We start from the raw sequence: 57671 nt of genomic DNA on the forward strand, positions 1-57671 counted from the left end.
CTAATGAATTATTTATGGGACAGCGAGTTGATTTACTCGCTGCGTTATGAAATTGCAGTTATTACTTGAAACCGCGTAAATTGTATTTTTTAAAAATAATATTTATATAGTTTTGTGGTTTTGGTTGATCAGTTAATTATGCTTTTTGTGTTAATTTTTATAGCGAGGTTTGTGTGTTTGGGTTGTGTCTTTAAAAGTTTGGCATTAATTTCTTCATGTTATCACGAAAGGTGTAAAAAAATTATGATTCAATTGTAGTGGATTAGTAATAGGTTCCCGAGGTAATGTGAGTGCTCATTTAAATTGGTATCTCTGCCATGTATTGATGGATGGTGAATTTCTAAAAATATCGGTACATTTTTAGAAAAAACAAAACCGGATATGATAAAGTTTTTTCTGTGTATTGGATATTTGCTCCTGATAACATCCGAATTCGATTTTAAAAGTTGGGATTTTGAAATGACAACAAAACAAACGTAGATTACGGTGACAAAAAGTCGACCTCTTGAAGGGTGCGATATTGATATCGACGGTTGCGACTTTTATTTTGCTGACGCTTATATTTCTTTATCGGAAGAAGAATGCGGTTCAAAAGCGGTAGTAACTATTCTCGATAAAGTTGAAAAGGCACTGCAATCTGCTCACTTAGAGCTAGTAGAAGTGAAAATGTGCGCCCGTTTTTTCCCAGAAGAATGGGTAGATCAAACCGACTCTATCGATACGATGCATTCTCTTGCAAATAGAGCATTAGAAACGGAAGATGTAGTGTTTAGTAGTTTTCGAACTGAAGAAATCCAAGAACTTTACCAATACCACCACCCGTTAATGAAATTGAAGCTAAATAGCTCTGGCAAATGATTTTGAAGAGAACATAAAAATAAAAGATCGTGTTGGAGCTATGTCGTTAGGAGAAAGTCAGTATAGATTTAAAACTGATGTCGGGCTGATATTTCGCAACCAAAGAAAAGAGCGTAAATATGTTTTACACGATCCACTCTTTATCGATCGGAATGTTTGACGAGGTCCATATTTGATAATATGTTAGATCAGTTATATGCAATGTAAAGGCCAAAAATTCATTAAGTTGATTGATATAAATTCAAAAAAATTCTCTCGCCGAAGTGGCATCTAATACTTTAGTTTTTCATATATCTTTCCATAAATTTGGAGTGGTAGATTTTGGGTGTGATTTAAGTCTATTTTTATAATGCTCATCGCTATAAAGACAATTAGAATTAAAATTTGGTATTCACCTTATATAAAACCAACGCTATTCTACCGCCAGTAAAAATGTAAGAGGAATATTTATGAGTAGTGGCGTACTTTTCACTATTGATGAAAAATATAAAATTAAATTTGAAAAAATAGATGATTTTGACCAAGCTTTATTGGCCGAAAATCAGTACTTCATGAGTGAACAAGAAATCAGTGATAACCCAGAAGGGTACCTTACTGATGGTGAGCATATTGTTATCGCGAAAATGAGACGAAAGCGGGTTCTAGCAGACCTTGCAAAAATAGGTTTTACACCAGGTTGCGCTAAACCCCAACATGCTTTTTCTATCGTTAATGGTCAGCCAAACGTGAGAAATACACCGGAAACTTACTATTATGAAATCGAGCATACCTTCGAAGATATGGGATGGGAATACACCGGTAATCCCCACGCTGATGAGGATTAGTGTGAGTCATTAAATGGCTAAGAAAATAGTCAAGCCTTTGGAAAATTTCGATAGAAGGACCAATCCAGAAATTGTACGCCAAGCTGAAGAAAATGCTCGACGTAAAATTGAGATTGAAACAGCAAAAAAAGCAGAATTTGAACAAAAAAGCCGTAAATAATTGTTTTTAATGATTTGTTATTCAGGCTGAGCCGAGTAACTGTGTGATGTTTTCTGGTTAAGTCGTTTAACAGATAAGTAAAGATATAACAATTAGAATAATTTTCGTCCAACTTCTCCTCTGTCTGTTAACTCTTTATCCTTTTCTGATCCGTTCCTTATATCTCTGTCTTGAAAAGATCATTCAATTTGGAGTTCAATTACTCCTATCGATTTTTTTGAAAATCTTACTGGGAGATAATTTCTTGATAAGGATAAATCTAGATCTATTAGATTGTAGTGATGGCATATTTTTTTATAAAAAATCTCTTTATGACGGTATAGCCTTTAAACTACTACAATTTAGCAAATGTTATCACCGAAATAGCCCATGAACGAAAAGTATGCCCTTGCGTTACCATTCCAGAGCTATACCGGCGCGAGGATGTTATTCATGATATTTCTGTGGTGGATAAAGTCAGCCCTAAAGATGGGATTAGCCTGAAGATGATAGGTCAATGGGTTTTCAAATATCATATTATAATCGTTTAAAAGCTCAAGCAGTCTGTTGAGAAAAAGCCGCCAATGTACAATTTTTACTATGAGCAAATATGAATGACTTATGTAATTTATAATAAATGTAATGCCGCCGCTTATACTATGTGGGAAAATGAAGTTGATTACAGTTTTTGGATGGGATATGGAGAACCAGAAAAAGCAATCGAGGAGCAGCCCGAATACATTTATATTCCTGCGATGGGTGAATGGCCAAAACGTTGGGCCAAAGTTCTACCAAAATTAAATCGCGTAAAATTGTTATGGGCGAAGGGTAGGGCCAATCAAAATTTATTTGATGCTATTTGTACGTTAACTACGTTAGAACGATTAGCTATCGATGTTGTTTCGGCGCACAATGTTGAAAATTTAAAGTGCTTGACTAACTTAACTCATTTGAGTTTAGGGCATGGTTCAAAAATAGAAAGCCTTGAGTCGATCAGTTATTTAAAAAAGTTGAGAGGGTTAACTATTTGCAATTTTCCTAAAATTAATAATGTCGAATTTATTGAAGCTCTAAGTGGAAACCTTAAATACTTGTCATTGATTGGTGGTGATTACAAAAAGCAGGTATTTGATGAATTAAAACCATTGTTAACGTTGCACTCGTTGGAGGAGTTGCATTTTGGTAATGTCAAAAGTTTGGAAAAATTAGACATTACGTCTAGAGATTTACCAAATCTCAAGCTCGTTAATATCGGTAGGGCTCAAGTGTTTACCGAGTCTACTAAGCAATATTTAGGTTCAAGTGATGTTCAGTTCGTTAAAAGTTAAGTTAAAGCAGCTAGGTGTTCGTAAAATTAATTTATCTAGAAATATCTGCTGTGTAATTAATTTTGATTAATTGATTGATATGGATTTTTTGGTTTTTTTCTTTGTCGTAATCATCATTAAGTTCTTACTTAATCCCATCAATTAAAACGCAGTCCTTCAACGATTAGTCAAGAACTGAAGCGCAACAATGGCCGGAGAAGTTATCGACCAGATTAGACGCAACGGCTCAGTTATACTCGAAGAACAGAAGCTTATAAAGCGATTAAGTTAATGGATATATTAAAATTTTAGACTACGGTTCTAACACACCAAGAGCTAAGTCCTCAACAGGTTGTGGATTGCCTATTCAGTCCTAAAAGATCGTGTGTTTGCACCATGAAACGATTTACCAGTTAATCTATAGCGACAAGGCTAATGGAAATCTCTATCAACACTTGAGGATTGCTTCCAAGTCGTATTGCAAGCGCCTCGACTTCCTTGGCCTGCGTTTATCCCTAGGTCTATGAGCTCAAGTTCCAGTCAGAAACCCTAGAGCGCAGGCCCAAGCAGCTGCGGAGCAGCTAAGCGGGGCCGAAGCGGAGGGATTTTGGAGCCCTGCTATTTGGAAAATAGCAGAGCCGAATTTTTCAATCTAACTTATAAACCATTAAAAACTATCTAAGAACCTCAGGTTAACTCGTCCATGATTTAATCAGAGTTTCCTCTAGTTTAATTCCATTGAGCTTTCTTGAATATCGTTTAGCCCGATTTAAAAAAAGGGGCTGAAGTAGCTAAGAGCTAGTGTTTTGTCGTTTTATACCAGTATTTTAGCTGTTTTAGTAGCGTTTGGTGGTCTCTTCCATTGAAGCGCCATTCGCACTCTTTAAGAAACCAATAAAAATTATCTTGTTTAATTCCATTAAATTTTCGTAAATGGCGTTTAGCCTGATTCCAAAAGTTCTCGATTCCGTTAATATGATTTGTATTATCAGCAAATAATTTCGAATGATTAATCCTCTGATGATGAAAATCACTTACATCCAAAGCATTGTAAGATTTAAATGTATGGGTGTAGACAATGCTGTCAGGTGTAACTTTCTCATTGATAATGGGTAGCAGAGTTTCAGTTTTAGCGCTGGGAATAATTACGGTAAAAACCTTCCCACCCCTTTTTAATAGGCCAAAAACTGCTATTTTACCTCCAGCGCCTCGACCTCTCTTGCCTTTACGTACTCCACCAAAATAGCTTTCATCGATTTCGACTTCACCGGATAAATCGTATCTCGGCAATTTACTGGCTATCAGCTGCCTTAGTCGCATAAAAAAGCGAATGGCTGTATTGGATTGTACTCCAAGCATTTCAGCCGTCGCCCGAGCAGTTGCTCCAACGACAAAATATTCTATAAGCCTACTTTGTTGCCTAGGTGTTAACCGGCTTTTTCTTGTATACATGAGCTTTAGAGTAGCCTCTAGGCTGCTCTTAGCTACTTCAGCCCCTAAAAAAATCTCAACGCAATGTGATTTGTATTCTCAGCAAATAACTTCCATTGATTTCGACTTTACCGGATAAATCAGATCTCGCAATTTACCGCTATCAGTCGCCTCAATCCCATAAAAAAACGAATTCCTGTGACGATTTTATTCAGCAAACCAATCTGGATGAGTTGAATGATAAAGTGAGTGTAATCGAAGCATTTTTTACTTTCTCGCAAGCAGAACAAATACATGAAGCGCAAGAGTTAATTAAACCGGAAGCGTTATATTTTAGGTTCTCTAAAACGTGAATACGCCAGTGACGCGGGAACAGAATTAAATTCTATTTTGCCCAAAATGAGACCGTTAAACCCTAATTACCTCACCAAAAAGCAGAGTGTATTTGAGCGAATTGCTGCGTTTGTGGAAAAATTTAAAGGCGTTGGTGGAAGTGTTTTTTGGTGTTAAGTGTCAGCGATAAATTTTGGAAAATAATGGCTAATTAATTGATTTCTGCGTTGATCAAAGTGATCTCTAACTTAGCCAAAGTTTCTTTAAGAGAATTTACTGCGAAACATAAAGTAAACGGCGCCTATTAAACAAAGTCCTGCCCATAGGTAATCGAGTTTTAGAGGTTCTTTAAGGTACATGACCGAGAAGGGTACAAATACCGAGAGTGTAATGACTTCTTGGATGATTTTGAGTTGTCCAACGGTTAATACACTGTATCCAATTCGGTTGGCTGGGACTTGAAAGAGATATTCAAGTAGGGCGATGGCCCAGCTAAAAAGAGCTGCGAGTAACCAAGGTTTGTTGTTGAGTTCTTTAAGGTGTGCGTACCACGCAAAGGTCATGAAGACGTTACTGCAAAGCAGTAGCCCTATGGATATTAATATGGGATGCATGATTGCTTTTGGTTTACCTGCAACGGGTTGTGCTTTAAGAGAGAGTCTCTGATTAATTCGGGTTTGATTTAATCAGAGATCGGTTGGCAAGTTGGGAATTGGGTTATTAACGTCTCGGGCAGTTGATGTTTGCAGCGGTTCGGTTTATTCCGGGTTTTCTTCGCTATTTGCTTGGTCAAACATGTGGCCAAGTTTGCCTTTTTTGGTCTCTAAATATTTTTGGTTGTGTGGGTTGCGGCCAGTCTCGTGGGGTAGTCGTTCGGTTACGTTGATACCAATTTCTTTTAATGCATGAATTTTGCGCGGATTGTTGGTCATTAAGCGTAATTCTTTAATGCCAAAGTGCTCAAGCATGGGTTTTAAAATGTCGTAGCGGCGCATGTCTGCACCAAAGCCTAGGGCTTCGTTGGCTTCTACGGTGTCGGCGCCAGCGTCTTGCAAATGGTAGGCTCTAATCTTGTTTAACAAGCCAATACCGCGACCTTCTTGTCGTAAATAAAATACCGCACCACGGCCTTTTTGTGCGATCTTGTGCAACGCAGCTTGCAGTTGTGCGCCACAGTCGCAACGTAGGCTGAATAGGCCGTCTCCGGTTAAGCATTCGGAATGTATTCTTGCCAATACGGGTTCGCCATTTTTGATGTCACCCATGGTTAAGACCACGTGTTCTTTTTGTGTTTCTTTTTCTAAAAAGCCGTGCATATCGAATATGCCCCAGGGGGTTGGTAATTTACACGACTCTATATATTCAATGGTCACTGCTTTTCCTCAATGAAGCCTCTTAACGGCTGGTACTTAATAGAAGCACTCCGTTTTCTGTACTCATATCAACTTGTTTTAAGAAGCTATTTCCTAACAAGGCGATGGACGGCGAGCCGTCGAGATGTACCGAGGCAGAGACATTGTGCACTGTAACTCCACCCACGGAAACGCTTTCTAAATTGACAATAAAAATTGGCACAACTCCGTTGGCGGTACTGGCCGATGAGGCTTTACCTGCCCGGAAATTAATGCCCAGATCGATGGCGGTTTGCTTATTAAAGGCGAGATGTGTTGCGCCTGTATCGATCAAAAAATCCACCCGACGACCGTTAACTTGGCCCGAGGTGAAGTAGTGGCCGCCACGACCAACAGGGATTCTGGTCTGCTGAATTTCAGCTTTTTGAAATCCAGAAGAGATTTGTTGTGAAATCCCTAATGTATGGCGTTCACCATTAAACTCCAATACAGCTTGTTTACTGGTTGCCGATATGAGTTTTACACCTTCGGCGCTGGTCATTCCTTGTTTGAGTAGGCGCTGTTTGCCATCAATAGTAACTACCGCCGAACCTGAAAACAGTCCGTTCACCTGCACGCTGGTGGCGTAAACGGAGTTAGTTAAAAACAGCGCTAGCAACGCAAGTGTGACTGGTAATTGGTAGCGTTGTAGGACTTTTCGTGTCAGTACTCTCATAAGATTTACCGATAGATTCCGTTTCGAAAGCTAAATCATGTTTTGCAGGTTACTTAACAGCAGACCCATTCTACTACGTTCAGTGTTGGACTTACGCGCGCTATCGCAACAAGTCGATAACTTTTTCAGGTTAAAACGTTGAATAATCCAGTTGCGCCAACAGTTGCAGAGTGATCCAAGAGAATATTCCCGCGAGAATATCGTCGGTCATTATGCCTAAACCACCTTTGGTATTTTTGTCTGCCCAAGAGATTGGCCAAGGTTTGAGGATATCGAAGATTCTAAAGATCACAAATCCTGCCACAATCCACGCCCAACCACTGGGTGCGGCAATCATGGTAATCCAATAGCCAACAAACTCGTCCCACACAATGCTTGGGTGGTCGTGTACATCAAGATAATCGCTACCGGCCTGGCATATCCAAACGCCAATTACCGAAGTAAATACAATAATGCTCAGATAAATGGCTAAAGGAAGGTCGGCAAACAGCCAATAAAATGGAATGGCGGCAAGGGTACCAAAGGTTCCGGGAGCTTTTGGGGCAAGCCCCGAGCCTAGACCGAACGCTAAAAATAACGAAGGTGATCGGCAAATGTCTTTAAAATTAGGTTTTACCACAGGAATTCTTATAGGTTTGAGGTTGGCGATGTAGGCTTGTGATTACACCGCCACAATCTTAGATATGTTTGTATTCGCTTAGAAATGTTTGTATCCGGTTTTTTCCGGAACTACGACTCTGCCACCACTTAAGCATACACACTCGTCACCGCGCACTATTTCGCCAATGGCGGTGAATTCGATTTGATGTTGTTCTTGAATTTCTTCTAAGCGAGCGATTTTTGCCGGTGGTACGGTAAAACACAGTTGGTAGTCGTCGCCACCGGCAAGTGCCCAGTTAAGAGCAGTATCTGGGTCGCAGAGTTTGCGTAGCGGGTCGGATAACGGCAGACGTTCGGCTTCAATTACGGCTCCGACGCCACTGGCTTTGCAAATATGGCCAAGGTCGGCGAGCAAGCCGTCGGAAACATCAATGGCGCAGCGGCTGACCGTTGCCAATGCTTGTGCTTGGCGCACGAGAATCTTTGGTGTGTAGTAGCGACCCATAAAATAACTGAAGGCCGACTTACCCACTTCTAGTTCTTTTTTAATGACGGCAAGCGCAGCCGCACCGTCGCCAACGGTACCGGTAACAAATACCAAATCACCCACACGGGCGTTGGAGCGCAGCATGGATTTATCGGGTGATACGCTGCCGTGAACCTGCAAGGTTATCGCCAGCGGCCCGCGAGTTGTGTCGCCGCCGACCAATGATACGTTGAACTCTTCAGCGGCTCTGAACAAGCCGCGACTGAATCCTGACAACCAGCTGGATTCTGCCGACGGTATTGTTAAGGCAAGGGTGATCCACATGGGATCGGCACCCATGGCGGCGAGATCAGAAATTGAAACTCGTAACGCACGTTCGGCAATGAGTTCTGGGTCTGCGTTTCTTGGAAAATGGGAGCCGCCAATTAGCGTGTCGATAGAAACCGCAAGCTGTTTCTCTGGTGGCACAGTCAACAGTGCGCAATCATCGCCAATGCCTAGGTTGACTCCGTAGGATGCAAACTGACCACCGAAGAACTGTTCGATTAATTCGAATTCGCCAATAGTTGTCATAGTGAGTTACCGATTCGACAGTGGGAAAGATTTGGCTGCGGTTCTCATCGGTTAATGTTTGAGAGGTGTACGTGCAGCCAGACCAGAGTGTGTTGAGTATCGATTATTGCGTGTCGGCCTTTACTTCTACGCTACGCAATTCTAGCGCCGTTTTATCGAGAACACCGTTGATGAACTTATGCGCATCGGCGGCACCAAATTTTTTCGCGAGCGAGACCGCTTCATTGATAACAACTTTATAAGGAACATCGATGCGATTTTTAAGCTCGTAGGTGGACATGCGTAGCAGGGCCAATGTCACTGGGTCGAGCTCTTTGAGTGCACGACTTTGCAGATGTTTGCTAAAAATAGCTTCGAGTTCATCGAGCTGGGCCGGAGTTTCGTGCAGTAACTCGTGAAAGTACTGCACATCAACCGGTTTCATATCGTAGTCAACGCGAAATTCAGCTTCGATAACATTTAAAGCCGAACCCGCCATTTGCCATTGATAAAGTGCCTGCATGGCATAATGGCGCGCTTTGCGTCGCGCTGCTGGTGAAACGTTCATTGTCATACCTATAAAAACAACCGCTAAACTTAAACTTTAGCCAAAACAGAAACCATCTCAAGGGCGGTTAACGCAGCTTCTTCGCCTTTGTTGCCCGCCTTGGTGCCAGATCGCTCAATGGCCTGCTCAATAGAGTCTACGGTTAGTACACCGAACGACACTGGAATTGAGCTGGAAAGCGATACTTGCGCCAAACCTTTGGTACATTCGCCGGCTACATAGTCGAAATGGGGTGTGCCGCCACGAATCACTGCACCTAGTGCAATGATGGCATCAAATTTTTTGCTGTCAGCAATTTTTTGCGCCATTAGTGGAAATTCGAACGCACCGGGTACGTAAAAAATGGTGATGTTTTCTTTATCAACACCGTGGCGGTTTAATGCATCTAGTGCGCCTGCTTTAAGACTTTCAACAACAAAACTGTTCCAGCGGCTAACGATTAGTGCGTATTTGCCATTGACGGAGCGAAAATCGCCCTCGATAACGTGAATATCACTCATGAAAAATTCTCTTAAACACTTATTATTGATTGTTAGGCGACCGGGCCTCACTCTGTTACGTTCACGCATCTGACTCGATACGTTAATGCGACTGCTTTAATACGTTAACGAGAAAGCCTCGGTCAATTAAAGATACTTTGAATTTTTAAAGATACTTAGAATTTTTAAAGATACTTAGAATTTTTAAAAATACTTAGGGTTTTGGCGTTGGTGCATCCACTCGGTCAACTACTTCTAGGTCAAACCCAGAAAGCGCTGTGAAACGCAGCGGCGCCGATAAAATATTCATTTTACGCACCCCCAAATCGCGCAGCATTTGCGCGCCTGCACCTACTTGGCGATAGGCCGCGTTGCCCGGCGGTTGGCTTTGTTTACCGCTGAGTAACCAATCGATACTTTCTTCAATGTCTTGGGTAGACATTGAGTGGCAAATCAACACCACAACGCCTGAACCTTCACTTTGAACGTAGGAAAGGGCGTCTTGAAGCGTCCAAGAGCTGTATTTTTTATCGGTCTCGCGAAGAATGCCCAAAATATCGCGGGCAGTATTTAACACGTGAACGCGCACCGGTACTGGAATTTCAGGATCAATTTCACCTTTGGCCAGTACAAAGTGGTATTCGTTAGTAACCAAATCGCGATAGGTGTAAAGGTTAAACTCACCGTGAACGGTATCGACTTTACGCTCGTTGGTGCGCTCAACGGTTTGCTCTTTTACCGAACGGTAATGAATCAAATCGGCAATGGTGCCAATTTTAAGGTTGTGAGTTTTAGCGAATTTTTCGAGATCGGAACGGCGCGCCATGGTGCCGTCTTCGTTCATCACTTCAACAATCACCGAGGCGGGTTCACGACCGGCAAGACGTGCTAAATCACAACCTGCTTCGGTATGGCCTGCGCGACTTAATACGCCGCCCGGTTGCGCCATCAACGGAAAAATATGGCCCGGTTGCACTATGTCACGAGCAGCCGCGGTGGGTGAAACCGCAGCGCGCACGGTACGCGCGCGATCGGCCGCGGAAATACCGGTGGTAACACCTTCGGCGGCTTCAATCGATACCGTAAAGTTGGTTGAGTGCGCTGCTTGGTTGTTGGTTACCATTAAGGGTAACTCAAGAGTGCGGCAGCGTTGCTCGGTAAGGGTTAAGCAGATAAGTCCACGGGCGTGAGTCGCCATAAAATTGATGTCTTGTGGACGTACCATGTCGGCGGCCATGATAAGGTCGCCTTCGTTCTCTCTGTCTTCGTCATCCATGAGAATGATCATTTTACCCTGGCGGATATCTTCGATCAGTTCTTCTACGGTATTTAGTTGCATAGCTTGCTCGTTAAACGAATTTATAAGTTATGGTTTTTGCCGGCATTGTAACCGAGCTGGCGCGTAAAAGCCTGCTTCGTGTCGCCTAGTTTTTGGCGAAGCCGTGCTCGGCGAGAAAGTTTATATCGATTTTTGAGTGATTGTTATGGTTTTCAGTACCACCGGTGAGTAGCCGCTCCAGGTATCTGGCAATAACATCCACTTCTAGGTTGACCTTGGTGCCGGTTTTATAGGTGCCGATAATGGTTTCGGCGATGGTGTGCGGCACAATGGTAAGTTGAAACTCGTTGCCCGACACGGCGTTAACCGTCAGGCTGGTACCGTCAATAGTGATAGAGCCTTTGTGAGCGATGTATTTGGCTAATTCTTGTGGTGCGCGAATGCGAAATTGTTCGGCACGAGCTTCGGTTTCACGGCTGATAACTTCACCTAAACCATCAACGTGGCCGCTGACGATGTGACCGCCTAAACGGCTTTGCGGCATCAACGCTTTTTCAAGGTTAACCTTTGAGCCAATTTTCCATTGCTTGACCGTTGTTAAGGCGATGGTTTCTACCGACACGTCGGCCCAGTAGCCATCTCCCGGTAGATCAACCACGGTTAGACACACGCCGTTGGTGGCAATGGAGTCGCCCAGTTGAACGTCGGAGAGATCGAGTTTTCCGGTTTTAATTCTAACGCGTAAATCGCCCGATTTGGGCTCCAATGCGGCGACTTCTCCCACCGCTTCGATGATACCTGTGAACATAAAATAGGTCCGATTAAGGCTTTGATTTCGCCGTGATCTGCCAATCTTGGCCGACGGCTCTTATATCTGTGATGTCCATTTCGAGCTTGTCTGACATCGATTGAATGTCCAATTGCAGCAGCGGCCGGGCGCTTGAACCCAATATGACCGGTGCAACAAAGATAACCAACTCATCGACAAGTTTTTGCTCGATAAAGCTCCCCGCAAGGGTTGCGCCGCACTCCACCAACACCTCGTTACATTGACGTGAAGCGAGATCGTCGAGCAGATCGTTGAGATCGACTTTGCCGCTTTTCGATGGCAGTGTCTTCCATTCGATGGTCGGCAATATATGCGCGGGTTTGGCGCCTGCGGTCACCCAAAGGCATTCGCTTTGTTCGTGAAAGAAATCTTCGTGGCCGCTGAGCGATGCGTTGGAATCCAGCACCACTCGCAACGGGCGTCTCATGCCTCGACTTTGGGGGTGATTTTTTAAGGGCGCGTAGGTTTGTTCGGGTAATTCTGAGACGCGCACCGTGAGGCGTGCGTTATCCGCCGTGATGGTGCTGTGACCGGTCACCACGGCGCAGCTGCGTGCGCGCAGTTTTTGTACTTGGGCGCGCGCCTTGGGGCCGGTGATCCACTGGCTTTCACCGCTGGCCATGGCCGTTCTGCCATCTAAACTCATGGCGAGTTTTAGGCGTACAAACGGTTTATTGGTTTGCATGCGTTTGATAAAGCCCGGATTCAGCGCCATTGCTTGTGATTCGCAAACTGGGCCATCGACCTGAATACCTTGTTGCTCAAGATAGCGAATACCACGACCTGCAACCAATGGGTTTGGATCGGTCATGGCGTACACCACTCGCGTAATGCCTGCCGTTGCTAAGGCTTCACAGCAAGGCCCGGTTCTGCCGTGGTGACTGCACGGCTCTAAGGTTACGTAAGCGGTGGCACCAACACTGGTATCACTTGCATCGATAGATTGCAGCGCGTTGACTTCGGCATGGCCGGTTCCGGCCTCAATGTGGAAGCCTTCGCCAATAATGCGCTCACCGTGGGTAATTACGCAGCCAACTCTGGGATTGGGCGATGTTGTCAATAAGCCTCGCTCTGCTAATTGCAGAGCTCTGGCCATAAATTCGTAATCGATGTTGGTAATTGCCATGATGCAATGTTGCGTTATCAAATTTTAAGAATGAAGTGAGCGAGTATTGGGCGCAGTGCCGAACGAATCTGTAAATGCTTAAGACGGTTCTTTCTTTTCGAGGCGGTCGATCTCTTGGCGGAATTCATTCAAATCTTTGAAACGTCGATACACCGAGGCAAATCGTACGTAAGCAACTTCATCTAAACTACGCAGTGCCTGCATGACACGTTCACCAATAATGAGTGATTTAATTTCTCGCTCACCAGTGGCTTGCAAATAATGTTTGATTTGAGCAATGGCCGATTCGATTTGCTCGGTACTTACCGGGCGTTTTTCTAACGCTCTGAGCAAACCGGCTCTGAGTTTGGCTTCGTCAAAGGGTTCGCGAATACCGTTATTTTTAATAACCCTTGGCATTAACAGCTCCGCCAATTCGTAGGTTGTGAATCGTTCCCTACACGACATGCATTCACGGCGTCTACGAACCTGATCGCCCTCGGCGACCAAGCGGGAATCGATGACTTTGGTGTCTTCGGCGCTACAAAAAGGACAGTGCATAATAATTTGGGTTTTTTAGGATAATAGGCGACAAAACAGTTACCATACTACCACATTCTCGGGGAATTCAGACTATATCAGTCTTTACAACCCTAGTGACTTAGTGGCGATTGATCGTATGTAAATCATAAGCCTAAATTGCCGTTTTTAAGTTTGTGTTCGTGTTTAAGGGGGAAATTAATGCTTTGGGTTAAAGCGATTCATATATTTTTTGTGATTGCCTGGTTTGCGGTACTTTTTTATTTACCAAGGTTATTTGTGTATCACGCGATGTGTGAAGATGAGGCCGGTAAAGAAAGATTCAAGGTGATGGAACGCAACTTATACAAAGGCATGGGTACGCCTTGTATGTTAGGTACACTTATTTTTGGTATTTGGATGCTCACATTTAATCCGAGTTATTATTTTTCGTCGGGTTGGATGCACGCTAAACTAACCTTGGTGGTTTTATTGATTGGTTACCATCATATGTGTGGCGCTCATTTAAAAAGATTTGCACGCGATGAAAATACCAAAAGCCATGTGTATTTTCGTTGGTTCAATGAAGTGCCAGTGCTCTTTTTGTTAGCCATTGTAATTTTAGTGGTGGTAAGACCGTTCTAGAGAAAACGTAAAAATTCAATAATCGCGATTTTAACGGTTATCAATTTATTTAAATGATTATTTTTTTAAAAGCCTGAAGGTCAATTCAGGCTTTTTTTTGATTTTTTCTAAGTGGTTTTTTAGGCGTTGTAATGGATGCACTGAGCAGTAAATATGAACGATTATTTAGAATGGAATTCAGTTGTTTCTAAATTTGAAAGCCAGTATTTCGAATTTATCAGCAATACAGCTACAGTTTGTAGGTCAATTTTCTAAAATTAATCGCGGTCGTTGGGAGGATAATTTTGGGGATTTTGTGTAAAACCGAGCTGTGTTGTTAAATTTTGTCGGAAACTATAGAAAGCTTTGATTAACTCTTCCATGATTTAATCAGGGTGTAGAAATTGACAATCCTATTTCTCGTTACTATACAACTTTCTGTTTCTATACCACTTTCCGTTTCTATACCACTTCCTGTTTCTAAACCGCTTCCTGTTTCTATACAATTTCAATCCCGTATTGTTTTTGAAATTAGCGACACTTACTTGTGTCTCTAGTGTGCTTGTGTCTCTGGTGTGTTCTTAAATAAAGTCTGAGTTTATCAAAGTTTCTTTTTATAAACCTGATAGTTACCTGATTGGTATGTTGGGGATTTTTTCTCGTTCGTTCAATATTTGTCTAAATTCGGCATTAAGTAATATTAGATGTATAAACCCGTGTTGAATGTTGTATAAATTTTTTGCATTTTTCACAAAAGTTTGGCGTGGCTGCTCAAATAAATATTTTGAGGTTAATTTTTTGCTAAGCGGACAAAGGTTTTACTCTTTGCGATTGCGTAAAATAGTGCGGGATGAACAATTTTAAGCATTTTTTTGTAGCAGCTTAAACTAGAGATTGATTCCCTTCTCTTGAAAAATGAATAACGAGTACGTACTTTAATCGCTATCATAGGCTGGGCTGGATTTCTAGATAAAGTCGCTAAAATACTTATTTGTAAGTACTTATACGAATTTAAACGCTAGTGAATTCTCGGGTACGTTGTTGAGTATTTTTTCTTCGCTAAATTAGCGATGAATTCATTAGTAATTGAGGTTTTAAGGTGTAAACCAATTGTTCACGATCGGCTAGACTTTGAGTACTACCAAAATTATTCAGAAAGTCCACTGGCAAGAGGCCTGTGTTTTTTTTCTAAAATGGAAGTACAAAATTCAAATTTTTAAAGTCGGCTCAATAATCTTATTGCTATAAATCGATTATTTTGCAGTTATCTAAAAAATGAATATTGTTCTTTTTATTTTCAATGTCGAAGTTAAACCAAAGTAAACGATAATTTATTAAAGTCTGTCTTACGGGTGGTTCTTATCATCTGTCCGTTTTTCGAGTTTGCCGGTTTTATTCTGTACCCAAATGTCTGAGCTTTGAGGCTATAAAATGTTAAAGTCGCTAGAACGCGCTAATATTCCAGTTATATTGTGTTTGAACGGACACGATCCTAGCAGTGCTGGAGGATTACAGGCGGATATCGAAACTTGCATGTCGTTGCATTGCCAGTCGTTAACGGTGCAGACCTCAACTTTTGTTTGTGATACTCGCGAAGTTAAAAAAATTGTTCCAACCTCGTCGGAGCTGGTGTTGGAACAGATGCGAACCCTGCTGGAGGATATTCCGGTAAAAGTCATTAAAGCTGGTTTTTTAGGTTCGCTAGAAAATGTCGAGGCACTTCATTCGGTTTTGGTTGATTACCCCGATATCCCCTTGATTGTAGAACCCAAATCATTTGCGACCGTAAACGATCACCAGCGCTCCACCATTGAGGTTCTAGAAGCCATTAAGTCTTTGCTGCTGCCTCGTGCTTACATTTCGGTGGCAACACTCAATCAAGCCTTTTTGTTATCAGATTTTGCCGATTCGGCAGACGCCTGCGCGGCCGAGATTTTAGAAACCGGCTGCCAGCATGTTTTGATCACCGGTACCGAGAACTACAGTGAAGTCCGTTCTGGAAAACTGTATGGACAGCGAGGATTGATTCAGAGTTACGTCAATCAAGATAAGTCACCATTGTCTGAAATGCGCTGCACCTCTACGCTTGGTGCCGCCGTTGCTTGTGAGTTTGCTCATGGTCTGCCGCTGCACGTGGGTGTTGGTAACGCGCAAAAGTACGTGTGGTCGTGCTTAGCTCGTGGTCGTTTAATTGGTATGGGTAATCCTATTCCCGATCGTACTCTGGTTCCGGCTGAAAACCCTATTTCTTAGATTTGAATGCTTTAGGTTCTGAAATTTTGTGATTTCGGTGGCACAATAGCGGTCTTTAAGTTTGTGCCCAAGCAAGGACCCTGAGATGAATCGTTCAGAACAATTATTTGAAAGTGCCAAAAACTTCATTCCCGGTGGTGTAAATTCACCGGTTCGGGCGTTCAAAGCCGTGGGTGGTACGCCGGTATTTTTTGAAAAAGCTAAAGGCGCCTACTTGTATGATGTAGACGGAAAACGTTACGTAGATTACGTTCAGTCTTGGGGGCCAATGATTGTTGGCCATGCTCATCCCGACGTTATTCAAGCGGTTATCGATAAAATTCAATACGGTTTGAGTTTTGGCGCGCCGACTGAAATCGAAACAACTCTTGCCGAGCAGTTGTGCCAAATTATTCCTGGTATGGATTTGGTGCGATTCGTTAGCTCCGGTACCGAAGCGACCATGAGTGCGATTCGTCTTGCTCGTGGTTTTACCGGCCGCGATAAAATCATTAAGTTTGAAGGTTGTTACCACGGCCACAGTGATTCACTGCTGATCAAAGCCGGGTCTGGCGCCTTGACCTTGGGGGTTCCCAGTTCTCCCGGTGTTCCGGCTTCTCTGGCTGAACACACCATCACCTTGACCTACAACGATATCGAAGGTGTAAAACAAGCCTTTGCTGAACTCGGCGAACAGGTTGCTTGCGTTATTGTTGAGCCGGTCGCTGGCAATATGAATTGCGTTCCGCCGATTCCGGGATTCTTAGAATGCCTGCGTCAGCAATGTAATGAATCCGGTGCACTGTTGATTGCCGATGAGGTAATGACGGGTTTTCGAGTTAGCCTAAAAGGCGCGCAGGGTTATTATGGTGTAACTGCCGATATAACTACGCTGGGCAAGGTTATCGGCGGTGGTATGCCGGTTGGAGCATTTGGTGGCAGACGCGACGTAATGGAGCAGATCGCACCTTTGGGTCCAATTTATCAAGCGGGTACTCTATCTGGAAACCCTGTAGCCATGGCGGCCGGTCTTGCTAATCTCAACTTAATTCAGCAAGACGGATTTTATGACAAGCTCGTCGCCTCTACCGATAAATTAGTCGCCGGTATGCGCGAAGTTGCCGATAAGCTTGAGATGCCTTTTACCACGAACTCTGCCGGTAGTATGTTTGGTTTCTTTTTTACCGAAGAAGACAAAATCACCAATTACCAGCAGGTAATGGCGTGTGATACCGGAAAATTTAATCGCTTTTTCCATGGCATGTTAAAAGAAGGTGTTTATCTTGCACCTGCTTCTTATGAAGCTGGATTTATGTCAGCAGCTCACTCGGATGACGATATTCAGTTTACGTTAGATGCGTGCGAGAAAGTCATGAAAAGCTTGTGATGTATTTTTCATTGAACTGCGAATAATAAAAAAGCTGCCCACTGGCAGCTTTTTTTGTTTAAGGCGTTCAGTTGAATCGGTGTCTTTTAATAACTTTGTACTTTTATGATTTGCTCTAAAACGTCTTGGTATTTTGGTGAAATACGTGTGATCTGAAATCCGTGCCAAAAAGATTCCGGCTCAGAACTCATCGCTATACTCTGCCAAAGACAGATGGCCGACAGCTCAACGGTTGACTGTTTTAGCGTATTGACGGGCAAATAGAAGATCAGATCGTAAACTTCTCCCACTTCCAATTCGGTGGCGCCATAGGTCATGAAGCCTTCTTCATGAACATCGGCAATTCTGCCGAGCGGTTGGTGATCCGTAGAGACTACTTCAACGTTGTCTCTTAATATATGGCGTTTCTTTTTTCGACGTTCCTTATCTCGCGGTGCATTATCGGGTTCGCGAGTCATGGCAAATTAGGCTCCGGCACTGGCCTTTTTGGTATTCATGGTTTCGAAAATATTTTCCAGTGCTCTTTCAAAAAAGGGTTTGGTACTGCCAACGATCACGCGGGCTTTCCTGGCGATCATGTCTCTGGCTAATTCTAACCCGGTTTTCATGCCCACTTTTTTGCCGGTTTGATCGACAAGCATGTAGTGCGATGTTTTCGAGTTATACCAAGCGACTTTCAATCGGCGGCCTTTATCAAATTCAAACCAGGTTCCAAACTCAATCATTTTTAAGCTCTCAACTAATCGAGCTTCGTCTTCAGAGAGTTTTTCTTTGGCTTGAACAGGTGTACCCGCTTTTTTCTCTGCCATCGCTTCAAGTTTAGATCGCATTGGCGCTGGTGCAACTTCTACGGTCTTTTGTGCGAGCGCAGCTTTTTGAAGAGCGGTTACTGCATCGATGAGTTTGCGACCCTTAACCTGATCGTAACCAATGGTTTCTAAACCGGCTTCTAAATAATCCAAAAGCTCAGCTTGCATCTCCATCTGTCGAGCTCGCTCATTGGCACTTTGCTTGGGGGCGACCGCCCAGATCACGTCGTCAACGGCACTTACCGCTCGACGCCATTGTTCAGACTCGGTGCCAAAGCGCAGCAGTATGAATGACAAATAATCTGACCAAGGTTGCAATAACAGCAACAATACCGCCGACGGCATTTCTTTACCGTCGGTACGTTTTCTTACTTCTGCGTTAACGCGAATTTTAACTTCACGCAGTTTTTCTTCACCATGGACTTTTTCCATGGCACGTTTTTCCATGAGTTCTTGTTTGCGCAAAATCTTTTTCGTGTACGAGCTAAACTCCACTAACAACTCGGCAAAGAGTTTAACGTCGTCTTTGAACTCTTCGAGAATACTAGAAACAATGGCTTTGATTTTGTCGTAAATCTCGTACTGATTGGAGCCATCATTAGAAACCCAGCGTACCCCAGCTTCGGCGAGATTATTAAGTAACAAGCGCGCGGGATGCTCGGCCTGCTCGAAAAACTCTGGGTCCATAAAGGCTACTTTTAAATAGGGCGTGTGTAGGTAGCTCAACAACGCCTTGATGTTATCGGGAAGGCAATCATCGGAAAGCATGTAATCGAACAGCATTCCAACCAGCTCGATAACGTGCATGTCTTTGCCTTCAACGGCGCCATCTTTATTTTCTTTCGCGAGCTCTTCACTCAATTGTGCGGTAACCGCAGCGACATCTACAGGTTGTAAGGCTTCTACGCCAGCTTGGCGGATATTTAAAATTTGTTCCTGCATGGCTTGCAGAGCACCAACCAACTGCTGGTTGGTGATGACTTGCATGTGGCGACCACCGGCGGCACCGCCCATAACTGGAGGTGAACCTCCAGACAAGTTTGTTTGGTTGAGTGCCGCAAAGTTGCCGTTAAAACCCATGAGTGATTGCAAGGGCACCGGGTTGGCAAAATGAGTTGGCTGCGGAGCCTGCGAAGTGGGTTCTGGGGCGCCGAAGTTTTGAATCTCACGAATAGCGCGCATTAAATTAGTCTGATTTTTTAAGCTTGCTTCCGGATTATTTTGTTGAGCTTGCAAATAAGCCGACTCGAAGTCGCCATTGGCTTCGATATTGGTGTCGAATTCCGAGGCAGCAACGGCTTTGGCCACTTGGGCGCTGCCTTGTTGATGAAAATTGAGTTCTGGAAGAATGCCTTCACCGACTAAGTAACGATTAATTTGCTCAAGCAGAGATTCTAATTCGTTAGTAAAAGTGCGTTCAAATTCTTCGTAAGCAAGCAGTTTAACTTTTGATTCAAGCTTTAAAACACCTAATGCTCGCCGTAAAGCGTCGCAAAACTGAATAGGTGCGACGGGATTGTTGCTGTCATTGACGGGCTGTTGGTTAATCAGTTCGGAGAAGCGTTTTTGTATTGACCACAGTATTTCTACGTATTTTGTGTCTGCGCGTCGGGCCGCAGAGCTGATGGCAATTTCTTCTTCTAGCGCTTCATTTTCAACCAACGACAAATTGGTTTTTTCATTGATATTGGCGTGAGTATCGAGATTACCGGATTTAAATTTAACAAAGGACTCGCCAATATAACCGATAAGGTGACGTTTAAGTTCTTCGATGTTGTGTCTTAGATGACGCTGAACATCGTAAAAGTAGCGTTGCTCTGCGTTGGTGCTTGCGTTGCGTATTGCTTGAGCAATACGTTCGTCTAGAGCGTTATAAAAGGGTCTAAATTGATCTTCGGTAAAGTCACAGGTGATTTTTTGGCAGGACTTTAAGCGCGCGACGAGTTGTTTTTCAGCATTGCTTAGCTGAGCAGCGGTCTGATTGGTTTGGGATAACGGATTACTACTATTCATATCGTCGTTGGGCACTTTGTTCGCCTTTATCAAACTATATTAGACCAGTATTGATGGACGGTTCGTACAAGAAATCTGTTTGTGGATATCTTCGAGCATTACACGACGGATTTTAACGTTAGCAGACCTGACTTTGACTTTTACGAAGCCTAACTCTGTCTGTGCTCACTTTGTCGTGTAATTTCACGGCAATCTTAGAATGCTTTATCGAGCATCTATGCTTAAGTATTGTCGGTGAATTACGAAAAGTTATCAGTAAAATTTTATTTTACGGTGCCCACAATTTCTATTACGCGCGACTACATCAAGTACGGTTTTGTGACGTCTACCCAATTAAAGCATGAGTAGTACCAAAAGTGGTTAGGTGTATCGGTTAAGTCACTTCTGATTTGTTTAGATATTACGCTAAATATAAGCAAATACTAAGATTATGTCTCTTCCGCTGCGTTTAAATCTGGGTAAATTTGTGCAATTTTTGTTTGATGTCTGTTTGTGAGGGCCTTACATATCGTAGTCCTTGTCGAGCGAAATTTCTGGCCAGATCGTAATTGCCCATGACCCAGTGCGCTTCACTAAGAATTAGGTAGAAGCGAGCATCTGAGCGATCTAATCTTAGACTTTGCTCTGCTATCTCAATGGCTTTTTCAGGCTTGCCTTGGTCAAGAGCCTGATTAGCTTGGTATAATTTACTGTTTAATAAGGCGAGTTGTTGAGAGGGTGCCTGTGTTGGTGCTGGCGCTTTGTTAGTGGGCGCCGAGCTCGAATTCTCTTGGGTTTGGCCGGGAATAACCGGCGCTGTGGCGGTCGGCTGAGTGGCTACACAACCCGTTAATACGCAACTGAGTGTGACCGCAATAAGCTCGCGTTTACCAACTTTACGGTAAGCCAATGATTTTAATAATTCGTACGGCATGTTTCTTAGTCTATTTAAAATAAAGTTTCTGAGTAAATCACCGTTGAATTAATCAGAAATGTTTAACGGTGTAACCCGCGCTGGCAAGCGATAAGTCCATGATGATGTAGTTTGTACCTTGAATTTGTGCGAAACGGATAGTCAAACCGCCAATTTGTTACACAGTTTTTACCTTCGCCTAAATGTATTCGCTAACACATCGTTAAGATAAGTATTTGCTGAACGGCTCAATAACTACTGGCCTCCCAGAATTCTCCGCCACCAGGGTTTTACGGGCGTTTGAATGTATTCACACCTCGCCTTTTGAGAAGGCTCTGTCCCATCAATAAATGGTAATGATAAAGCTTGCTTGCAGTTTGGGCCGCTTATTAACCCGGTTTGTGCATCGACCCATTGAAAGTCAATTCGGGCCGGTTTGAGCTTTTCAATTCCTCTGGTGGGCACCTGGCGAAAAACATCTTTCCAAATATTCAAGGCACCGGTTGAACCTGTTAAAGGCAAGGGTTGGTTATCGTCAGCGCCCACCCAAACAACACCTAAAAGATCGCCGCTGTAACCGGCGAACCAGCTGTCGCGTTGATCGTTGGTGGTACCGGTTTTGCCGGCAACCGCAAGAGATTCTGGCAGCGTGTTGTAAATGGATTTTCCGGTACCCTGATGGGCATTAATTTGCAGGGCGAAATCCAGCAGGTATGCATTTTCGCTGGCAACCACTTCTTTGCTTTCTAAACCAAATCGTTGCAAACGTTTACCATCGGGCGTGTAAATGCTGCGAATAGCTCGTAGCGGCGTATAGATGCCGTCGTTAGCAATGGTGTGATAAAAGTTGCTCATTTGATAAGTGGTCAGATCCAGTGAGCCAAGAATTAATGCAGGAACCTGAGGGATTTCTGCATCGATTCCCAAACGCTTAACGGTTGAGCTGATTCGATCAACGCCTAAATCCATTCCCAGCCGCGCTGCCGATTGGTTGTACGAATTTGCCAGTGCAGAAAAGAGCGGCACCTGTCCATGACTTTGATGATCGAAGTTTTGCGGCTGCCACGTTTTGTTTTGCTCGACGACAATGTTGACCGGGGAATCGTCCAGCGGTGTAGCCAATGTGTATCGACGGCTTTCTAACGCCGTTAAATACACCGCTGGTTTTATTAAAGAGCCTATGGGTCGCTTGGCATTTAAAGCTCGATTAAAACCGTCGAAGGTGGTGTTTCTGTCACCAACAACCGCTAAGATTTCGCCACTGCCAACGGCGGTAAACACCGCTGAGCTTTGCAAGGTATTGCGTGTTATGGAATAACCGCGCTCCAAATCTGAAAGCTTTTGCTGAATGGTTTTTTCGACACTTCTTTGCAAGCTGGGAGCGAGAGTTGTGTAGATCTGCAAGCCTTCTGATTGCAAATCTTCGAGTTGATAATCTCGTAATAATTGCTCTTTGACGACATCGATAAAGCTTGGGAAGGCGTGTTGATTTTGTTCGGCAGGCGCCAATGCAATTTTCTTTGCCGCTAATTGTTCAGCCTGACTTTTCTCGATTAAGCCGTTGTCAGCCATGACGGTCAAAACCGTATCGCGGCGATTTTTGGCTCTTTCGGGGTGTCGCTTCGGATTGTAATAAGAGGCACCTTTGACCATGCCCACTAACAAGGCAATCTCTTCGGTATTTAACTGATCAACGGATTTATTGAAGTAAAACTTAGAGGCCAGTGCAAAACCGTGAATGGCTCGTCGTCCTGCTTGGCCTAAATACACTTCATTGATATAGGTTTCTAATATCTCGGCTTTTGAATAGTGTAATTCGAGAGAAATGGTCATGGCTGCTTCGAGCAATTTGCGTGTTAAAGAGCGCTCATTGCTTAAATACAGGTTTTTAACCAGCTGCTGAGTAATGGTGCTACCACCTTGTACCAGCTGACCCGCTTGTAGGTTCGCCAGTATGGCTCGGGCAATGGATTTTAGAGATATACCGTGGTGGCTTACGAAGTTTTTATCTTCGACCGCAATTAATGCTTCGCCCAACAGCGGTGGTATTTCTTGAAGGCGCACCAAAATACGATCTTCTCCGGTGGCCGGGTAAATTGCACCAATCTCCATAGGACTAAATAGCACGACGTCAGTAAGAGGTTTGCCGTTACTGGTAACGCGTTCGATGCGATTGTTTGCAAATTCGACGCGTATTTTTTGTGCTTCGAAGCGTTGTTCGTTGACTTTGCGGGCCGGTAAATAAATTTCAGCAGCACTGCTGCCAAAAGCGGCTTGTTGTGGACTGGCAGGGTTAGCTACAAATCGATAGGACAAACCGGAAAGCTCGTCTTTCAACATTTCTATGGTGAGATTGGCGCCGGGATAAATTTCCAGTGGGCGGGCATAAACTCGGGCGGCCAGAGCCCATTTTCTGCCATCAAATTTTTGCGTTACCGTGTAGTCGATAATGGCAAAACCAATCAGCGATACGGTAATAAAAATAAATGTGCAGTAGAGAAAAAAACGAAATAATTTTTGTTTAAAACTGCGTTTGGTTTTCTTACTTCGGGATTTGGCGGGTGATTTCTTACGTGCTGCTTTAGTCATACTGGGCGAGTTTATAGATCAAACCGATTAATTGCATCCCGCGTTTGATCTGAGCGCTCAGTGAGAGTTCTAGAACAGACATGGATAAGGTTTTTGGTGTGTTGTTTAGTGTAAGCTAAACTTTCCCAATCAATACCGCAACAGAGACGAAAAATACGTGGAAAAGTACGATATTTACGCAATTGGCAATGCACTTGTCGATACCGAAATTGAAGTGACGGATGCTGATCTAGCGAAATTTGGCGTTGAAAAAGGCTTTATGACCTTGGTTGATGAGACACGTCAGCAAGAATTACTGGCGCATCTTGAAGGCCATTTAGTTGCTTCGAAACGAGCCAGCGGTGGTTCGGCATGCAATACCGTGATTGCTGCGAGTTATTTTGGCGCGAAGACCTTTTACAGCTGTAAATTGGCCGACGACGATGATGGTCGTTTTTATTTGAACGATTTGCAAAGTGCTCAAGTGGATTATCTTCCAAAATTTGCCGAACACCACGGGATTAGCGGCAAATGTTTGGTGCTGATTACTCCCGATGCGGAGCGATCCATGAATACCTTTTTAGGGATCAGCGAAACCGTTGGCGTGGATCAGTTGCACCTATCTGCGGCCGCCAACAGTAAATACATTTACATTGAAGGTTATCTATCGTCATCACCAACTGCGCGCGAGGCGGTTTTAAAGCTTCGTGAGCATGCATCACAAAACGGCGTTAAAACCGCATTAACCTTTTCTGATCCGGCCATGGTGGCTTATTTTAAAGAACCTTTGTTGGAGATGATCGGTGAGGGTGTTGATCTATTGTTCTGCAATGAGGCTGAGGCGATGGATTTTACCGGAGCTTCAACACTGGACGATGCGGTTGAGGCGTTGAAAAAGTACACAAAATCTTTCGCGCTAACGCGGGGCTCAAAAGGTGCATTGCTATTTGACGGCGAACAACTGATTCAAGTCGAACCACACAGGGTTGAACCAATTGATACCAATGGTGCTGGAGATCTGTTCGCTGGTGCTTTTATGTACGCAATTACTCAAGGACACAGTTTTGCCGATGCCGGTCGATTAGCAAGTTTGGCGTCTGCGACCTTGGTTTGTCAGTTTGGGCCTCGCTTAAGAGCCGACCAATACACTTCTCTATTAGAACAAACACTGGTTCCACTCTAAAAATTGGATCAAGTAGGCGGGTTTTTCACGAAAATGAGAGCCGCCTGCGTCATAAAAATCGACAAATGTGGCGCGTTAATTCAACTAATATCCCGAATTCGTACATAAATCTGCCCGTTTATCAAAAGCAAGCAAATTAAGCGTATTTTTACTTGCCTTTTAATGGTCTTTCAGTAGGATGATAGTGCTTAAATTTCGGTAGTATCTTGTCACTTGTTATACCGCTCCACGTTACACCTGCTTCTTGCCTTTGGCATCAAACCAGCAGTGCCACGTCCTGTATGCAAAGCAACAAACCGTATTTAACACACACTTTGCCCATATGGCCCAAATTTACACAATCACAGGATTATCTTTATGGCTAAAACTATCGGTACTGTTAAATGGTTTAATGAAACCAAAGGTTTTGGATTCATCTCTCAAGAATCAGGTCCAGACGTTTTCGTTCACTTCAGCGCCATCGTTGGTGACGGTTTCAAATCATTGGCAGAAGGTCAAAAAGTTGAAATGACCGTTACTGACGGCAAAAAAGGTCCACAAGCTGAAGAAGTTGTAGCGATCTAAATTGCGCTTGTGATGGTTCGTAAGAGCCATCACAAACCCTCCCATTTATTTATCCCTTTCTCGACGTTCATCCTCCTGTTTGCTCGTAGCTTTGCTGTTTTTCAGCACAAGCGATTGTTCTTGATGTTTTGCATTGATTGAGTTTTGTTTTCGGTTTGTGTTCTTTAATTTGGTGATTTCGAACCACGCTGAATAACAATATGAAAATTTGGTTGATGGCCAGCGGTATGTTTTCAATTCGAAGATACTTATACCGTTCACGACTAAAACTAATGATTTTTAAATTAATGCGTCATTAACAATTTATATTTTTAAATTACAGCTATTTTTATTTGATAAACGAATATTTTTTTACTTACTCAGACTCATTAATTATAAAAATAAATATCGCCTCTTTTTTTTAGCCGTTGCTGTGATTTCCCTGTGCAAAAGATGATTTTTTAGCAAGTTTCCTTCAGAATGACTTTGTCTCATTCGTTAATATCTTAAAGGTCGATCGCAACGTTCGGTGTAGGGTTAGCTCTTAGCGATCTCTGTTAAATCTTGGGGGAAACATGATACGAGCAGTCTTTAACCGTAAGGGTGGTGTAGGTAAGTCGACAATTACGTGCAATCTCGCCGCGGTTGCCGCTCAACAAGGTAAAAAAGCGCTTGTGGTTGATATTGATCCCCAGGCGAACAGCACTCACTATTTAGGCCACGATGGCAATGACAATATTGTTGGCATTGGTGAGTTTTTTGATTCGCAAATTAATTACAGTTTTCGTGATTTAACCGCCGATGATTTTGTTCGGAAAACCAAGTTCGATAATTTATATTTAATTTCCGCCAATTCTGATCTTATCGATCTAGAGTCAAAACTCGTTTCCCGTCATAAAATTTACAAGTTGCGCAGTTTCTTAAAAGAGTTATCGAAAATTTACGATGAAATTTATATCGATACTCCGCCGGTATTAAATTTTTATTCGCTATCGGCCCTCATTGCCTGTGATAAATGCATTATTCCTTTCGATTGCGACGTATTCAGCCGTAAAGCCTTGTACGAGCTTTTGGAGAACATTAAAGAAGTTCGTGAAGATCACAACGATGAGTTAGAAATTGAAGGCATTGTTATCAATCAGTTTAATGCTCAGGCACGTCTTCCAGCAGAAGCGGTTGCTGAGTTAGAGGCAGAAGGTCTTCCCGTATTAAAACCTTTTTTGTCCAGCTCAATTAAAATTCGAGAGTCGCACCGCGAGCACAAGCCTGTGGTTTTCATGAGTGCGAAACACAAGGTTGCTCAGGAGTTTACCGAATTGTATTTGCGTATTTCGGGTTTGTGGCAAGAGCCCGAAGAAGTCTCGAAAAGTGCTGATTCTCAAAAATCGGATTCGTCAGAGTCATTATCTGAAGCGGATACCGAAGAAGTTGAAAAACAAGAAGTGGTTTAAGCGAAGTTCTGAATCAACTCAAGCTTCCAGCGAATCAAGTGCGTTTGGTCAGTTTCAAAAATTGTAAGTGACTAAAATTGTAAGTGACTAAAATTGTAAGTGACTAAAATTGTAGAAAGTTGGCAATCGTATTTTCAATGTCTACTTGTTGATTAAATCTCGTGTGAGTTAATCAGCGGTTCCTAAAACCTAAATAGAGTATTGAATGCAGATTTATAAATATGGCTCAGGCTATCTAGATCTTAGACTTTGTGAATCTGAGATTGAGTCGATAAGGTCTGAGCCATTGATCATTCGCTTTAAGGCACGATTACCGAGTTCGGTATTTGAACTTAGTCGAGATAACTACAGCAGTAATCGGTAACGGTTTTGATGTTTAGCTTGAAGCTGGAATTAGCAGGAACTTCGAAAGACTCTCCACCGGTAACGGTTTTCCAATCTTCGCCGGGTAATTGAATCTCCAAATCACCGGCAAGAATTTCCATCAACTCTTTGGCATCGGTGCCAAACTCGTATTCACCCGGAAGCATAATTCCTAGCGTTTTTTTGCTGCCATCGGCAAAGAGAACGGTTCTACTAGTGACCTTACCATCAAAATAAATATTCGCTTTTTTAGTGATGGTGACATCGGTAAATTGTGGCATAGCTTTTTATTTCCAATTGATGTTTAACAGAGTTTCGGTGAAAAGTACTTTTCTAGCTTATGGCTTTTCGACTCGATAAATTAATTTGCTTCTCGCAATAATTTAGCCGCAAGTGGCGCAAAGTAGGTAAGAATTCCATCGGCGCCGGCGCGTTTAAAACCCAGCAAAGATTCCATTACGGTTGCTTCTAGGTTGAGCCAACCATTTTGTGCCGCCGCACAAATCATCGCGTACTCGCCGCTTACTTGATAAGCGTAGGTGGGTACTTCCAATTCGCTTTTCACACGTCGCACGATATCCAAATAAGGCATGCCGGGCTTGACCATAAACATGTCTGCGCCTTCTTGAATGTCTAAGGCAACCTCGTGCAAGGCTTCGTTGCTGTTGGCGGGGTCCATTTGATAGGTGTACTTGTTACCGCCTTTCAAATTGTCAGCAGAGCCTACCGCGTCGCGAAATGGGCCGTAGTAGGCCGAAGCGTACTTGGCAGAGTAAGCCATGATTAAGGTGTTTACGTGACCGTTAGCTTCTAAGGTTTCGCGAATCGCGCCAATTCGACCGTCCATCATGTCAGACGGTGCAACCACATCGGCACCGGCTTCGGCATGAGAAAGCGCTTGTTTTACCAAGATCTCTTTGGTGATGTCGTTAAGCACGTAGCCGTTGTCATCAATGATGCCGTCTTGGCCGTGTGTTGTGAATGGGTCCAATGCCACATCGGTCATGACGCCCAATTCTGGAAAATTCTGCTTCAGTAATCGAACCGCTCTTTGGGCAAGTCCGTCGGGGTTGTAGGCCTCTTCGGCCATCAGTGACTTAGCTTCCGGCGGCGTTACCGGAAAAATAGCCACCATCGGAATGCCTAGCTCCACCCATTGTGCTGCTTCAACCAGTAATAAGTCCAAACTCAATCGCTCGACGCCCGGCATAGACGGGACGGCTTCGCGGTTGTTCTCGCCTTCGGTGACAAAGATCGGGTAGATCAGGTCGTCGACGGACAGTTGGTTTTCCCGAGCCAAGCGGCGGGAAAAGTCTTGCGCACGCAGGCGTCTCATTCGGGTGGAAGGAAAAGAACGCATAAAATCTCACTCGGTTATTGCACAGCTCAAAAAACGGCTCGGAGTTTAACAAGGTTATTAACGAATTCGATAGTTAAGAAAGCACATTATCCGTGGAACATGCTGACTAATAATCCGTTTTTTAAAGTATTTTGTTATTTTCACGATGCAATCAATGATAAAGGTGAATAATGTTGCAGTTTTGTCAAAGAATTGTGACTAACCCACAGAAACTCTGAATAGTGTTGAAGATAAGCTGTGGATAATTACTTCTAAAAGTCACAAAACCTCGCTTTAAGGGTTCTGGTTGGTTTTTGATCAATGAAATTTTAGGTAATTTTAGGCGACTTTTTATTACACAATTTTCAAAATTTTTATTTTTTATCCTGCCAAAACCTAATATGAACGATTGTTATATTTTCGGCGAGCTGAATTGGGTACGCATGAAAGTACCGAATTTATAAGACTTTTTTGAATTAGTCAGGGTGTTGAGCGTAGATTCCTCGTGGAACACTGAGACTGAGTAATTATTTCGATATCAGTTATTTCTTATTTTAAGATTAGCGTCACGTATTTATTAAAAAATATTTTTTTCTGATCAGATTGTTTTCTTTTCGATCCATCAAGGGTGAGTTGCTTGTGAATAACTTTGGGGATAAGGGTTTTTATAATCAACACTTATTTCGTTGTTTTCGTGTTTCTAGCTACTCGAAATAACGAGTTATGACATATTTTTGTCATATTGAACGATCGTAACGACAATATTTCGCCAGTTGTAATAATACTGTCTTGTACTAGCCATCGATTGGTTAAATTTATTGCAATAAGCTTTCGAAAATTAAAAAGAGAAAAACTACAAAAGACGGGTGTTCACCAACATGTTTTGTTGTTGGAATAAAATTTAGCAAGCACGAAGCTTCGAAGAGGGCTGAACATGTCTAACCGAAGTGAGTCATGTTCAGTTTAATAGGTCGCAGACGGAATTCGATGGTGGGTTTATGCGATTTATTAGCGTTACTTAAAAATAACGTTACATGAAAAGTTCGGCGAGACGCTCACCGGGATTCTCAGCCCGCATTAATGATTCACCCACCAAAAACGAGTGCACATTATGACCGCGCATGGCGGCGATATCATCGGTGGTGTGGATACCGCTTTCGGTGACGATGATTCGATCTTCTGGAATCAGGGGTAACAGATCGAACGTTGTATCTAAGGTCACCTCAAAGTTGTGCAGGTTGCGATTGTTGATACCGATCAGACGAGTATTCAACTGAAGCGCTGTTTCCAGTTCTTGGCGGTCGTGAACTTCCACTAACACATCAAGACCAATCTCAACGGCGAGATCGTGCAATTCTTTGAGTTTTTCAAAGCTCAAGCAGGCAACAATCAATAGAATGCAGTCAGCACCTATCGCTCGTGATTCAAAAATTTGGTAGGGATCAACCATAAAGTCTTTGCGAATCACTGGCAGCGGTACAGTCGCACGTACTTCTTGTAAATACGCATCACTGCCCTGGAAAAAGTCCACATCGGTCAGCACAGACAAACAGGCTGCGCCACCTTGGTAATAGCTTTCGGCGATGGCTTTAGGGTCGAAATTTTCGCGAATAATGCCCTTACTGGGCGAGGCTTTTTTAATTTCGGCAATAACGGCGGCTTGATTGTTGGCCAGTTTATTTTCAATGGCGTTAACAAAGCCTCGCGCTGGAGTCTGTTGTTGAATACGTTGCTTGAGTGTTTCAAGACAAGTAACGTCACGTCGAGCGGCTACTTCTTCGAATTTACGTTCGACGATGGTTTTTAAGATCGTTGGCGTGTTCATTGTATTTGCGCTTATGAGTTCGTTATCGTGTTTATCGATTGGCAGAGGATGCCACCAGCAGATTGCCGGTGGCAGTTTATATCGATGCCAAAATCGATTGTTATGCGCTAAACACTTGGGTAAAAGCGACTAGCTCGTTTAACTTTTCTAAAGCTAAACCACTACCTAGGGCATCATTGGCCATGGTAACCCCGTCTTTTAGGGTGTCTGCGATTCCGCTTGCATAAATAGCGGCGCCTGCATTCAAAGCTATGATGTCGAGTGCCTTTTGGGCAATTGCTGTTTTCTCATTTTTCAGTGCACTTTTAATGATAGCAAGTGACTGATCGGCACTGTCTACGGCAAGACCATCAAGGCTTTGGGTGGCAATGCCGAAATCTTCTGGCTGAATCTGATAAGTAGTTACTTGGCCTTTGTTCAGTTCTGCCACAAAAGTAGGTGCGCCAATGGATATCTCATCCAAACCATCGAGTGCATGGACGACCAATACACGCTCACTGCCCAAGCGCTGTAAGACGTGCGCGAGAGGTTCGCACAGGTCTTTATTGAAGACACCGATCACCTGGCGAGTAACTTTTGCCGGGTTGGTTAAAGGGCCAAGCATATTAAAAATGGTGCGCAGGCCGAGCTCTTTGCGTGGGCCAATGGCGTGTTTCATTGCGCTGTGATGAGCAGGAGCAAACATAAAGCCAACCCCAAGCTCGTCCACACATCGAGCGACCTGTTCTGGTGTTAAATTAAGGTTAACTCCTGCTGCTTCTAATAGATCGGCACTGCCGGTGCTGCTTGAAACCGAGCGATTGCCGTGTTTGGCAACGCGTCCACCGGCGGCAGCAACTACAAAGGCTGAAGCTGTAGAAACATTAAATAAGTCAGCGCCGTCGCCACCGGTGCCGCAGGTATCTACGAGGTTTTCTTGGTTTAATTCAACGCCGGTTGCCAGTTCACGCATAACCGTGGCGGCACCAGTAATCTCGTCGATGCTTTCGCCTTTTAAGCGCAGAGCAACTAGAAATCCGCCAATCTGCGCATCGGTGGCGCCGCCGGTCATAATTTGGTGCATTACCTCGGTCATGTCGGTAACGCTTAGATCATTTCCCGCAACAACATCTTGAAGGGCTTGTTTTATATCGGTCATAGTGTGTCTTCCCAAACGGGAACCCGTTGTCAGTTACAACTTATTGATCGAGGAAGTTCTTCAGTAGTGCGTGGCCGTGCTCTGACAAAATCGATTCTGGGTGGAATTGCACGCCTTCAACCGCTAATTCTTTATGGCGTACACCCATGATCTCTTCGATGTCGCCATCGTCGGTTTGCGTCCATGCCGTCATCTCTAGGCAATCTGGCAGCGATTCTTTATCCAGCACCAGCGAGTGATAGCGAGTAGCGCGATAGGGCGACGGTAAACCTCGGAAAACACCGGTTGAGGTGTGATGAATCATCGAGGTCTTGCCGTGCATGATTTGCCCCGCGCGAACAATTTTACCGCCGTAGGCTTGGCCAATACTTTGATGTCCCAAGCAAACCCCTAAAATAGGGATTTTTCCGGCCAGCGATTTGATCACTTCAATGGAAACGCCAGCTTCGTCGGGATTGCCCGGGCCCGGAGAAATAACAATTTTCTCGGGGTTCAGTTCAATAATTTGTTCGAGCGTTAATTCATCGTTGCGAATCACTTTAACATCGGCATCAAGTTCGGCCAGATATTGCACAACGTTGTAGGTGAAAGAATCGTAGTTATCGATCATTAAAATCATTGGAGTGCTCCTAGTCCTATAAAACCATGTCTACCGCACGAAACATCGCGCGCGCTTTGTTCATGGTTTCTTTCCACTCCAATTCAGGTACCGAATCGGCAACAACGCCTGCACCTGCTTGCAGATATAGAGTTTGGTTTTTAATCACGGCCGTGCGAATGGCAATGGCGGTATCCATATTGCCGCTCCAGCCGATATAACCCACCGCGCCACCGTAGATGCCGCGTTTTTCATTTTCTAGATCGTCAATGATTTCCATGGCGCGAATTTTCGGTGCGCCACTGAGCGTACCGGCAGGCAAGCTCGCTTTAAGCACATCCATGGCGGTGAGTCCATCGCGAACTTGGCCGGTGACGTTTGAGGTAATGTGCATCACGTGGGAATAACGTTCTACGACCATCTTATCGGTCAGCTCAACGGTGCCTTTTTTCGCTACGCGGCCAACATCGTTGCGACCCAAATCGATCAACATTAAATGCTCGGCAATTTCTTTCGGATCGGCGAGCATTTCTTGCTCAAGAGCCAGATCTTCTTCTTCGGTTTTACCGCGTCGGCGTGTTCCTGCGATGGGTCGCACGGTTACTTCACCGTTTTCGAGTCGCGCTAAAATTTCTGGGCTGGAACCCACAACCTGATGATCGCCCAAATCTAAAAAGTACAGATACGGCGACGGGTTGAGATTGCGTAAGGCGCGGTACAGGTTAATAGGCGATGCCGAAAAGGGAATCGAAAGACGTTGCGACAGAACCACCTGCATGGTGTTGCCGTCAAGAACGTGATCTTTAATAGCACCAATGGCCTTGGCGAAATTTTCTTCACCAAAGCTTGAGGTAAAATCGGCTTCTCGTTTGGCTTCGCTGGTGAGCTTGATGGTTTTACCGGTTTCGGTCACGGGTTCAGAAAGCTTAGCTTCGAGTTCATCAAGACGTCGATTGGCCAACTCTAGAGCATTAGCCTTATCAGCATGAGCGTGGGTAATAAAAATAAGCTTACCGGCAAGGTTATCGAAAACGAGCACGTCTTCTGAAACCATCAGCAAAATATCTGGTGTACCAATAACGTCTTTATTGACGCTGTCTTTGAGCTTCGGCTCAACGTAGCGCACGCAATCGTAACCAAAATAGCCAACCAATCCGCCGTTAAAGACCGGCAAACCCTCAATGGGTGCGACCTTAAAGCGTTGGCGAAAGCTTTCGACAAACGCTAATGGATCGGGAAGCGTGATGGTTTCGGTAAGTTTGCCGTGTTCTTCGACGGTAACTCGATCACCAAAGGCTTTTAAAACCGTGGTACTGGGCAAGCCGATAATGGAATATCGCCCCCATTTCTCGCCACCTTGTACAGACTCTAGCAGGTAAGAATATTTACCCTGGGCGAGTTTTAGGTAGCAAGAAACCGGTGTTTCTAAGTCAGCGAGGATTTCGCGACAAACCGGAATACGGTTGTAGCCTTGGTTGACGTAGTTTTGAAATAATTCGGGCGTCATGATGGTATCTCTTCACGCACTTCGCGCTTTATTTTTGGGTTTATTCGATACGAGATGAAAACGGCGGACATGAAATGACCGCGATCTGGCTTTAGTGACGCCATCGCCATGAAGAGGCAAACGAATAACCATTGATTGCGATGGTTGTTGCTTGCGTATTGATTTGGTTGAGCTGTTTAAGCATTAAACGCGACCAAAAAACCTGAGATGATTGAAAAATTGAGGCTAGTTTAGCCAGCTAAAGGCTGGTCGTCTAGCCACTCGTAATGGTGTTTGTGATTTAGCCTTCCCGCAGCCGACACAGCTCGGACAAATTGCCACCAATCCACAGGTGAGGATAAACACTCAAGTCTTCGCCGCGATTATAACCGTAGGTCAAAGCAAGACTTTGCACCAAGGCAGCCTCGGCGGCGAGCAAATCGTTGTTGGAATCACCCACCATCAATGCATCCTTGGCTTCAACTCGAAAGAATTCCATTGTGTGTAAGAGTGGTAACGGTTTGGGCTTCTTCTCGGCAAGGCATTCACCTCCCAGAGACATTTCAAAAAAGTCTTCGAGCTGTTGGCTTTTTAAAATGGCGGGCACAAAGTCGATGGGCTTGTTGGTGACCACGGCCATTCGCACATTATTCGCTTTAAGAAACGCTAGGAATTCTAAAACGCCCGGAAAAAGGCTTAGACCTTGCTCGCTGGTGTGCGCATAGTGTTTGCGAAAGCCTTCTATGCCTTTATCCAAATTGGTCGCAACATCGATACCCGCATCCGCTAGGGCGCGCTCGACTAACAACTTTTGGCCGTTGCCAACCCAGCTGCGCACCTTTTCTTCGCCGACGGGTTGCCCTTCAAAATCGATCAGCATTTTATCCACAGCGGCGGCAATACCGGGAACGCTATCGACCAGGGTGCCATCGAGATCGAACATCACGAGCTTTGGCAGGCCGCCAAACAATTCGTGCAACAACGTAAGGTTAGCTGTGGTCGCGCCCATGCGATAAAGCTCCTGAAAATGTAATGTAAAAATTAATAAGCTCTGATGAGTTAAGAGCTTTCTGAATTACGCGGATTTACCACCAACCAGTGCCAGCTCGGCACGCATGGCATCAATGGCGCCTTTGTAGTTGGGTTTGCTGAAAATCGCAGAACCGGCAACGAAGGTATCGGCACCGGCTTCGGCGATTGCACGAATGTTGTCGGCAGTGACGCCACCGTCGATTTCTAGGCGAATGGCTTGGCCGGTTGCATCAATGGCGGCGCGCGCTTCACGCAATTTATCCAAGGTGTAAGGAATGAATTTTTGTCCACCAAAACCTGGGTTTACCGACATCAACAACAACATATCGAGCTGGGGTAACACGGTTTTAATGCTGCTCACTTCGGTAGCCGGATTTAAAACCAAACCCGCCTTACAACCGGCCGCTTTAATCAATTGAATTGAGCGATCGACATGGCGAGACGCTTCTGGGTGGAAGGTGATGTAGGTTGCACCTGCGTCGGCAAATTGACCGATAAGATCATCAACCGGCTCAACCATTAAATGCACATCAATGGGCGCTTCAATGCCGTAATTTCTCAGTGCCTTAGCGACCATAGGGCCGACGGTTAAATTAGGCACGTAGTGATTGTCCATAACATCAAAGTGAACGATGTCGGCGCCGGAGGCCAGAACGGATTCGACTTCTTGGCCGAGTCTTGCGAAATCAGCGGCTAAAATAGAAGGAGCGATTTTGAAATCTTGCATGTGAGCTTACCCGGTGGTGAATCCTTCCATGGTTTTGTGGACATTGAATACTGGTTTACGAATGCCTCAACACGGCGACATATCGAGTGCGCGTGTCGAAAGCGGCGCTATTGTACTGAAAAAAGCCTCAATCACCCAATTTAGGCCATTTTTTTCGAAACTCCTTCGAATATCTCTACTTTTAATCATCGAGTTGCTTATGTGTTCGAGTGTTTCTGCGCAGGAAGCCGAACCTGATGCCGAAGATAGCAGCTCGCAACCCCATGTGACGATTGAACGTGTCGCTACCGATTTTAGAAACCGGTACCTGCGCGAAATGCAGTTGGTCGCCGAGCAGTTACCCTTAGCTGAAATTCACTGGTTAAACGCCGAAGGCTTAGAGTTTCTGTCGGCGCTGGAGGTCGCAGAATCATCGGCCATCAAAGGCAATGTCATTATTGTTCCCAGCCAGTCCCAACATGCGGTTTGGCCAACTACAGTTAAACCTTTACAGACGCGATTGGCCTCGGGTGGCTGGTCGGTGATTACCATCACGCCAATTCGCTTGCCGCCGTTGATGTATCCGAGGAGTGCGCAGGATGCTATGGCCGATGATGGTAACGAAATGGAAGAATCCATGGCCGATAAGCCGATGATGGCCGAAAAACCTATAGCAGAAGACGATAAAGCCATGATGATAAAGGACGATAAAGCCATTGAATCTTTGGATCTCTCCAATGTGTTGGACGCGCAATTGGATGCGGCCTTAGAGCTTATCCAACAAACAAATCCCGCGAAGGTAGTATTGGTGGGAATTGGTGATGGTGCGGTTTGGGCGACTCGCTACGCACAAAAGCTGATCGAACGTAATAGAACTCAAAATCCTGTATTAGCGCTGGTATTAATTGATGCCGAAAACAGCGTTGTTCGTATGCATAAGTCCGGCGACATGATGATCGATAAGAGCCGCATGTTGGATAAATCAGACGCCACGGACGCCGCTATGATGGAAAACGCAATGGTGGATAAACCTGAAATGACGGATAAATCTGGAATGATGGCTGGCGATAACGCTCGAAAGGTTGCACTGTTTGAGCGGGTTGAGAAGGCCGATCTGGTGACTGCTTTGAATGCCCCCGCGCCGGTGTTGGATATTTATCATCGCAGCGGCACCGCGAATATTGCAGCAAAACTCAGAAAAACTACCGCAATACGTAACGGCTATGAGCGCTATGTGCAGCAGGCGTTACCCGATGCACCGGAAAACCCGGAGTTTCTCGCCAATCGAGTGCTGGGTTTTATCAATCGCACGGTTCAATAGTTCGAAACCTATTTACTGAGCAGATCGCGAAGTGCTTCAAGACGTTCCGGCGTTCCTATGTCGAGCCAAAGCCCGCTATGAATCGAGGCGCCTAATTTCCCCAAAGCAATAGCGGCGTCGAAAACTTCTTTTAACGGATAGGCTTCGCGGCGGTGCTGATAGCGGGTAATCAGTTTTGGATCAATCAGCGCGACACCGCTGTAGGTGAAGGTCTGCTTGGTTTTACTCGGTAAAATTTGTCCCGATTCGGAAACGGAAAAGTCGCCATTCGGGTTGTGCTCTGGATTATTCACCAGCAGCAAGCACGCAAGGTTGGTGTGCAAAGGTAACCGACTAAATTGCGCGAGATCGACATCGGTCCAAATGTCGCCGTTGACCAACAAAAATGGTTCATCTCCTAATTGCGCCAGAGCTTTATCGATACCTCCGGCGGTTTCCAGCGGTTCTTCTTCGATGGAATAACTAATGGTTAAACCGCGATCACTACCATCACCGATCTTGTCGATAATTTGCTGGCCAAGGTAAGCAACATTAATAACAACCTCGGTAATGCCGGCTTGTTTTAGTCGCGTCAGTTGATGGCCAATGAGGCTGTCTTTGCCGACCTCCAACAAAGGCTTGGGAGTGTGTGCGGTTAACGGCAGCATACGCTTGCCAAAACCCGCCGCCAGTAGCATCGCTTTCACAGAAAAGTCCTAAGCAAAGAGGTTATGTCTAAAGTTGCCAAGGCTTGGCGCTGTCTGGGTTGTACCAAGGTTGCAGTTCAACGGCGGGTAAAACCACGTCACGCAGTAAATCGGCAAAAGAGGCTAATTCAGAATAGTGCTCGGCGGCGTCTAGGGTGTAGGCAAAGACGCGGGTTAAATCATTGAGATAATTAGATTTTGCGTCGCGTAAATTTAGGCGCGCAAAGATGCCCAACACTTTTATGTGACGTTGCAGGCCCATGAGGTCGAACCAGCGCATAAAGGTAGCTTCATCGACATCGGCCAGTAATCCGGCGTCGGTGGCGAGTTCACGATAATTCAATGCCCAGCGTTTTATCTGCTCCGGCTGCCAGCGCACGTAGCAATCTTTAAATAGGCTGACGAGATCGTAGGTAATTGGTCCCCAAACGGCGTCTTGAAAATCAATCACACCCAAAGGCAAGCCGTCGCGGACGATAAGGTTACGACTGTGGTAATCGCGATGCACCAAAACTTGAGGTTGAACAAGGGCGTTGTGGATCAGTGTGTCGAAGCTTTGTTTTAGTGTCTGCTTTTGCTCGTCGTTAAAAGACAAACCCAGTTGCTGTTCAATAAACCAAGTTTCAAACAGCGCCATTTCGGCTTTGAGCTTTTGTGGGCTGTAGGATTCGATGTCCAAATCGTAATCGCGATTCAGTTGCAGTGAGACCAGAGTCATGGCTGCTTCTGCGTAGAGCATTTGTGCGTTCAAAGCATCTTCGCTCAGTGCTGCCAGTAAAAGGTCGTCACCAAAATCCTCCAGCAGTAACCAACCCTTACTTTCTTTAATGGCGATCACTTGCGGTGCGCTAACACCGCTACCGTTTAAGCTTTCGGAAAGTTCATGAAACAGAGTGGTATTGACCGTAGTTGCGGGACAGGCGGCCGCGATTAGGGTGATTGGAGAATTGGGGAAGTTCACACGAAAGTAACGCCTAAAACCGGCGTCACCGGTAAGTGTTGATAAAAATGCATGGTTGATTTGCTCATTTGAGAGCGATGCAAACGACAAGTTTACCAGTTGTTGTTTAATCCAATGTTCGAATTCGGCGCCGGTTTCAGGTAAGGGTTCAGTCATTATTATGTGCTTACTTTAATATTGGGTAATCAGATCAATGTTTATTGAGCAACTTGGCTTGATATTCTGCTTTGATTTTTCAGTTTGAGTTCTTGGTGTCGGTTTCTGTCGAGGGTCTTTTCAACAATGAAATTAGTCAGCATCAAGTTGGTTGTCTATTTGTGATGCTGGAGTTTTATTGCCACCATGACTTCTTTGACCGGTGGCTTTCGCGTAGAATCTCGCATCCACTGTTAACCGAATCATGCTGCCCACACATGCTGTCAAGTTTACCAACCGGATTGTCTCGTCATCATCGCTCAAGTCATAAACCTGTTCGAGTATCAACGTTGATTGGTGCGCCGGTTTCTGTAGGCAAACAGCGTTTTGCTCGCAAGTCTTTGTCGAAATTAATCCAGACATTATCACTGGGTGCAAGTCTTTTCTCCTGCGTTATAGGCGCAAGCTCAAGCGTATACGCGCAATCTGGAAACGATAATGGCGGTGGCGAACTGCTAAATTCGCGCACCGATTTAAGTAACGTGGCGCCGCAATTTGTCGATTGGGTGCTGCGCGAAGACATGACGCAACAGCAAATAGACTCGCTATTGCGCACCGACGTATGTGCGGGCCATTACTTCGCACCAGAAGAATTGTTGCAAGCCACTGCTGATGACAATCCGCCGCTTGAAGCCATTGCTGATCGCACCGAGTTAATCAACGGTACTACTTATTTGCTAGAAGGTGGCGTGAAGGCGATTCAGGGGCGTCGCTCTATCGAAGCCGATCGTGTGGTAATTGATCAGACCACAGGTCAGGCAGAAGCCGAAGGTGGCGTGGTGTATCGCGAACCGGAACTTAGAATCATCGCCGACAAGGGCGAGATTAATAATCAAAATAATACGGCCGAATTTAATGAAGTTAATTTACTGCTGTATGCCAATCAAATGCGCGCCGATGCTGTGCGTTTGAAACGTCACGCCAACAACAGTCTGCATCTTAACGAAACCACCATTACCGCCTGTCCGCCGGGGCAAACGCCGGATTGGCAGATTGAATCAGAATCGGTGGATATTCGTGAAGGTCAGCTCTGGGGTGTTGCTAAAAATCCCGTGTTTAAATTCAAAGGCGTGCCGGTTTTTTATCTGCCGTTCATGACCTTTCCGACCAGCAACGAACGTCTGTCGGGCTTTTTATTTCCAACCGTGGGCTTCAGTGATAACGGCGGTTTAGACGTAAGTCTGCCGTATTATTTTAACCTGGCACCCAATTACGATTTGATTGTTAACCCACGTGTTATTAATGATCGCGGTCCTATTTTAGAGACGCAATTTCGTCATTTGTCTAAACAGTTTGAATCGGAATTGGACTTGGCCTATCTCGAAGATGATCCCGGTGTTGACGGTCGTGATACCGACTCATTGGTAGAGGCAGGTATCATTGAGCCGGGCGAAGACAACCCATTTATCAACCGCGATCGCTGGTTGGTTGGTTTGTATCAGAAAGGTGGCGCCTCCGCTGGTGCTCCGGTGAGCTGGTACAGCTCTATCGATTTCACTCGTGTTAGTGATCAGAACTATTTTCGCGACCTGAACAACACTGCCATTGATGTCAGTTCTGAAACGCACTTACTGCGCAACGGTACCGTCGGTTATCGCACTAATAATTGGAACTTTAAACTTGCTGCCACCAGTTACCAGACGCTGGTTTTTGATATTTTTGAACCCTACCAAGAACTGCCGCGCATCAACGTAGACGGTAATTACGAGTGGGGTGATTTCTCTCTCAATGCTAAACACGAGGTGGTTAGTTTTGAGCACAGCGATGAGTTCGATTTTAGAGACAGAAATATCATTGTGGGTGATCGTGCCCGTGCCGAATACGATTTCCTCTGGAGAAATCAGGCGCAATACGGCTTTTTCACACCGGGCGTTCATTTAAAACACACTCGCTTTGATCTCAACGGCGATAATCTTTCAGACGGTGTGGATACTTCCCAAGACTACACGGTATTGCAGGGCAGTTTAGATACCGGGTTGTTCTTCGAGCGCGAAGGCCGTTTGGCTGGCGAAGGTTATTTGCAAACTTTCGAGCCGAGACTGTTTTACTTTTACAGTGATTTCGCCGATCAAAGCGAATTGTTGCGACTTACCGACGATAACCAAAATGTTGATTTTGACTCGGCCGACTTGAGCTTCGATTACAACCAGTTATTTCGTACTTCTAGATTTTCCGGCGGCGATCGCATCGATGATGATCATCGCTTAAGCGTGGGTTTAACCACACGTTTTATCAACAACGACAGCGGTCAAGAAGTCTTTAGAGCGAGCGTCGGGCAGATTTTTTACTTCGAAGATCGACGTGTATTTTTGAGCTCCAGCCGAGAAGAGATCACTCCTAACTCCGAAATCGCCGGTGAATTTAGCGCAGCGCTTTCAAACGTTCTTACTTGGTCTTCCGACATTATTTACGATGAAGAAGAGCAATTAATGAGTGAGGGTCGCACCAGTCTTCGTTACCTAGATGACGATTATCGATTGATTAACGTCGGCTTTAACTTCAACAGACGCAATGATCGCATCGAGGCCGATGGTAGAACCGTTGAGACCAGCACTCGTCAGAGTGATCTATCTGTGGTTTTGCCTGTCAATAAAAAAGTCAGTGTGATTTTCCGAAATCTGCACGATTTCACCTTTGATCGGGAACTGGACACTTTTGGCGGCTTCGAATACAACAGTTGCTGTTATCGAGCACGATTTATTTGGCGCCGTTGGATCGACAGTGACTTGGCTGAAGTAATCGACGAAGAAGACTTAGATTTTAAAAGCGGTGTCTTCTTTGATATTCAGTTCAAAGGTTTAGGCAGTGGTCAGGGTAAATTTGCCAAACTTCTGTCTGAGGCGATTCCCGGATATTCAACTCGGGAGTTGAGAATCGCGCCAACGCCCTAATTGAGTTTTAAACGTTGAAAAAACTCAATAGATGTACAAAAATTCGGCGCTTGCTTTGACGCCAAAATCATAAAGTTAGGTAGATTCAAATTGAAGAAAAACCGAATGACTCAGACTCTTTTCTCACTCAATCCAATGGCTTGGCCGGTGAAATACAATCTACGCAAATTCTTGGCAATGGCGAGCCTGTGCTTGTGCGCTGATCTTGCAACCGCAAAAACCGAAGGTCTCGATCGCGTTGTCGCCGTTGTGGATGAAGACGTGGTTATGGAGAGCGAGCTTCAAAACCAGTTGAATCAAGTCAAAGAGCAATTGCAAGCTCGCGGCCAGTTGCCGCCCGATGAAGTACTGCAAGATCAGGTGCTTGAACACTTGGTTGTGAAGCGTTTGCAGTTGGCCATGGGATATCGCATGGGCATCGAAATTGGCGATGACGAAATCGAAAAAACCCTGACGCGCCTACACAGTACTAATAATCTTACTCGCGAGCAGTTTTTCAATAAACTTGCTAACGATGGTGTTTCTCCCGCCGCTATGCGCCAGCAGCTGCACGATGAAATCATGATTCAACGTGTTCAGCAGGCGCGTGTTAACTATCGAATTCAGATTACCGAACAAGAAATCGATAACTTCTTGAATTCAGAAGAAGGTAAATTCTGGTTATCTCCAGAGTACCAATTAGGCCATATTCTAGTACCGTTCAGTGACGCTGGTCGCGGTGATGACGTCGCCAAAACCCAAGCCATTGCCGAAAAACTCTATGAACAGTTGTCGCTGGGCGCAGATTTTAAAAACCTAGCCGTGGCGCATTCAGGTGGCCAAAATGCATTGAATGGTGGCGATTTGGGCTGGCGTAAAGGTATCGAACTACCAGAGATCTTTTCGGAGCATCTCAATAGTATGAAGGTTGGTGAAATCAGCAAGCCGTTTAAGTCTGGTGCAGGTTTTCATATCCTTAAAATATACGATCGCAAAGGTGCCGAAGAAACCGTTATTGAACAAGCGCATGTTCGTCATATTCTGTTAAAGCCGTCTGAGATTCTTACCGATGAAGAAGCCTACGAGCTGTTGCTGACTTATCGTGAGCAGATCATGAAAGGCGAAGCCGATTTTGAAGCGCTGGCTAAAATTCATTCCGAAGATATTGGTTCCATGTTATCTGGGGGTGATTTGGGTTGGTCTTTACCGGGTAAGTTTGTTCCAGAGTTTGAGCAGATGATGAATCAAACTCCGGTAGGTGAAATCAGTTTGCCGTTTCGAAGCCAATTTGGCTGGCACATTCTTAAAATTGATGATCGCCGCGACGAAAACATGACTGAGACCGTTGTTCGCAATCGCGCCGAAAATTTATTGCGCAGCCGTCGTTTTAACGAAGAGCTTGAAATTTGGCTGCAAGAATTGCGTGGTCAAGCGTACGTTGAAACTCGCTTAGGCGAGTAATTTCTAACAACTCTATTCACTTTACCCGAGTCACTGCTTTGTCTGTATTAACACCTCCAACTATTGCTGTGACTCCGGGTGAGCCCGCCGGTATTGGCCCAGAAATTCTGGTACAACTCGCCCAAAACCAGCTTAATGCCAAGGTTGTCGCCATTGCCGATCCGCAATTATTAATGGATCGAGCTCGTTTATTAGGCTTGGAATTGAACCTAGTCGAATTCGATGATGATCGACATCGAAACGAAGGTCTGTTACCGGCAAAGAACTTGTTGGTGTCGCCGGTGGTTCTTAACGACACTGTAAAACTCGGTGTCTTAAATCCCAACAACGGTGGCTATGTTTTAGAGACGCTCAAGGTTGCGAGCCAGGGTTGTTTAACCAACCGATGGCAGGCCATTGTGACTGGGCCTGTGAGTAAGAGTGTTATCAATGATGCGGGTGTGCCTTTCAGTGGCCACACCGAATTTTTTGCCGAACAGGCGAGTGTAGATCGTGTTGTTATGATGCTTGCCACCGAAGGCTTGCGCGTTGCTTTGGTAACCACGCATTTGCCTCTGGCGAAGGTCCCGCAGGCGATTACAGCATCATTGTTAACCGAAATTCTTGAGATTACCCACAGCGAATTACGCGAAAAATTTGGCCTTGAAAGTCCTAAAATCAAAGTGTGTGGATTAAATCCACACGCCGGTGAAAGTGGGCACATGGGGCGCGAAGAAATCGACGTGATTATTCCTGTGCTCGAAACCCTAAAACTTAAAGGTTTGAATTTAGACGGACCATATCCCGCCGATACGGTTTTTACACCTCGTCATATGCAAGATTGCGACACCATTGTTGCGATGTATCACGATCAAGGATTGCCTGTTTTAAAATACAAAGGCTTTCACCGGGCGGTTAACATCACGTTAGGTTTGCCATTTATCCGCACCTCGGTTGATCATGGTACCGCGTTAGATTTGGCCGGTCAGGGCACTGCTAGTCATGAAAGTTTGGCCTACGCCCTAGACACCGCCATTGAGATGGCAAATGCCCAGCACTGATCTTTATGCCTTGCTGATCTCTACGTCTTATTGTTTTAACTTTAGTTTGGAAATACTCGTTAGTGACTTCTCCGTTTCATCACACAGCCCGTAAGCGATTTGGGCAAAACTTCCTTCACGATCTCGGTATTATTTCTAAGATTGTTAACAGTGTTGCGCCAACTCCGGGTGATAACATCGTCGAGATTGGCCCAGGTAAGGGTGCGATCACCGAGTTGCTGCTGGCGCGATGCCCTAAGTTAAATGTGGTGGAATTAGACCGAGATCTGGTGCCATTTTTATTGGCGAGTTTTGCCAAATATCCAGAATTTAAACTGCATCAAGCCGATGCGCTTAAATTCGATTTTTCGTCTCTGGCAAGTGCAGCTGAGCCATTAAGAATTGTTGGCAATTTACCTTACAATATATCCACGCCACTGATTTTTTATTTACTGCGCTTAGGTCCTCTTGTAAAAGACATGCACTTCATGCTGCAAAAAGAAGTGGTAGAGCGTATGGCGGCAGACCCTGGTAGTAAAGCGTACGGCAAGCTGAGTGTGATGACTCAATACTTTTGCAACGTACAATCTCTGTTTTTGGTACCGCCCGAGTGCTTTGTACCAAGACCTAAGGTAGAATCGGCAGTGGTGAGGTTAGAGCCTTACTCTGATTTCCCGGTTGTCGCATCCGATGTGAGTGTGCTCGAAAAAGTTGTCAACAGCGCATTTCAGCAGCGCCGAAAGACTTTACGTAACGCGCTTAAGCAATGGTGTGATGGTGCACAGCTCGAAGCATTAGGGATTGATCCTAATACTCGACCTGAATCTCTGACGGTCGCCGATTTTGTGAGTATTGCCAATGCTTGTCATGTGAATGAGCATTGAGCCAATCTATACAGATTATTGGCACTTATAATACATTAAACTGGCTAATTCTTTGCTGCACTTGGTAAGTGATTACAAACGTGGCGATATCTAGCCGAATTATTTTTAGATCATGGTTTCTTGTTAGAGACATCAAATCAAATGACAGATGTACCCATTGAGGTTCGCGTAAAAACCCACTACATCGCAGAGCAGTCTGATCCCGGTGATCAGCGGTTTGTGTACGCCTATACGATCACCATTCGTAATCAAAGCCACACCGCGGCGCAGTTAATCAGCCGCCACTGGTTGATTACCAACGGCGATAACGTGACGCAGGAAGTTCGTGGCGATGGTGTTGTTGGTGAGCAGCCGCACTTGAACCCTGGCGAGGAGTACACCTACACCAGTGGTGTTGTACTTGAAACCGAATTCGGCACTATGGAAGGCAGCTATCAAATGCGCACCGATAACGGTGATATTTTTGATGCTCCCGTGCCTACTTTCGCACTTGTTCCACCATACGCGCTACACTGAGTTTTAAGAACTCTCATATTTTTATAAGATAATATTCGCAAGATGCCCACCTATGTTGTCGGCGACCTCCAAGGTTGCCTTGATCCTTTAATTTGCTTGCTTGAGCAGGTTAACTTTTCGGTAGAATCAGACCAGTTGTGGCTGGTTGGTGATCTCGTTAATCGTGGCCCCCAGTCGTTAGAGACACTGCGTTTCTTGTACGAGCGTCGTCACTCAGTGACGGCAGTACTTGGCAATCACGACCTTCATCTATTGGCGATCTACTATCAACAACGCGAGCCATCGCGGGGTGATACTCTGGACGAAATCGTCGCAGCTTCCGATGCTCCGCAATTAATTCGTTGGCTGCGGAATTTGCCGTTGTTTTATTGGAACGAGGAGCATGGTATCGCAATGGTTCATGCCGGAGTTCATCCGCGATGGACGATACAGCAGGCTTTAAGCTACAGCCGAGAAGTCGAACAAGTGTTGCAAAACGACGTGGCAATAATCGAATATCTTGCCAACATATACGGTAATAGTCCTGCAAGTTGGAGCGAAGAACTCGGCGGTTATACTCGCCTGAGAACCATAGCCAATTACTTTACGCGCATGCGTTTTTGTAACGCCAAAGGTAAGTTGCAGTTTTCCAACAAAGGCGAGCCCGAAGATGCCCCAGAGGGTTTTGATCCTTGGTTTAAACACTTTTTAGAGCAGCCAACTTCATTTCCATTATTATTTGGCCATTGGGCCGCTCTAAAAGGAGAAACGGGAAGTGACAAGGTGATCGGTTTAGACACGGGTTGCGTGTGGGGCGAGCATCTCACCATGATTCGTTTAGAAGATCGCCAGCGTTTCACCTGTAGTTGCAAGCCAGACCAAAAATAAAGCGCAAATCCTGTCTAGGAGTTAGTGCTCTAAGAGCACTATGTTGGAACTAACAACAGTGTGGCTTGAAACGAACAACACTGTGGTAATTCAACATAGCAGCAACTTAATTTGGGGTAGGTGGTTGTTGGTGCTCAGTCATCGTAACCGTTAGGGTTATTCGACTGCCAACGCCACGTATCTCTAACCATCTCTTCTAGTCCTAATTCTACCTGCCAGCCCAGTTCGTCTCGTGCCTTATCGGCATTGGCATAGAACTCGGGCAGGTCGCCGGTTCTGCGCGGCAAAATTTGGTAAGGGATGGGTTTTCCACAGGCGTTTTCGTAAGCGGTAACGACTTCAAGAACGCTAATTCCCTTTCCCGATCCCAAGTTATACACCTGCCAGCCGGATTTACTTGCCAGCAGGTGTTTAAGCGCCGCCACATGGCCTTTGGCCAGGTCTACGACGTGAATGTAATCGCGAACACCGGTACCGTCTCGGGTAGGGTAGTCATCGCCAAAAATCCCCAAAAACTCGCGTTTGCCAACACTTACTTGAGCAACATAAGGCAAAAGGTTGTTTGGAATACCGTTAGGGTCTTCGCCAATCAAACCACTTGGGTGGGCACCAATGGGGTTGAAGTAACGGAGTAGTGACACGGACCAGTCTGAATTGGGTTTGGCTGTTAGGTCTTTTAAAATTTCTTCAACCATTAACTTAGTTCGACCATAAACATTGCTGGCTGATGTTGGCAGGGTTTCCACGTAAGGGATGGGCGCCTTTTCTCCATACACAGTGGCCGATGAACTGAAAACAATATTCGTACAGCCAAACTCTTCCATAACCTCACAAAGCGTAACGGTACCGGCGACGTTATTGTCGTAATAGGCGAGAGGCTTTTCGGCAGATTCACCAACCGCTTTTAAGCCTGCAAAATGGATCACTGCCTCAATCGAATAATTAGAAAATATATTCCTAAGTATATTTTTATCGCGTATATCACCATCGATAAATTGAATCGATTGATCGGTAATTTTCTCGACGCGCCTCACAGACTCACGTTTACTATTTGATAAATTATCGAGAATCAATAACTCAAATCCAGCAGCGATTAACTCTACACATGTGTGACTACCTATGTAACCTGCGCCACCGGTGACTAAAATCAAGCTCATTGTGATTCTATTTTCCTATCCAATTAATTTGTCCTTTTATACGAAAACATGCTTGCATGTTACGCTTTAATGAGAGAATAATAACTGTAACGAATTTCAGAATACAGCCTAGTCTTTGACAAGCTGCGGTCGTTTTACTGATAACGCTAATGAATACTGATATGAATTAAATACTTTCAGCAGTCATTCAAAGTAGAGTCATAAAATATTACGCGTTAAATTTATTGATCAATAAATTGATAAAAGCCGGAATCGATTTATGACTGAAATTGTCTCAGTAAAACGGATTATGTGTGAGGAGATCACCGCGAAGAGATATTAGCCAAAGCCACGGCGACAACGTTTTGTAATGTCTGTAGATTTTCAGCGTCTATGATTAGCTATAGATAATTTTTTAGCTATGCTTAGTTTTAGGCACGTAGATATCAAATAACGTTGAATCCCTCCGGCCATTAGGCCTGTTGCCCGCCGCGCTTAATTACACGCAAGAGGATGCACTCGATGAGTATTTTCAATCATTACCAGCAAAGGTATACCGCGACTCAGCAGGAAGAACTCTCGATTCAAGAGTACCTTGATCTTTGTAAATCCGATCCAAGTGTTTACGCAAGTGCTGCTGAACGGATGCTTGTTGCTATCGGCGAGCCTGAACTTGTTGATACCTCTCTAGACCCCCGCTTAAGTCGTATTTTTTCCAATAAAGTCATTAAACGTTATAAAGCGTTTGAAGATTTTTACGGAATGGAAGAAGCGATCGAGCAGATTGTTTCCTTCTTTAAACATGCTGCACAAGGCTTGGAAGAAAAGAAACAAATTCTCTATTTGCTTGGCCCCGTTGGCGGTGGTAAGTCTTCACTTGCTGAAAAATTAAAATCTTTAATCGAACGCCAGCCCATTTATTGCATTAAAGATTCTCCCGTATTTGAATCTCCTCTCGGTTTATTTGATCCCGATGAAGACGGTGAAATTCTAAGAGAAGACTATGGAATTGCTTCTCGTTATATCAAAACCATCATGTCACCTTGGGCAGTTAAACGGTTACATGAATATAACGGCGATATCAGCAAATTTCGTGTTGTAAAAGTTTATCCGTCTATTCTCGATCAAGTCGCTGTTTCTAAAACTGAACCCGGTGACGAAAACAACCAAGATATTTCCTCATTGGTGGGTAAGGTTGATATTCGTAAACTGGAAGACTTCCCACAAAATGATCCCGATGCCTACAGTTTCTCTGGTGGTTTGTGTCGCGCCAACCAAGGCATCATGGAATTCGTGGAAATGTTTAAAGCACCCATTAAGGTGTTGCATCCACTGTTAACAGCAACTCAAGAAGGCAACTTCAACAGTACCGAAGGCTTGGGTGCGATTCCATTTGATGGCGTTATTCTTGCTCACTCTAACGAAAGCGAGTGGCAAAGTTTTAAAACCAACAAAAATAATGAAGCGTTTATCGATCGTGTATATATCGTTAAAGTGCCATATTGTTTGCGTGTTTCTGAAGAAATAAAAATTTACGAAAAACTACTCGAAAACTCTTCGTTGTCTGCCGCTCCTTGTGCTCCCGATACCTTAAGCATGTTGGCGCAATTCAGTGTTCTTTCACGAATAAAAGTGCCGGAGAACTCTAACGTATTTTCAAAAATGCGTGTGTATAACGGCGAAAATTTAAAAGACACAGATCCAAAAGCAAAATCGTTGCAAGAATACAAAGACAACGCCGGCGTTGATGAAGGCATGTCTGGTTTGTCTACTCGATTTGCTTTCAAAATTTTATCGAAAGTATTTAACTTTGATGCCACCGAAGTAGCCGCAAACCCTGTGCACTTGCTGTATGTGCTTGAGCAACAAATTGAGCAAGAGCAATATCAGCAAGAAGTACAAGATCGTTATTTAGGATTTATCAAAGAGTTCCTAGCGCCAAAATACGTCGAGTTTATTGGTAAAGAAATTCAAACCGCGTATCTCGAATCTTATGCTGAATATGGACAGAATATTTTCGATCGCTACGTAACCTATGCCGATTTTTGGATTCAAGATCAAGAATATCGAGATCCCGAGACAGGCGAAATATTGGATCGTAGTTCTTTAAATGAAGAACTTGAGAAAATTGAAAAACCAGCGGGAATTAGCAATCCTAAAGATTTTCGTAACGAAGTGGTTAATTTCGTTCTACGTGCGCGTGCCAATAATAACGGTCGCAATCCGGCATGGAACAGTTACGAGAAATTAAGAACGGTTATTGAGAAGAAAATGTTCTCAAATACCGAAGATTTATTACCAGTCATTTCATTTAATGCAAAAGCGTCTAACGACGATAAGAAAAAACACCAAGATTTTGTGAAACGTATGGTGGAAAGAGGCTACACGGAAAAACAAGTTCGCCTTCTTTCTGAATGGTACCTACGGGTAAGAAAATCACAATAATGTAGTACGCTCTGCCGAATGAACTGTTAGGAGTTTTGATGAGTTACATCATAGATAGACGACTCAACGCGAAAAATAAATCTACAGTAAATCGGCAGCGCTTTTTGCGCCGATACCGAAAACACATCAAAAAGGCGGTCTCCGAGGCCGTCTCTCGTCGTTCTATCACCGATATGCAAAACGGTGAACAGATCAGTATTCCTACCCGAGATATTTCCGAACCTATTTTTCATCATGGCCAAGGCGGATACCAAGAACGAGTTTTGCCGGGTAATGATCAATTTGTTCAAGGTGATCATATTCAACGTCCACCGGGTGGTGGTAGTGGCTCAGGTTCTGGCGAAGGTAACGCCAGTGACCAAGGGGAAGGGATCGACGACTTTGTCTTTCAGATCACGCAAGAAGAATTTCTCGACTTTATGTTCGAGGATTTAGAGCTGCCGAATCTTGTAAAACGTCAACTGTCGGGTAATGAAGAATTTAAAACCCGCCGAGCCGGTGTTTCCAATCAAGGCTCACCGGGGCAAATCAACGTTGTTCGCTCACTTCGCTCCGCAAATGCAAGACGTATTGCGCTTGCTGGTGGTAAACGTAAGCGACTTAAAATACTCGAAAGCGAATTAGCTGGGCTAGAAGCTGCCGATCCGGTATTACGCGACCACAATAGAATTGAAAGTTTATTGGCCGAAATCGCGGATTTACGTGCGCGAATTCAGCGAGTGCCTTGGTTAGACGACTTCGATATTAAATACAATTTACAGGTTAAATATCCGGTTCCTACCAGTAAGGCTGTTATGTTTTGCATTATGGATGTATCTGGCTCAATGAGTCAGGCAACCAAAGACATGGCGAAACGATTTTTTATTTTGTTGTATTTATTTTTGCAAAAAAATTACGAAAAAACCGAAGTTGTATTTATTCGACATCACACCAGCGCTAAAGAAGTCGAAGAAGAAGAGTTTTTTTACTCTCGCGAAACCGGCGGCACTATCGTTTCCAGTGCACTGTATTTAATGAAAGAAATTTTAGAGACTAAATATTCACCTTCTGAATGGAATATTTACGCTGCGCAAGCTTCTGATGGTGACAACTGGAATGACGACTCGACAACGTGTTCGAAGTTGTTAATTGATGAGATTTTGCCAAAGCTTCAATATTACTCGTACATAGAAATTACCCCAAGACAGCATCAAGCACTTTGGGAAGAGTATGAAACTGTTGCTGGGGCATTTCCAGATCGCTTTGCCATGGAGCAAATTGTTGATCTCGGCGATATATACCCAGTTTTCCGCGAATTATTTCAGAAGAAAACCGCATGAGTGCACAACAGCCTATTTCTACAAGTTCAGAATGGACATTCGAACTGATCGAAGAATATGATCGGGAGATTGCCAAAATTGCTAAAGAGTTTGGCTTAGATACCTATCCAAACCAAATCGAGATTATTAATTCTGAACAAATGATGGATGCCTACTCTTCGGTAGGTATGCCCATTGGTTACAATCATTGGTCTTACGGTAAGCAATTTTTAAATACCGAGCGCTCCTACAATCGTGGGCACATGGGTCTTGCCTATGAAATTGTGATTAATTCAAGTCCGTGTATTGCGTATTTAATGGAAGAAAATACCATGACTATGCAAGCGCTTGTTATTGCGCATGCCTGTTATGGACATAATTCTTTTTTTAAAGGTAATTATTTATTTAGAGCTTGGACCGATGCCGAATCGATTATTGATTACTTGGTCTTCGCAAAAAATTATATTGCCAAATGCGAAGAGCGACATGGTATTGATGCCGTAGAACAATTGCTAGATTCTTGTCATGCCTTAATGAATTACGGTGTAGATCGTTATCAACGACCTTACCCAATTTCGACGGCAGAAGAAGAGTTCCGTCAAAAGGAGCGTGAAGAATATTTACAGCGCCAAGTGAATGATTTGTGGCGAACCATTCCAAAAGGTGAGCACAATCCCCAAGCGTTGGATGCATTTAAATTTCCAGCAGAGCCTCAAGAAAATTTGCTGTATTTTTTTGAAAAAAACGCGCCTCTGTTAGAGTCTTGGCAGCGAGAAATTCTTAGAATTGTTCGCAAAATTGCACAATACTTTTATCCACAGCGCCAAACCCAAGTAATGAACGAAGGTTGGGCGACTTTTTGGCATTACACCTTATTAAATACTCTCTACGATCGCGGCAAGCTAAGTGATGGCTTTATGCTGGAGTTTTTGCAGTCACATTCCAGCGTTGTTTATCAACCACCATACAACAGCCGGTATTATTCTGGAATTAATCCCTATACGTTAGGATTTAATATATTTTCTGATCTTCGCCGAATTTGTGAAAATCCAACCGAAGAAGATCGAGAATGGTTCCCCGATATTGCTGGCTCTAATTGGGTTGAAACCTTGCATTTTGCCATGCGTAATTTCAAAGATGAGAGTTTTATTCTGCAATATTTATCACCCAAGGTGATGCGAGATTTAAAACTATTCACCATTATTGACGATAATCTTGAAGACGATATTATCGTTGGTGCTATTCATGATCGAGATGGTTATCAAAAAATTCGTGAATCGTTAGCGGGACAATATAATTTAGGTAATCGTGAACCGAATATTCAGGTAACTAAAGTCAATGTTCGCGGTGACCGCTCAATTACCCTAGAACATAATCGACATAATCGCGTACCTCTCAGTGAAAGCACCGACGAAGTGTTAAAGCATATTCATCGTATCTGGGGGTTTGATGTACATCTGCACTCTACCGATAATGGTATTTTATGCGAAAGTTTTCAATGCCCGAAAAACGACAATAATAAGTAAGTAATCACTTATGTTGGGCGATAAAAAAAGCGGCTGAAATAAGCCGCTTTTTTTATGTGTTTTTCTAATGCTTACGATTTTTATACAGCAATTAATTGATGAGCTTTTTCTATCAGGGTGATATTTTCAAAAGGCTTTTGTAAAAAATCATCGGCGCCTAGATCGAGAGTTTTTATTAGGTTTTCTGTGGATTCAGCAGAAATTACTAACACTTTCATTTTTTTAAATTGTTCATTGGTGCGTAAATATTTCAGCACTTCAAATCCGTCAATTCCCGGCATTCTTAAATCTAGGGTTATAAGATCGGGTTTGATGGTCGATACAAGTGATCCGGCAACAAATCCATCCAGCGCGGTGGTAACTTCATAGCCCTGCATTCTAAACACGCGTTCAATGGCCTTAGCCATTTCTGGGTTGTCGTCGACTACAAGTACTTTAGGCGTTGTACAAGCTTCCAGAGCACCCGTTTCTAGCTCTTCTGGTACCGGCAGTTCGTTCTCTCGCAAAAACTCAACAAAGTCCTCTTGCTTGATTCTATGGTCTCCACGACCCGGTAACTTATAGGCTTTCAGCCGTCCGCGCTCAATCCACCGAATGATTGTTCGAAAGTTTACCCCGCAGTATTTCGCGGCTTCACCGGTGGTTAGCACTCGGAGTTCTGTCATTCTGTTATGGCCTTCTCTGTCTCACACATTTGGGTTCTCGTATTCATTTTAAGGGTAAGAACCAAAAGGATACTTTACTGCAAATTTAAACCTGACTTAAGTGACTTTTCGATCATAAATGACAGGAATGTATAACTATATTTTACATGAGTCATGTTTGACAGGTTAGACATGTTCTGTATACTTCTATTCAAGTTGAGGGGCATCCTAGCTTCCTGTTTCAATTGTTTGAATTTTTGATGCCCCATTTTCTTTCCTGTGCGCCTTTTTAGGACAAACAGTACTGTCGAATTTTAAAAAGTTGATCAAATATTAAAGTTCCAATGTCAACTTTTTAGCAGAACACCCTAAGACCCTTTCCCCTCCCAGGTAGTGAGGGGTTTTTTTTGCCTGTCGTTTGGATCATTTCGATTTTAAATAGCAATAATTTACGTCGATTTGTGTATACTTAGAAGGTCAATAATTCTGATATTTGGAAACTAACGGAAATTCCAAAAGCTAATGAACCTGCTATCTTCTGCGACTGCAAAAATACTGATAACGGACGATAATCCGGTAAATTTGACACTGCTAAATAAAATACTTTCATCAGAGTATCCTTATTTAGAGCACGCGCAGGACGGCGATCAATGTCTCAACGCCGTTAAAGCAGAACACTTCGATTTGTTATTGTTGGACATGAACATGCCAAATGTTTCTGGCATGGATGTGTTGCGCGAGATACACAAGCTTCCCGGTAATTACAAACCAAGAGTTTTGGTCGTTTCCGCCGACCACTCACCAGAAACGGTTGCCGATGCATTTCGCCTTGGCGCGGACGACTATCTAAAAACACCTTACAGTAAAGAAGAGCTGCTCGCGCGAGTTAATACTCAGTTAGCGCTTAGAAGTCGATCTCAATACCTCGAAGAATTAGTTGCCAGACGCACTCAAGAGTTAACGCAAGCCAATCAACGCTTGCGAGATACGCATTCCCAACTGATGCAAGCAGAGAAGATGGCGTCCTTGGGGCAATTGGCCGCAGGCGTTGCACACGAAATTAATAACCCTGTTGCATACGTCTATTCCAACCTACAAACCTTACAAATATATTGTTCAGACATAGGCAGTTTTGTTGAAAAATACAAACAAACGGTAGCTTTAGATGCTAACGATATTAATGGCAACGTAAATATTGACGGTGCAGGTAATAAACCCGATATTCAATTTTTATTGAGTGACGCCGCCGATTTATTGAATGAATCGTTAGATGGTTTAAAGAAGGTCAAACAAATAGCCGAAGATTTAAAAACCTTTTCCCATCCCGAGAAAAAAGTCTGGCAAGAAACAGATATTAACGAATGTATCGAATCTGCATTAAATATTGTTGCTAATCAAATAAAACAAAAAGCGCGAATTAATAAAAAATTTCAAGAACTACCCAAGGTTGAATGTATTGCACCGCAAATTAACCAAGTTATTGTTAATTTGTTGGTTAACGCCCTGCATGCTATTGAAGATTTTGGCGAAATAGAAATAGTCACCAAAAAAATTGATTCCGATACCATTTGTATTTCTATAACGGATTCGGGTGTTGGCATTGAAGAAAAACATATGGCGAAAATATTCGACCCGTTTTTTACCACCAAAGATGTTGGCAAAGGTACAGGTTTGGGATTGTCCGTTTCCTATGGAATTGTCCATTCTCATAATGGCAATATCTCTGTCTCCAGCGAAGTAGGTAAGGGTACAACCTTTACGGTGACCTTACCCATTCTAAAAAGTGCCAATACCGAACCTTTTGTGTAGCAATATAAGCGTTTATAGAAGATTTTATTTTTAATTTAGAATCTCCGATAAAATCACCCAACAAATAATCAGAGACCGCTGAGCCGGTTATTCAGCTTTTTGCAATGCAGGTGTTCTTTGCAATAACTTGCGAAATAATCCTAAATAAACACCTAATCCTATGAGTAAAACGGCGGCGCCAATTAATAATAGTGGATTAAATTGCTCATCGTTAAACGCTGTTCCTAAAATCATGGCAAATATTGGCGATATCATTGCAGTTAGGGATACTGTATTAGCTGATAGATTTTTTAATAAATAATAATAAGCACTAAAGCCGATCAAAGATCCTATTACCACCAGATACGCAAGAGCTGAAATAGAAACCCATTCAACGTGCGTAGGAACACTGCCGTCGATCATTAACCAAGTAATCCATAGGCCCGGCAAGGCAAATAGCATGCTGCCGCAAGACTGTTGTAATGGATCTGTATTTGTTCCGAGATTTTTCATCATCACCGCGCTTATCGAAAAAATACTGGTTGATGCAATCATCGCTAGAATTCCTAACAGCGCATCTGGGCCAATTTGTATTTGATCACTAAAAACAAGCGCCATGCCCAAAAAAGCAATGATCATTCCGAGCAGTCTTTCTAGTCCAATGGATTCAGATAATATAATTTTAGAGAACAGGCCAACAATAAAAGGCGAGGTGGAAAATAATAATGAAACCACACCGGTTGGAATTTTTTCCGCGGCCCAATAAACCAGAGGCATATTGGGAAATACACCAAAAGATGCTGCACAGAAAGTAATTATGGTTTGTCGGTTTAATGTGAAAGTTTTTTTAACATAGAGTAATACCAGCCAAACTAACGCTGCGCCAAACGTCATGCGCAGTGTCACGGCCAGCATAAACCCAACATCACCACTGCTAATATGTATGGCAAGTGGTGTTGTCGACCAAATTAGAACAACCAATATGTAACATAGAATAACTTTCACAATTTAATTCTCGAAATTCAAAAATAAAAAAAGGCCGCAGTGTTAAACGTGCGGCCTTTTGAAAAATCTTACTTTTTATGGATTACAATTTTTTATCCACAAACGCAAAGAGCCGCTGCATTCCTTTGGGAACGGGGCGATGCCAGAAAATAGCAGTTAGATAAAAAAATACAGTCATGATAATAACAATTGTTTGCGTACAAGCGAGTAAAAATAGTAACCGCACGGATTCTGACCGCGAACCGAAAATTGGTCAAGCAATTAAACCAAAATTTTCTGTGTTCGAGTCTACGTTTAAAATGTCGTTACCGTTTTTTACCAATTTGAGTTCTCGGTCGCCCTCAAAATTTTGCCAAAGGGTTCTGTAACTTAACTGTGAACCCGCATGAACACCTTCTGGGTAAAGTTCTGAAAGAGGACGAAGCACGAAGGCGTTATAGGTAATTTCTTCTCTAGGAAGTACAAGGTTGCCAATAATGCCGGTAATATTTCCGTACAGTAAAATATCAATATCGACAGTTCGGTTAGAATATTTCTCTGCTTTAAGGTCGCGGCCAAGTTTGTATTCGATGTCGCGCAAGGTTAAGCGTAGACTCTCTAAATCCATGGCTGTTTCTGTTTGAACCACCAAGTTCCAAAAATTTGGGCCGTCGAAGCCGACCGCAGCACTTTCGTAGGTATTAGAAAGTGTTAACGTGCCAAACAAGCTAGACAATTCTTGAAGCGCAAAAGGGAGGTTTTTTTCTGGCAGAATATTGCTGCCTAATCCTAGGAATACATCGTATTTTGTTTGCATCAACCAAATAACCTATCTATCAAAATACGTAAAATTTTTCAGATAACTGACTCTTAAACAGTGAGTTAAATTTGTAGGAAAATTTCGAACGTTCAATTTAGCGGTTTTAGAGAAATTTCCGACTAATCTAGAGTTTCTGTGAATTCACAATGAGTTAGGTAAAAGCTCTTGTAATGAGATCACAATAGGAACCTCTAATTAACTCATCCATGATTTAATCCGAGGACAGAAATTAACAATGCGATTTCCAATTTCTTCACAATTTCAATCACTTACCGTTCTTGAAATTGGCGACACATCCTTGTGTCGAGAGAAACTCTAGGTTAATTAGAGTTTCCTATAGTCTTTCGCCAAACTCTAAAGTTAATCCCACCGCAAGGCTGTTTGCAACTGCCGTTGGTTTACGTACGATCATTTTTATCCAAGGCAACGAGAATTTATCACGTAGCTCTTGCGCCAAATTTCCAGAAAACGCTTCTATTAATTCAAAGCGATGTATCTTTGCAAAATCTTGGCAATAGTCTGCCACGGCTGCGTAATTGAGAGTATGTTCTAATTTATCGCTGGTGATGGCTTTCGAAAAATCAAATGCCATTTCAATATCTAAAACCAGAGTTTGTAGAATGGATTTTTCCCATTCGTACACGCCAATTACGGTTTCTACTTTTAAACCTTCTATAAAAACGG

The 57671-nt window shown here is 43.9% G+C and carries 53 protein-coding genes (1 of these 53 running past the window's edge); 22 read left to right on the forward strand and 31 right to left on the reverse strand.

Annotated features, from left to right (window positions below; translation table 11 throughout):
* The first annotated feature begins 486 nt into the window (after positions 1-486).
* The 4 genes from ACYQ2C_RS02745 to ACYQ2C_RS02760 all read left to right on the forward strand — a co-directional run bounded on the left by ACYQ2C_RS02745 (position 487) and on the right by ACYQ2C_RS02760 (position 3149).
* Positions 487-858 (forward strand): hypothetical protein, encoded by a 372-nt coding sequence (locus ACYQ2C_RS02745; protein WP_460102250.1) that lies wholly within the window; start codon positions 487-489, stop codon positions 856-858.
* Positions 859-1307: 449 nt separating this feature from the next.
* Complete coding sequence (locus ACYQ2C_RS02750; RefSeq protein ID WP_460102249.1) at positions 1308-1682, forward strand: hypothetical protein; 375 nt, start codon at positions 1308-1310, stop codon at positions 1680-1682.
* Between the two features lie 13 nt (positions 1683-1695).
* Positions 1696-1842 carry a hypothetical protein gene (locus ACYQ2C_RS02755; protein ID WP_460102247.1) on the forward strand — a complete coding sequence of 49 codons (147 nt, stop codon included), beginning with the start codon at positions 1696-1698 and terminating at the stop codon, positions 1840-1842.
* Between the two features lie 593 nt (positions 1843-2435).
* Entirely contained in the window at positions 2436-3149 is a 714-nt protein-coding gene (locus ACYQ2C_RS02760) for a leucine-rich repeat domain-containing protein (protein ID WP_460102244.1), read from the forward strand.
* Positions 3150-3926: 777 nt separating this feature from the next.
* Here ACYQ2C_RS02760 and ACYQ2C_RS02765 read toward each other — a convergent pair.
* Positions 3927-4580 carry an IS1595 family transposase gene (locus ACYQ2C_RS02765; protein WP_460102242.1) on the reverse strand — a complete coding sequence of 218 codons (654 nt, stop codon included), beginning with the start codon at positions 4578-4580 and terminating at the stop codon, positions 3927-3929.
* A 309-nt stretch (positions 4581-4889) separates the two neighbouring features.
* Here ACYQ2C_RS02765 and ACYQ2C_RS02770 point away from each other — a divergent pair, with 309 nt between their 5' ends.
* The gene (locus tag ACYQ2C_RS02770) at positions 4890-5069 is read left to right on the forward strand and encodes a type I restriction endonuclease subunit R, EcoR124 family (protein ID WP_460102259.1); all 180 of its coding nucleotides are present in this window, start codon (positions 4890-4892) and stop codon (positions 5067-5069) included.
* Between the two features lie 86 nt (positions 5070-5155).
* Here the strand turns inward: ACYQ2C_RS02770 and ACYQ2C_RS02775 are convergent, their stop codons facing one another.
* The 11 genes from ACYQ2C_RS02775 to nrdR form a co-directional block, all read right to left on the reverse strand.
* Positions 5156-5506 (reverse strand): DMT family protein, encoded by a 351-nt coding sequence (locus ACYQ2C_RS02775; RefSeq protein ID WP_460050196.1) that lies wholly within the window; start codon positions 5504-5506, stop codon positions 5156-5158.
* Between the two features lie 144 nt (positions 5507-5650).
* Positions 5651-6265: a GTP cyclohydrolase II gene (gene ribA / locus ACYQ2C_RS02780; protein ID WP_460050194.1), complete on the reverse strand. Its 615-nt coding sequence runs from the start codon at positions 6263-6265 to the stop codon at positions 5651-5653.
* Between the two features lie 22 nt (positions 6266-6287).
* On the reverse strand, positions 6288-6959 hold the full coding sequence (locus ACYQ2C_RS02785) for a TIGR02281 family clan AA aspartic protease (protein ID WP_460102240.1): 672 nt from the start codon (positions 6957-6959) through the stop codon (positions 6288-6290).
* A gap of 130 nt (positions 6960-7089) precedes the next feature.
* The gene (locus ACYQ2C_RS02790; RefSeq protein ID WP_460102238.1) at positions 7090-7578 is read right to left on the reverse strand and encodes a phosphatidylglycerophosphatase A family protein; all 489 of its coding nucleotides are present in this window, start codon (positions 7576-7578) and stop codon (positions 7090-7092) included.
* Between the two features lie 78 nt (positions 7579-7656).
* Positions 7657-8619, reverse strand: a complete 963-nt coding sequence (gene thiL / locus ACYQ2C_RS02795; protein WP_460050188.1) for a thiamine-phosphate kinase — start codon at positions 8617-8619, stop codon at positions 7657-7659.
* A gap of 103 nt (positions 8620-8722) precedes the next feature.
* The gene (gene nusB, locus ACYQ2C_RS02800; protein WP_460050186.1) at positions 8723-9166 is read right to left on the reverse strand and encodes a transcription antitermination factor NusB; all 444 of its coding nucleotides are present in this window, start codon (positions 9164-9166) and stop codon (positions 8723-8725) included.
* 29 nt (positions 9167-9195) lie between these two features.
* A complete protein-coding gene (gene ribH, locus ACYQ2C_RS02805; RefSeq protein WP_460102235.1) occupies positions 9196-9666 on the reverse strand; it encodes a 6,7-dimethyl-8-ribityllumazine synthase in 471 nt (156 codons plus the stop codon).
* Between the two features lie 193 nt (positions 9667-9859).
* Complete coding sequence (gene ribBA, locus ACYQ2C_RS02810; RefSeq protein ID WP_460102233.1) at positions 9860-10984, reverse strand: bifunctional 3,4-dihydroxy-2-butanone-4-phosphate synthase/GTP cyclohydrolase II; 1125 nt, start codon at positions 10982-10984, stop codon at positions 9860-9862.
* An 85-nt stretch (positions 10985-11069) separates the two neighbouring features.
* A complete protein-coding gene (locus tag ACYQ2C_RS02815; protein WP_460050180.1) occupies positions 11070-11732 on the reverse strand; it encodes a riboflavin synthase in 663 nt (220 codons plus the stop codon).
* 13 nt (positions 11733-11745) lie between these two features.
* The gene (gene ribD / locus ACYQ2C_RS02820) at positions 11746-12879 is read right to left on the reverse strand and encodes a bifunctional diaminohydroxyphosphoribosylaminopyrimidine deaminase/5-amino-6-(5-phosphoribosylamino)uracil reductase RibD (protein WP_460102230.1); all 1134 of its coding nucleotides are present in this window, start codon (positions 12877-12879) and stop codon (positions 11746-11748) included.
* A 78-nt stretch (positions 12880-12957) separates the two neighbouring features.
* A complete protein-coding gene (nrdR, locus tag ACYQ2C_RS02825; protein ID WP_460050176.1) occupies positions 12958-13419 on the reverse strand; it encodes a transcriptional regulator NrdR in 462 nt (153 codons plus the stop codon).
* 180 nt (positions 13420-13599) lie between these two features.
* Between nrdR and hemJ the strand changes: the two genes are divergently transcribed.
* From hemJ to hemL, 3 genes are all read left to right on the forward strand, one after another.
* On the forward strand, positions 13600-14022 hold the full coding sequence (hemJ, locus tag ACYQ2C_RS02830; protein ID WP_460102227.1) for a protoporphyrinogen oxidase HemJ: 423 nt from the start codon (positions 13600-13602) through the stop codon (positions 14020-14022).
* Between the two features lie 1410 nt (positions 14023-15432).
* On the forward strand, positions 15433-16254 hold the full coding sequence (gene thiD, locus ACYQ2C_RS02835) for a bifunctional hydroxymethylpyrimidine kinase/phosphomethylpyrimidine kinase (protein WP_460050172.1): 822 nt from the start codon (positions 15433-15435) through the stop codon (positions 16252-16254).
* Positions 16255-16339: 85 nt separating this feature from the next.
* A complete protein-coding gene (gene hemL / locus ACYQ2C_RS02840; protein ID WP_460050170.1) occupies positions 16340-17620 on the forward strand; it encodes a glutamate-1-semialdehyde 2,1-aminomutase in 1281 nt (426 codons plus the stop codon).
* An 86-nt stretch (positions 17621-17706) separates the two neighbouring features.
* On the opposite strand, the gene ACYQ2C_RS02845 is transcribed toward hemL, so the two are convergent.
* From ACYQ2C_RS02845 to mrcB, 4 genes are all read right to left on the reverse strand, one after another.
* Positions 17707-18078, reverse strand: coding sequence for a PilZ domain-containing protein (locus tag ACYQ2C_RS02845; protein ID WP_460050168.1), 372 nt, complete (start codon positions 18076-18078; stop codon positions 17707-17709).
* Between the two features lie 6 nt (positions 18079-18084).
* Positions 18085-20457: a DUF1631 family protein gene (locus ACYQ2C_RS02850; protein ID WP_460102224.1), complete on the reverse strand. Its 2373-nt coding sequence runs from the start codon at positions 20455-20457 to the stop codon at positions 18085-18087.
* A 433-nt stretch (positions 20458-20890) separates the two neighbouring features.
* The gene (locus ACYQ2C_RS02855) at positions 20891-21355 is read right to left on the reverse strand and encodes a tetratricopeptide repeat protein (RefSeq protein ID WP_460050164.1); all 465 of its coding nucleotides are present in this window, start codon (positions 21353-21355) and stop codon (positions 20891-20893) included.
* 234 nt (positions 21356-21589) lie between these two features.
* The gene (gene mrcB, locus ACYQ2C_RS02860) at positions 21590-23923 is read right to left on the reverse strand and encodes a penicillin-binding protein 1B (protein WP_460102221.1); all 2334 of its coding nucleotides are present in this window, start codon (positions 23921-23923) and stop codon (positions 21590-21592) included.
* Between the two features lie 157 nt (positions 23924-24080).
* Here mrcB and ACYQ2C_RS02865 point away from each other — a divergent pair, with 157 nt between their 5' ends.
* The 3 genes from ACYQ2C_RS02865 to ACYQ2C_RS02875 all read left to right on the forward strand — a co-directional run bounded on the left by ACYQ2C_RS02865 (position 24081) and on the right by ACYQ2C_RS02875 (position 27079).
* Complete coding sequence (locus ACYQ2C_RS02865) at positions 24081-25085, forward strand: adenosine kinase (protein WP_460102218.1); 1005 nt, start codon at positions 24081-24083, stop codon at positions 25083-25085.
* A gap of 357 nt (positions 25086-25442) precedes the next feature.
* Positions 25443-25649, forward strand: coding sequence for a cold-shock protein (locus tag ACYQ2C_RS02870; RefSeq protein WP_460050158.1), 207 nt, complete (start codon positions 25443-25445; stop codon positions 25647-25649).
* A 554-nt stretch (positions 25650-26203) separates the two neighbouring features.
* Entirely contained in the window at positions 26204-27079 is an 876-nt protein-coding gene (locus ACYQ2C_RS02875) for a ParA family protein (protein WP_460102216.1), read from the forward strand.
* A gap of 332 nt (positions 27080-27411) precedes the next feature.
* Here ACYQ2C_RS02875 and ppnP read toward each other — a convergent pair whose 3' ends face one another.
* The 8 genes from ppnP to rpe all read right to left on the reverse strand — a co-directional run bounded on the left by ppnP (position 27412) and on the right by rpe (position 35587).
* A complete protein-coding gene (gene ppnP / locus ACYQ2C_RS02880; protein ID WP_460050154.1) occupies positions 27412-27723 on the reverse strand; it encodes a pyrimidine/purine nucleoside phosphorylase in 312 nt (103 codons plus the stop codon).
* Between the two features lie 80 nt (positions 27724-27803).
* On the reverse strand, positions 27804-28802 hold the full coding sequence (gene hemB, locus ACYQ2C_RS02885) for a porphobilinogen synthase (protein ID WP_460102213.1): 999 nt from the start codon (positions 28800-28802) through the stop codon (positions 27804-27806).
* 1009 nt (positions 28803-29811) lie between these two features.
* Positions 29812-30606, reverse strand: coding sequence for an indole-3-glycerol phosphate synthase TrpC (gene trpC, locus ACYQ2C_RS02890; RefSeq protein WP_460050150.1), 795 nt, complete (start codon positions 30604-30606; stop codon positions 29812-29814).
* A gap of 100 nt (positions 30607-30706) precedes the next feature.
* Positions 30707-31744 carry an anthranilate phosphoribosyltransferase gene (trpD, locus tag ACYQ2C_RS02895; RefSeq protein ID WP_460050148.1) on the reverse strand — a complete coding sequence of 346 codons (1038 nt, stop codon included), beginning with the start codon at positions 31742-31744 and terminating at the stop codon, positions 30707-30709.
* Between the two features lie 40 nt (positions 31745-31784).
* A complete protein-coding gene (locus tag ACYQ2C_RS02900) occupies positions 31785-32363 on the reverse strand; it encodes an anthranilate synthase component II (protein WP_460050146.1) in 579 nt (192 codons plus the stop codon).
* A 16-nt stretch (positions 32364-32379) separates the two neighbouring features.
* Positions 32380-33849, reverse strand: a complete 1470-nt coding sequence (gene trpE, locus ACYQ2C_RS02905; protein ID WP_460102209.1) for an anthranilate synthase component I — start codon at positions 33847-33849, stop codon at positions 32380-32382.
* Between the two features lie 280 nt (positions 33850-34129).
* Complete coding sequence (locus tag ACYQ2C_RS02910) at positions 34130-34837, reverse strand: phosphoglycolate phosphatase (protein WP_460102207.1); 708 nt, start codon at positions 34835-34837, stop codon at positions 34130-34132.
* 66 nt (positions 34838-34903) lie between these two features.
* Complete coding sequence (gene rpe, locus ACYQ2C_RS02915) at positions 34904-35587, reverse strand: ribulose-phosphate 3-epimerase (protein ID WP_460102205.1); 684 nt, start codon at positions 35585-35587, stop codon at positions 34904-34906.
* A 28-nt stretch (positions 35588-35615) separates the two neighbouring features.
* Here rpe and ACYQ2C_RS02920 point away from each other — a divergent pair, with 28 nt between their 5' ends.
* The gene (locus ACYQ2C_RS02920; protein WP_460102203.1) at positions 35616-36887 is read left to right on the forward strand and encodes a DUF3530 family protein; all 1272 of its coding nucleotides are present in this window, start codon (positions 35616-35618) and stop codon (positions 36885-36887) included.
* Positions 36888-36895: 8 nt separating this feature from the next.
* On the opposite strand, the gene murU is transcribed toward ACYQ2C_RS02920, so the two are convergent.
* Together murU and ACYQ2C_RS02930 are read right to left on the reverse strand one after the other, a co-directional pair.
* The gene (gene murU, locus ACYQ2C_RS02925; protein WP_460102257.1) at positions 36896-37564 is read right to left on the reverse strand and encodes an N-acetylmuramate alpha-1-phosphate uridylyltransferase MurU; all 669 of its coding nucleotides are present in this window, start codon (positions 37562-37564) and stop codon (positions 36896-36898) included.
* Between the two features lie 37 nt (positions 37565-37601).
* Entirely contained in the window at positions 37602-38690 is a 1089-nt protein-coding gene (locus ACYQ2C_RS02930; RefSeq protein WP_460102201.1) for an aminoglycoside phosphotransferase family protein, read from the reverse strand.
* Between the two features lie 257 nt (positions 38691-38947).
* Between ACYQ2C_RS02930 and ACYQ2C_RS02935 the strand changes: the two genes are divergently transcribed.
* The 6 genes from ACYQ2C_RS02935 to ACYQ2C_RS02960 all read left to right on the forward strand — a co-directional run bounded on the left by ACYQ2C_RS02935 (position 38948) and on the right by ACYQ2C_RS02960 (position 46346).
* Entirely contained in the window at positions 38948-41620 is a 2673-nt protein-coding gene (locus ACYQ2C_RS02935; protein ID WP_460102198.1) for an LPS-assembly protein LptD, read from the forward strand.
* Between the two features lie 105 nt (positions 41621-41725).
* Positions 41726-43060, forward strand: coding sequence for a peptidylprolyl isomerase (locus ACYQ2C_RS02940; RefSeq protein ID WP_460102196.1), 1335 nt, complete (start codon positions 41726-41728; stop codon positions 43058-43060).
* A gap of 38 nt (positions 43061-43098) precedes the next feature.
* Positions 43099-44100: a 4-hydroxythreonine-4-phosphate dehydrogenase PdxA gene (gene pdxA, locus ACYQ2C_RS02945; RefSeq protein ID WP_460102194.1), complete on the forward strand. Its 1002-nt coding sequence runs from the start codon at positions 43099-43101 to the stop codon at positions 44098-44100.
* 62 nt (positions 44101-44162) lie between these two features.
* A complete protein-coding gene (gene rsmA, locus ACYQ2C_RS02950) occupies positions 44163-44963 on the forward strand; it encodes a 16S rRNA (adenine(1518)-N(6)/adenine(1519)-N(6))-dimethyltransferase RsmA (RefSeq protein ID WP_460102192.1) in 801 nt (266 codons plus the stop codon).
* A gap of 141 nt (positions 44964-45104) precedes the next feature.
* Positions 45105-45479 (forward strand): Co2+/Mg2+ efflux protein ApaG, encoded by a 375-nt coding sequence (gene apaG / locus ACYQ2C_RS02955; protein ID WP_460050126.1) that lies wholly within the window; start codon positions 45105-45107, stop codon positions 45477-45479.
* A 42-nt stretch (positions 45480-45521) separates the two neighbouring features.
* Positions 45522-46346 (forward strand): symmetrical bis(5'-nucleosyl)-tetraphosphatase, encoded by an 825-nt coding sequence (locus tag ACYQ2C_RS02960; protein ID WP_460102189.1) that lies wholly within the window; start codon positions 45522-45524, stop codon positions 46344-46346.
* A 134-nt stretch (positions 46347-46480) separates the two neighbouring features.
* On the opposite strand, the gene galE is transcribed toward ACYQ2C_RS02960, so the two are convergent.
* Positions 46481-47503 carry a UDP-glucose 4-epimerase GalE gene (gene galE, locus ACYQ2C_RS02965; RefSeq protein ID WP_460102187.1) on the reverse strand — a complete coding sequence of 341 codons (1023 nt, stop codon included), beginning with the start codon at positions 47501-47503 and terminating at the stop codon, positions 46481-46483.
* Positions 47504-48004: 501 nt separating this feature from the next.
* Here galE and ACYQ2C_RS02970 point away from each other — a divergent pair.
* Genes ACYQ2C_RS02970 through ACYQ2C_RS02980 form a run of 3 tightly spaced genes read left to right on the forward strand, consistent with a single transcriptional unit; the run spans position 48005 to position 52751 of the window.
* Positions 48005-49927: a PrkA family serine protein kinase gene (locus tag ACYQ2C_RS02970; RefSeq protein WP_460102185.1), complete on the forward strand. Its 1923-nt coding sequence runs from the start codon at positions 48005-48007 to the stop codon at positions 49925-49927.
* A 38-nt stretch (positions 49928-49965) separates the two neighbouring features.
* Complete coding sequence (locus tag ACYQ2C_RS02975; RefSeq protein ID WP_460102183.1) at positions 49966-51246, forward strand: YeaH/YhbH family protein; 1281 nt, start codon at positions 49966-49968, stop codon at positions 51244-51246.
* Positions 51243-52751: a SpoVR family protein gene (locus ACYQ2C_RS02980; protein ID WP_460050116.1), complete on the forward strand. Its 1509-nt coding sequence runs from the start codon at positions 51243-51245 to the stop codon at positions 52749-52751. Before ACYQ2C_RS02975 ends, ACYQ2C_RS02980 begins: the two co-directional genes overlap by 4 nt.
* Before the next feature lie 80 nt (positions 52752-52831).
* On the opposite strand, the gene ACYQ2C_RS02985 is transcribed toward ACYQ2C_RS02980, so the two are convergent.
* Positions 52832-53416 (reverse strand): response regulator, encoded by a 585-nt coding sequence (locus ACYQ2C_RS02985; protein ID WP_460050114.1) that lies wholly within the window; start codon positions 53414-53416, stop codon positions 52832-52834.
* Positions 53417-53917: 501 nt separating this feature from the next.
* Here ACYQ2C_RS02985 and ACYQ2C_RS02990 point away from each other — a divergent pair.
* Entirely contained in the window at positions 53918-55204 is a 1287-nt protein-coding gene (locus tag ACYQ2C_RS02990) for an ATP-binding protein (protein ID WP_460050112.1), read from the forward strand.
* Positions 55205-55291: 87 nt separating this feature from the next.
* Here ACYQ2C_RS02990 and ACYQ2C_RS02995 read toward each other — a convergent pair whose 3' ends face one another.
* From ACYQ2C_RS02995 to folB, 3 genes are all read right to left on the reverse strand, one after another.
* Positions 55292-56188 (reverse strand): DMT family transporter, encoded by an 897-nt coding sequence (locus ACYQ2C_RS02995; RefSeq protein WP_460102180.1) that lies wholly within the window; start codon positions 56186-56188, stop codon positions 55292-55294.
* 253 nt (positions 56189-56441) lie between these two features.
* Positions 56442-56984, reverse strand: coding sequence for a 2-amino-4-hydroxy-6-hydroxymethyldihydropteridine diphosphokinase (folK, locus tag ACYQ2C_RS03000; protein WP_460102178.1), 543 nt, complete (start codon positions 56982-56984; stop codon positions 56442-56444).
* A 337-nt stretch (positions 56985-57321) separates the two neighbouring features.
* Positions 57322-57671, reverse strand: the 3' portion of a protein-coding gene (gene folB / locus ACYQ2C_RS03005) for a dihydroneopterin aldolase (RefSeq protein WP_460102176.1). The gene runs 10 nt beyond the window's last position; the window shows 350 of its 360 coding nt (coding positions 11-360); its start codon lies off the right edge, out of view; the stop codon is at positions 57322-57324.

This window comes from Sessilibacter sp. MAH3, from assembly GCF_054658275.1.

Coding starts and splice junctions, on each gene's coding strand:
- ACYQ2C_RS02750 (WP_460102249.1), top strand. CDS start 1,308: ATGAGTAGTGGCGTACTTTTCACTATTGATGAAAAATATAAAATTAAA.
- ACYQ2C_RS02755 (WP_460102247.1), top strand. CDS start 1,696: ATGGCTAAGAAAATAGTCAAGCCTTTGGAAAATTTCGATAGAAGGACC.
- ACYQ2C_RS02760 (WP_460102244.1), top strand. CDS start 2,436: ATGACTTATGTAATTTATAATAAATGTAATGCCGCCGCTTATACTATG.
- ACYQ2C_RS02765 (WP_460102242.1), bottom strand. CDS start 4,580: ATGTATACAAGAAAAAGCCGGTTAACACCTAGGCAACAAAGTAGGCTT.
- ACYQ2C_RS02775 (WP_460050196.1), bottom strand. CDS start 5,506: ATGCATCCCATATTAATATCCATAGGGCTACTGCTTTGCAGTAACGTC.
- ACYQ2C_RS02785 (WP_460102240.1), bottom strand. CDS start 6,959: ATGAGAGTACTGACACGAAAAGTCCTACAACGCTACCAATTACCAGTC.
- thiL (WP_460050188.1), bottom strand. CDS start 8,619: ATGACAACTATTGGCGAATTCGAATTAATCGAACAGTTCTTCGGTGGT.
- nusB (WP_460050186.1), bottom strand. CDS start 9,166: ATGAACGTTTCACCAGCAGCGCGACGCAAAGCGCGCCATTATGCCATG.
- ribH (WP_460102235.1), bottom strand. CDS start 9,666: ATGAGTGATATTCACGTTATCGAGGGCGATTTTCGCTCCGTCAATGGC.
- ribBA (WP_460102233.1), bottom strand. CDS start 10,984: ATGCAACTAAATACCGTAGAAGAACTGATCGAAGATATCCGCCAGGGT.
- ACYQ2C_RS02815 (WP_460050180.1), bottom strand. CDS start 11,732: ATGTTCACAGGTATCATCGAAGCGGTGGGAGAAGTCGCCGCATTGGAG.
- ribD (WP_460102230.1), bottom strand. CDS start 12,879: ATGGCAATTACCAACATCGATTACGAATTTATGGCCAGAGCTCTGCAA.
- nrdR (WP_460050176.1), bottom strand. CDS start 13,419: ATGCACTGTCCTTTTTGTAGCGCCGAAGACACCAAAGTCATCGATTCC.
- hemJ (WP_460102227.1), top strand. CDS start 13,600: ATGCTTTGGGTTAAAGCGATTCATATATTTTTTGTGATTGCCTGGTTT.
- thiD (WP_460050172.1), top strand. CDS start 15,433: ATGTTAAAGTCGCTAGAACGCGCTAATATTCCAGTTATATTGTGTTTG.
- hemL (WP_460050170.1), top strand. CDS start 16,340: ATGAATCGTTCAGAACAATTATTTGAAAGTGCCAAAAACTTCATTCCC.
- ACYQ2C_RS02845 (WP_460050168.1), bottom strand. CDS start 18,078: ATGACTCGCGAACCCGATAATGCACCGCGAGATAAGGAACGTCGAAAA.
- ACYQ2C_RS02855 (WP_460050164.1), bottom strand. CDS start 21,355: ATGCCGTACGAATTATTAAAATCATTGGCTTACCGTAAAGTTGGTAAA.
- mrcB (WP_460102221.1), bottom strand. CDS start 23,923: ATGACTAAAGCAGCACGTAAGAAATCACCCGCCAAATCCCGAAGTAAG.
- ACYQ2C_RS02870 (WP_460050158.1), top strand. CDS start 25,443: ATGGCTAAAACTATCGGTACTGTTAAATGGTTTAATGAAACCAAAGGT.
- ACYQ2C_RS02875 (WP_460102216.1), top strand. CDS start 26,204: ATGATACGAGCAGTCTTTAACCGTAAGGGTGGTGTAGGTAAGTCGACA.
- ppnP (WP_460050154.1), bottom strand. CDS start 27,723: ATGCCACAATTTACCGATGTCACCATCACTAAAAAAGCGAATATTTAT.
- hemB (WP_460102213.1), bottom strand. CDS start 28,802: ATGCGTTCTTTTCCTTCCACCCGAATGAGACGCCTGCGTGCGCAAGAC.
- trpC (WP_460050150.1), bottom strand. CDS start 30,606: ATGAACACGCCAACGATCTTAAAAACCATCGTCGAACGTAAATTCGAA.
- trpD (WP_460050148.1), bottom strand. CDS start 31,744: ATGACCGATATAAAACAAGCCCTTCAAGATGTTGTTGCGGGAAATGAT.
- ACYQ2C_RS02900 (WP_460050146.1), bottom strand. CDS start 32,363: ATGATTTTAATGATCGATAACTACGATTCTTTCACCTACAACGTTGTG.
- trpE (WP_460102209.1), bottom strand. CDS start 33,849: ATGACGCCCGAATTATTTCAAAACTACGTCAACCAAGGCTACAACCGT.
- ACYQ2C_RS02910 (WP_460102207.1), bottom strand. CDS start 34,837: ATGGGCGCGACCACAGCTAACCTTACGTTGTTGCACGAATTGTTTGGC.
- rpe (WP_460102205.1), bottom strand. CDS start 35,587: ATGCAAGATTTCAAAATCGCTCCTTCTATTTTAGCCGCTGATTTCGCA.
- ACYQ2C_RS02920 (WP_460102203.1), top strand. CDS start 35,616: ATGGTTTTGTGGACATTGAATACTGGTTTACGAATGCCTCAACACGGC.
- murU (WP_460102257.1), bottom strand. CDS start 37,564: ATGCTACTGGCGGCGGGTTTTGGCAAGCGTATGCTGCCGTTAACCGCA.
- ACYQ2C_RS02930 (WP_460102201.1), bottom strand. CDS start 38,690: ATGACTGAACCCTTACCTGAAACCGGCGCCGAATTCGAACATTGGATT.
- ACYQ2C_RS02935 (WP_460102198.1), top strand. CDS start 38,948: ATGCTGTCAAGTTTACCAACCGGATTGTCTCGTCATCATCGCTCAAGT.
- ACYQ2C_RS02940 (WP_460102196.1), top strand. CDS start 41,726: ATGACTCAGACTCTTTTCTCACTCAATCCAATGGCTTGGCCGGTGAAA.
- apaG (WP_460050126.1), top strand. CDS start 45,105: ATGACAGATGTACCCATTGAGGTTCGCGTAAAAACCCACTACATCGCA.
- ACYQ2C_RS02960 (WP_460102189.1), top strand. CDS start 45,522: ATGCCCACCTATGTTGTCGGCGACCTCCAAGGTTGCCTTGATCCTTTA.
- galE (WP_460102187.1), bottom strand. CDS start 47,503: ATGAGCTTGATTTTAGTCACCGGTGGCGCAGGTTACATAGGTAGTCAC.
- ACYQ2C_RS02970 (WP_460102185.1), top strand. CDS start 48,005: ATGAGTATTTTCAATCATTACCAGCAAAGGTATACCGCGACTCAGCAG.
- ACYQ2C_RS02975 (WP_460102183.1), top strand. CDS start 49,966: ATGAGTTACATCATAGATAGACGACTCAACGCGAAAAATAAATCTACA.
- ACYQ2C_RS02980 (WP_460050116.1), top strand. CDS start 51,243: ATGAGTGCACAACAGCCTATTTCTACAAGTTCAGAATGGACATTCGAA.
- ACYQ2C_RS02985 (WP_460050114.1), bottom strand. CDS start 53,416: ATGACAGAACTCCGAGTGCTAACCACCGGTGAAGCCGCGAAATACTGC.
- ACYQ2C_RS02990 (WP_460050112.1), top strand. CDS start 53,918: ATGAACCTGCTATCTTCTGCGACTGCAAAAATACTGATAACGGACGAT.
- folK (WP_460102178.1), bottom strand. CDS start 56,984: ATGCAAACAAAATACGATGTATTCCTAGGATTAGGCAGCAATATTCTG.